Origin of the sequence: Oscillatoria salina IIICB1 (assembly GCF_020144665.1) — a bacterium.
Taxonomy (GTDB): domain Bacteria; phylum Cyanobacteriota; class Cyanobacteriia; order Cyanobacteriales; family SIO1D9; genus IIICB1.
Window position 1 is genome coordinate 57,672 of sequence record NZ_JAAHBQ010000163.1, and the last position, 57,671, is coordinate 115,342.

General features: G+C 40.2%; 43 protein-coding genes (2 of these 43 cut by a window edge). 19 read left to right on the top strand and 24 right to left on the bottom strand.

The features are described from left to right. Positions 1–721: the 5' portion of a Sll0314/Alr1548 family TPR repeat-containing protein gene (locus tag G3T18_RS24930; RefSeq protein ID WP_224413294.1), read on the bottom strand. It extends 185 nt beyond the left edge of the window; only the first 721 of its 906 coding nucleotides appear in the window; the start codon lies at positions 719–721; its stop codon lies off the left edge, out of view. Positions 722–884: 163 nt separating this feature from the next. Between G3T18_RS24930 and G3T18_RS24935 the strand changes: the two genes are divergently transcribed. Beyond that, the gene (locus G3T18_RS24935) at positions 885–1,568 is read left to right on the top strand and encodes an ABC transporter ATP-binding protein (RefSeq protein ID WP_224413295.1); all 684 of its coding nucleotides are present in this window, start codon (positions 885–887) and stop codon (positions 1,566–1,568) included. A 47-nt stretch (positions 1,569–1,615) separates the two neighbouring features. Continuing rightward, positions 1,616–2,386 (top strand): 16S rRNA (guanine(527)-N(7))-methyltransferase RsmG, encoded by a 771-nt coding sequence (rsmG, locus tag G3T18_RS24940; RefSeq protein ID WP_224413296.1) that lies wholly within the window; start codon positions 1,616–1,618, stop codon positions 2,384–2,386. Between the two features lie 72 nt (positions 2,387–2,458). Here the strand turns inward: rsmG and G3T18_RS24945 are convergent, their stop codons facing one another. Then, complete coding sequence (locus G3T18_RS24945) at positions 2,459–3,457, bottom strand: methyltransferase domain-containing protein (RefSeq protein WP_224413297.1); 999 nt, start codon at positions 3,455–3,457, stop codon at positions 2,459–2,461. A 432-nt stretch (positions 3,458–3,889) separates the two neighbouring features. Here G3T18_RS24945 and G3T18_RS24950 point away from each other — a divergent pair, with 432 nt between their 5' ends. The 3 genes from G3T18_RS24950 to G3T18_RS24960 all read left to right on the top strand — a co-directional run bounded on the left by G3T18_RS24950 (position 3,890) and on the right by G3T18_RS24960 (position 9,313). Beyond that, positions 3,890–7,207, top strand: coding sequence for an ATP-binding protein (locus tag G3T18_RS24950; RefSeq protein WP_224413298.1), 3,318 nt, complete (start codon positions 3,890–3,892; stop codon positions 7,205–7,207). Between the two features lie 103 nt (positions 7,208–7,310). Further along, positions 7,311–7,688, top strand: coding sequence for a response regulator transcription factor (locus G3T18_RS24955; RefSeq protein WP_397334007.1), 378 nt, complete (start codon positions 7,311–7,313; stop codon positions 7,686–7,688). A gap of 374 nt (positions 7,689–8,062) precedes the next feature. After that, positions 8,063–9,313 (top strand): response regulator, encoded by a 1,251-nt coding sequence (locus tag G3T18_RS24960; RefSeq protein WP_224413299.1) that lies wholly within the window; start codon positions 8,063–8,065, stop codon positions 9,311–9,313. On the opposite strand, the gene G3T18_RS24965 is transcribed toward G3T18_RS24960, so the two are convergent. Further along, positions 9,300–10,550: a response regulator gene (locus G3T18_RS24965; RefSeq protein WP_224413300.1), complete on the bottom strand. Its 1,251-nt coding sequence runs from the start codon at positions 10,548–10,550 to the stop codon at positions 9,300–9,302. The genes G3T18_RS24960 and G3T18_RS24965 overlap by 14 nt on opposite strands. Before the next feature lie 513 nt (positions 10,551–11,063). Here G3T18_RS24965 and G3T18_RS24970 point away from each other — a divergent pair. The 5 genes from G3T18_RS24970 (at position 11,064) to G3T18_RS24990 (ending at position 20,267) form a co-directional block, all read left to right on the top strand. Then, positions 11,064–11,588 (top strand): chemotaxis protein CheW, encoded by a 525-nt coding sequence (locus tag G3T18_RS24970; protein ID WP_224413301.1) that lies wholly within the window; start codon positions 11,064–11,066, stop codon positions 11,586–11,588. A 115-nt stretch (positions 11,589–11,703) separates the two neighbouring features. Then, entirely contained in the window at positions 11,704–15,315 is a 3,612-nt protein-coding gene (locus tag G3T18_RS24975) for a GAF domain-containing protein (protein WP_224413302.1), read from the top strand. A gap of 189 nt (positions 15,316–15,504) precedes the next feature. Beyond that, entirely contained in the window at positions 15,505–18,894 is a 3,390-nt protein-coding gene (locus tag G3T18_RS24980; RefSeq protein WP_224413303.1) for a response regulator, read from the top strand. Between the two features lie 91 nt (positions 18,895–18,985). Continuing rightward, complete coding sequence (locus G3T18_RS24985) at positions 18,986–19,456, top strand: chemotaxis protein CheW (protein WP_224413304.1); 471 nt, start codon at positions 18,986–18,988, stop codon at positions 19,454–19,456. 181 nt (positions 19,457–19,637) lie between these two features. After that, complete coding sequence (locus G3T18_RS24990) at positions 19,638–20,267, top strand: Uma2 family endonuclease (RefSeq protein WP_224413305.1); 630 nt, start codon at positions 19,638–19,640, stop codon at positions 20,265–20,267. Between the two features lie 27 nt (positions 20,268–20,294). Here G3T18_RS24990 and G3T18_RS24995 read toward each other — a convergent pair whose 3' ends face one another. Together G3T18_RS24995 and G3T18_RS25000 are read right to left on the bottom strand one after the other, a co-directional pair. Next, entirely contained in the window at positions 20,295–21,071 is a 777-nt protein-coding gene (locus tag G3T18_RS24995; RefSeq protein WP_224413306.1) for a tRNA(His) guanylyltransferase Thg1 family protein, read from the bottom strand. Between the two features lie 30 nt (positions 21,072–21,101). Further along, a complete protein-coding gene (locus tag G3T18_RS25000; protein WP_224413307.1) occupies positions 21,102–21,545 on the bottom strand; it encodes an AAA family ATPase in 444 nt (147 codons plus the stop codon). A gap of 117 nt (positions 21,546–21,662) precedes the next feature. On the opposite strand from G3T18_RS25000, the gene G3T18_RS25005 reads away from it, so the two are divergent. Further along, positions 21,663–22,613, top strand: a complete 951-nt coding sequence (locus G3T18_RS25005; RefSeq protein ID WP_224413308.1) for a S1C family serine protease — start codon at positions 21,663–21,665, stop codon at positions 22,611–22,613. Between the two features lie 29 nt (positions 22,614–22,642). Here the strand turns inward: G3T18_RS25005 and G3T18_RS25010 are convergent, their stop codons facing one another. The 5 genes from G3T18_RS25010 to G3T18_RS25030 all read right to left on the bottom strand — a co-directional run bounded on the left by G3T18_RS25010 (position 22,643) and on the right by G3T18_RS25030 (position 29,661). Continuing rightward, entirely contained in the window at positions 22,643–24,094 is a 1,452-nt protein-coding gene (locus tag G3T18_RS25010) for a cyclic nucleotide-binding domain-containing protein (protein WP_224413309.1), read from the bottom strand. 17 nt (positions 24,095–24,111) lie between these two features. After that, on the bottom strand, positions 24,112–25,551 hold the full coding sequence (locus tag G3T18_RS25015) for a mechanosensitive ion channel domain-containing protein (RefSeq protein ID WP_224413310.1): 1,440 nt from the start codon (positions 25,549–25,551) through the stop codon (positions 24,112–24,114). 48 nt (positions 25,552–25,599) lie between these two features. Then, complete coding sequence (locus G3T18_RS25020) at positions 25,600–26,388, bottom strand: MBL fold metallo-hydrolase (protein WP_224413311.1); 789 nt, start codon at positions 26,386–26,388, stop codon at positions 25,600–25,602. Between the two features lie 95 nt (positions 26,389–26,483). Further along, positions 26,484–28,709 (bottom strand): CHASE2 domain-containing protein, encoded by a 2,226-nt coding sequence (locus G3T18_RS25025; RefSeq protein WP_224413312.1) that lies wholly within the window; start codon positions 28,707–28,709, stop codon positions 26,484–26,486. Positions 28,710–28,863: 154 nt separating this feature from the next. Beyond that, on the bottom strand, positions 28,864–29,661 hold the full coding sequence (locus G3T18_RS25030) for a DUF928 domain-containing protein (protein ID WP_224413313.1): 798 nt from the start codon (positions 29,659–29,661) through the stop codon (positions 28,864–28,866). A gap of 55 nt (positions 29,662–29,716) precedes the next feature. On the opposite strand from G3T18_RS25030, the gene G3T18_RS25035 reads away from it, so the two are divergent. The 3 genes from G3T18_RS25035 to G3T18_RS25045 all read left to right on the top strand — a co-directional run bounded on the left by G3T18_RS25035 (position 29,717) and on the right by G3T18_RS25045 (position 34,741). Next, the gene (locus G3T18_RS25035) at positions 29,717–29,887 is read left to right on the top strand and encodes a hypothetical protein (protein ID WP_224413314.1); all 171 of its coding nucleotides are present in this window, start codon (positions 29,717–29,719) and stop codon (positions 29,885–29,887) included. A 108-nt stretch (positions 29,888–29,995) separates the two neighbouring features. Beyond that, positions 29,996–33,637 carry a chromosome segregation protein SMC gene (gene smc / locus G3T18_RS25040; protein WP_224413315.1) on the top strand — a complete coding sequence of 1,214 codons (3,642 nt, stop codon included), beginning with the start codon at positions 29,996–29,998 and terminating at the stop codon, positions 33,635–33,637. A 111-nt stretch (positions 33,638–33,748) separates the two neighbouring features. After that, on the top strand, positions 33,749–34,741 hold the full coding sequence (locus tag G3T18_RS25045; protein WP_224413386.1) for a PRC-barrel domain-containing protein: 993 nt from the start codon (positions 33,749–33,751) through the stop codon (positions 34,739–34,741). A 205-nt stretch (positions 34,742–34,946) separates the two neighbouring features. Here G3T18_RS25045 and G3T18_RS25050 read toward each other — a convergent pair whose 3' ends face one another. Then, positions 34,947–36,113 carry a glycosyltransferase gene (locus G3T18_RS25050; protein ID WP_224413316.1) on the bottom strand — a complete coding sequence of 389 codons (1,167 nt, stop codon included), beginning with the start codon at positions 36,111–36,113 and terminating at the stop codon, positions 34,947–34,949. Positions 36,114–36,279: 166 nt separating this feature from the next. Here G3T18_RS25050 and G3T18_RS25055 point away from each other — a divergent pair, with 166 nt between their 5' ends. Further along, positions 36,280–36,942 carry a carbonic anhydrase gene (locus tag G3T18_RS25055; RefSeq protein WP_224413317.1) on the top strand — a complete coding sequence of 221 codons (663 nt, stop codon included), beginning with the start codon at positions 36,280–36,282 and terminating at the stop codon, positions 36,940–36,942. Between the two features lie 108 nt (positions 36,943–37,050). On the opposite strand, the gene G3T18_RS25060 is transcribed toward G3T18_RS25055, so the two are convergent. Beyond that, the gene (locus G3T18_RS25060) at positions 37,051–38,139 is read right to left on the bottom strand and encodes a polysaccharide pyruvyl transferase family protein (RefSeq protein WP_224413318.1); all 1,089 of its coding nucleotides are present in this window, start codon (positions 38,137–38,139) and stop codon (positions 37,051–37,053) included. Between the two features lie 173 nt (positions 38,140–38,312). On the opposite strand from G3T18_RS25060, the gene hpsE reads away from it, so the two are divergent. Beyond that, complete coding sequence (hpsE, locus tag G3T18_RS25065) at positions 38,313–39,359, top strand: hormogonium polysaccharide biosynthesis glycosyltransferase HpsE (RefSeq protein WP_224413319.1); 1,047 nt, start codon at positions 38,313–38,315, stop codon at positions 39,357–39,359. A gap of 127 nt (positions 39,360–39,486) precedes the next feature. Here the strand turns inward: hpsE and G3T18_RS25070 are convergent, their stop codons facing one another. From G3T18_RS25070 to G3T18_RS25100, 7 genes are all read right to left on the bottom strand, one after another. After that, positions 39,487–40,116: a CBS domain-containing protein gene (locus G3T18_RS25070; protein WP_224413320.1), complete on the bottom strand. Its 630-nt coding sequence runs from the start codon at positions 40,114–40,116 to the stop codon at positions 39,487–39,489. 861 nt (positions 40,117–40,977) lie between these two features. Further along, entirely contained in the window at positions 40,978–41,253 is a 276-nt protein-coding gene (locus G3T18_RS25075) for a hypothetical protein (RefSeq protein ID WP_224413321.1), read from the bottom strand. 206 nt (positions 41,254–41,459) lie between these two features. Next, the gene (locus G3T18_RS25080; protein WP_224413322.1) at positions 41,460–41,777 is read right to left on the bottom strand and encodes a hypothetical protein; all 318 of its coding nucleotides are present in this window, start codon (positions 41,775–41,777) and stop codon (positions 41,460–41,462) included. A gap of 484 nt (positions 41,778–42,261) precedes the next feature. Beyond that, on the bottom strand, positions 42,262–42,609 hold the full coding sequence (locus G3T18_RS25085; protein WP_224413323.1) for a type II toxin-antitoxin system RelE family toxin: 348 nt from the start codon (positions 42,607–42,609) through the stop codon (positions 42,262–42,264). A gap of 13 nt (positions 42,610–42,622) precedes the next feature. Next, the gene (locus G3T18_RS25090) at positions 42,623–43,018 is read right to left on the bottom strand and encodes a type II toxin-antitoxin system Phd/YefM family antitoxin (protein ID WP_224413324.1); all 396 of its coding nucleotides are present in this window, start codon (positions 43,016–43,018) and stop codon (positions 42,623–42,625) included. Then, positions 43,015–44,664 carry an SWIM zinc finger family protein gene (locus G3T18_RS25095; protein ID WP_224413325.1) on the bottom strand — a complete coding sequence of 550 codons (1,650 nt, stop codon included), beginning with the start codon at positions 44,662–44,664 and terminating at the stop codon, positions 43,015–43,017. The genes G3T18_RS25090 and G3T18_RS25095 overlap by 4 nt, the downstream gene beginning before the upstream one ends. 84 nt (positions 44,665–44,748) lie before the next feature. Next, entirely contained in the window at positions 44,749–47,931 is a 3,183-nt protein-coding gene (locus G3T18_RS25100; protein ID WP_224413326.1) for a WGR domain-containing protein, read from the bottom strand. A gap of 133 nt (positions 47,932–48,064) precedes the next feature. On the opposite strand from G3T18_RS25100, the gene G3T18_RS25105 reads away from it, so the two are divergent. Both G3T18_RS25105 and G3T18_RS25110 read left to right on the top strand, forming a co-directional pair. Then, entirely contained in the window at positions 48,065–48,505 is a 441-nt protein-coding gene (locus tag G3T18_RS25105; RefSeq protein WP_224413327.1) for a polymorphic toxin type 30 domain-containing protein, read from the top strand. A 25-nt stretch (positions 48,506–48,530) separates the two neighbouring features. Then, complete coding sequence (locus tag G3T18_RS25110) at positions 48,531–48,956, top strand: hypothetical protein (RefSeq protein ID WP_224413328.1); 426 nt, start codon at positions 48,531–48,533, stop codon at positions 48,954–48,956. Between the two features lie 8 nt (positions 48,957–48,964). Here the strand turns inward: G3T18_RS25110 and G3T18_RS25115 are convergent, their stop codons facing one another. The 5 genes from G3T18_RS25115 to G3T18_RS25135 form a co-directional block, all read right to left on the bottom strand. Next, on the bottom strand, positions 48,965–51,526 hold the full coding sequence (locus G3T18_RS25115; protein WP_224413329.1) for a DNA translocase FtsK: 2,562 nt from the start codon (positions 51,524–51,526) through the stop codon (positions 48,965–48,967). A gap of 13 nt (positions 51,527–51,539) precedes the next feature. Further along, positions 51,540–53,567 (bottom strand): AAA family ATPase, encoded by a 2,028-nt coding sequence (locus G3T18_RS25120; protein WP_224413330.1) that lies wholly within the window; start codon positions 53,565–53,567, stop codon positions 51,540–51,542. A gap of 51 nt (positions 53,568–53,618) precedes the next feature. Then, on the bottom strand, positions 53,619–54,449 hold the full coding sequence (locus G3T18_RS25125; RefSeq protein ID WP_224413331.1) for a hypothetical protein: 831 nt from the start codon (positions 54,447–54,449) through the stop codon (positions 53,619–53,621). Between the two features lie 78 nt (positions 54,450–54,527). After that, positions 54,528–55,484 carry a glycosyltransferase family 2 protein gene (locus G3T18_RS25130; protein WP_224413332.1) on the bottom strand — a complete coding sequence of 319 codons (957 nt, stop codon included), beginning with the start codon at positions 55,482–55,484 and terminating at the stop codon, positions 54,528–54,530. 37 nt (positions 55,485–55,521) lie between these two features. Then, positions 55,522–56,562, bottom strand: coding sequence for an Npun_R2821/Npun_R2822 family protein (locus G3T18_RS25135; RefSeq protein WP_224413333.1), 1,041 nt, complete (start codon positions 56,560–56,562; stop codon positions 55,522–55,524). Positions 56,563–56,696: 134 nt separating this feature from the next. On the opposite strand from G3T18_RS25135, the gene G3T18_RS25140 reads away from it, so the two are divergent. Further along, positions 56,697–57,671, top strand: partial view of a glycosyltransferase family 4 protein gene (locus G3T18_RS25140; protein ID WP_224413334.1) — the 5' portion only. It continues 243 nt past the right edge of the window; the window shows 975 of its 1,218 coding nt (coding positions 1–975); it begins with the start codon at positions 56,697–56,699; the stop codon falls past the right edge of the window.

A 57,671-nucleotide genomic window follows, 5' to 3' on the forward strand; every position in this document is an offset into this window, starting at 1 on the left:
ATAATTCTGGATTATCTGGTGTGGCTGTTAAAGCGCGATTAACAAAATCTAGTGCTTTGTCATGTTGGTTTAAATCGCGATAAGCAACAGCAATCCCGCGATTAACTAGATACTCCGGAGCGGCATTTCGTTGAAATTTCTCAATAGCTTGCTCTGGAGCGGAAAAAGGCAAATTAACTGCTAAAAGTAACTCCATATAACCTTTGAGTAAATTGAGTTCTGGGTCTTCAGGGGCATTTTTTTCAGCTTCATCAAGAAAGGCGAAAACTTTTTGTAATTGGTTGAGGGCAGCTAGAGGCTGTTCGTCTATTTTATACTTATATGCTCCTTCTAAAAAATAGCCAACAGCGAGATAAAGATTACCTCGTAAACTATCTTGGGATTGTAAACTTTCTGCGACTTGCTGAGTTTTCAGAGCGTAGTCTTTGAGCGTTTCCCAATCTTGGTCGGTGTAAGCCAAAGATGCTCGCATTGCATAAGCAAGGGGTTCGGAACTTTCGCTTTTTTCTGCGATCGCCAAATATTCTAGCGCGCGATCGTAATCTCCCTGTTTGAAAATTGCCTCAAAAGCTGCTTCGGTATTTTCTGGAATATCACGAACATCGTTAGTGCGAAAAGGATCTCCAGCCCATACGGGGCTACTCCCCAGACTCACAGCGAGAGTACAAGCGCTAATCAAGGTAACACAGATAAGTTTAGGTGCAGTTAGCCAAGTATTCATAGTTAAGTACCTGAAGATTAAGTTTGACATAAGCCGCTTCTAGCTAGTTCGCGGTTTGATGGTAATAACAATGTTAAGTTGTTAATGGAGCGATCGCTTAATTTCGATAAGCTACAAGCAGATTTTCCCCTCGTATTAGCAAGTTATTATTGTACGGTTCTTAATGCTGTATCTCAAAAACCTGGTTTACCATCCTCCTGCTACTCCTACACCAATCTTGAAAAAAATTAATCTCGAACTGATCCCCCAGCAGTTAGGATTAGTCATTGGTCGCAGTGGTTCTGGAAAAACAACTTTACTGGAAATTTTGGCAGGATTAGCTGAAAAAACTGATGGTGGTGTTTTCTGGCGCGACCAAGAACTTCTACCTCTAGATTTACAATATTTGGCAGGTCTGGTTTTTCAGTTCCCAGAACGACATTTTTGTGGTGGGACGATTTTGGAAGAGTTACGTTTGGGTCATCCGGAACTGGGTTCTCAGCAAATTAGGGATACTCTCCAGGAGGTTGGACTAGACCATCTTTCTCTGAGTATCTCACCCAATAATCTTAGCGGCGGTCAACAGCGACGACTCGCTTTGGCTGTACAACTCGTCCGTCAGCCTAATTTACTCTTACTCGACGAACCTACTGCTGGACTTGATTGGTCGATGCGTCGTCAGCTGGCGAAGTTATTAGCCAAACTTAAGGAACATTGGACGCTTTTAGTTGTGACTCACGATGCAGGTGAATTATTGCAAATTGCTGACCGTTGTTGGTTACTCGAAGAAGGTTATCTTAGTTCTATTGACCAGGAAAAGCTGCTCGCTAAAAATAATACAGCATCCTCGGTTATCAGTTATCAGTGAACAGTGAACAGTTATCAGTGAACCTAGTCCCCAATCCCCAATCCCCAATGAATAAAGAACAACTAAGCAATTTATCTAGGCTACCAGAAATGGAGAAAATTTGGCAAAAAACTCTTCAATGGCAGCCAGAACCACAACAAAATCATTTATTTCAACAGCTTTATGAAGAGATTTTATCGGGTAATAGCCAACTAAATCTTACCCGTATTACTGAAGCAAAAGAGTTTTGGGAAAAACATCTTTGGGATTCTTTACAAGGGATTGCGCCTTTAGCTTTTGCCGATAAGTTACACTCAAATGTGTCTTTAGAGAAAGCAAATCTGATCGATATTGGGACAGGTGGAGGTTTTCCTGGCATTCCTGTAGCGATCGCTGTTCCTCATTGTCATGTTACTCTACTTGATTCGACTGCGAAAAAAATCACCTTTCTCAACAGTTTGCTTGTCAAGTTAAATCTTCCTAATGTTAAAACTTTAACTGCTAGGGCGGAAGCGATCGGACAACAACCCCAGCATCGAGAAGTTTATGATTTCGCTTTAATTCGGGCTGTAGGTTCAGTTTCTGTATGTGCTGAATATGCGCTACCTTTACTGAAAATCGGCGGTATAGCGATACTTTATCGCGGTAACTGGACAGATGAAGAACAGAAAAGTTTATCTGAGGCAGTTAAGCAACTAGGAGGGACAATCGAATCAATTGAAGGTTTTCAAACTCCCCTCAGTAAAAGTATCCGTCACTGCATCTATCTGGGCAAGCGAAAGCCCAGTCCTCAAAAATTTCCTCGCGCGATCGGTATTCCCACCCAACAACCTTTATAACAGTTAGAGTTAAGAATTATCAGCGATCGCCGATCGGTTTATCTTCCTTGTTTCCCAATTCCCACTACCGAATTACCCGTGTTTGCTTGTCAGAGTTTCAGTTGAGAAGGATTCCGTTAATTTTGCTGAAGAATTGGCTCGAACTGCACGAAACATCCCAAATCGACAAAGACCTGTACCAAAAGCAATGCGCATTAAGAGAATCGTTGGGACTTCTCGCAAAGATTTAATCAAACCTGAAAGTCCAAAGCGCACTAATCCCTCTGGTCGAGCTACGCCTTGCCAGATAGAATCGAACCAAGAAGGAAGAGTTTGCTCAGTCCAATCGGCGGTGACGACTTCACCTTCGGTTAATCCGGTTGCTTCTAGAAGTTCAGAAAAGCTTTCAATACTGGCGAAGGCTGGATGGGACCACTGGTCAAGGAGTTGGCGCATTACGGGGCGTTCCCAAAGGTTGAGCGGTTGGGAGCGATCGTCGCGTTGATTCCAATCCGCTACTACGAGTATACCTCCGGGCTTCAAAACGCGCAGTAATTCTCGAGCAAAAATTGCTTTATCCGGCATATGGGGACCGGCTTCAATTGACCAAACCACATCAAAACTAGCATCAGGAAACGAAACAGACATGGCATCATCGACAGCAAATTTAACATCCAAGTCGTTCGGAGTTAATTCAGTGGCACGTTTAACTTGTTGAGGACTGATGGTAATACCAGTTACGGAAAATCCGTAATCTCGTGCCAAAATGCGACTACTGCCGCCAATTCCACAACCTACATCTAAAACAGTGGTACCTGGAGGCAATTTGTCTAATCCTCCCCAACGCACCATTTCACGAACAAAATCAGCTTTTGCTGCTAAAAAATCTTTGCGCTGCGGTGGCGAATCATAATAACCGAGGTGAATATGTTCCCCCCAGTAGAATTCTAAAATACCGTCTTCTGTCCATCGGTCGTAAGAATTGGCAACTGATTCAGCCGATTGATAGCGGCGAGAGGTAACTAGATAAAGTGCGATCGCGATCGCTAAAAGTCCTAGCAGTAGTCCGAAAACAAAAAATACGAAATTCATTTGAAGTTAAGCCGTTAGATAAGACTTACCCAAGTTTACCTACAACTAGACTTTCCTCTCCAGCGATCGCTCGATCGTATAGTTTGAGGTAATCTTAACACTATCGCGAGCAGACCGGACAAAAGCTTATTTTTTATTAGTTTACTTTAATAATTGCTAATTTATCCCCTTGGACTCTTTACTTATAACCCAACTTGTGTTAGAGAAAAATAATAGCTAAATTTTCGCCACAAATGACAAACTCTTAGCGACAAATGGAGAAGAACTGAGAAAATTTCATTGAAGCGATCGCGTAGCTGGCGAGATCCGTCAAAATCTCTTCTAATAGAGAAATAACATCAGGGTGCAGCATCAAATCATCGTAGCTGCTTCTAGCTACTGTGCAAAAATTGGAACTTGCTGGCGATTTCAAGCCAAGTGGAGCAAAAACAAATGAAATTTAGATTTCAAATCACCCCCATCTGGATTGGGTTGTGTGTAATTGCTTTCCTATGTACATTATTATTTAACTTTCAGTCTCCAACAGCACCCACCACAGCTTTAGCCAAAATTGGTGATAACCCACCAATAGAAATTACCACAGGTTGGCAATATCGGTGGGGCGATTCGCCAGTCAATGAAAACGGAATTCCCCTTTGGATTGAAGAAGAAAATGAGACTGAAGAATGGACTCCACTGTCTTTTCCCAAAAAATTGAGAATCCCTCTCGAACAAAAATTTATCTGGTTACAAGTTCCTTTTCCCGATCGAATTTGGCCCTTTCCAAGCATTTCTTTTCAAGGTATACCTTATCTATTAGAAGCATACCTTGACGAGCGACTGCTTTATATTTATCACGAACTAAACTCTCAAGGTGAACTAATAATTAAAGGTGATAAATGGCCGATTATTCCTCTCGAAGGTGACTATCGCGACTCTACTATCTTTCTCAGAGTTTACGCTGGCGAAGCTCCTTTACTACCCTTTGGTTTCTCTGGTAGTCCAACCGTAGGCTCTCAATCAGATTTAATTAAAAAATTAATTATTAAAGATATCGATCGCCTAATTTTAGGTTGGTTATTTATCTTTTGTGGTTTGTTTCCTTTATTGATTACAATATTTAAGCAAGTAGACAAAATTTATATTTCTTTTGGCTTATTAGCTATAACTATTGGCATTTATACTGTCACCGATACCGAATTTTTGCTGCTAGTTTTTGATTATCCTGGTTTTTGGAAATTTTTGCACTATGCTTCATTTCACTTAGCACCAGCCGAGGTTTGTATCTTCTTTGAAAACATTTTTGGTAAGGGCTACAAATCCATTATTCGTCGCTTGTGGCAAATTGATTTAGTTTATGCTACGATTGCGATTGTTTTAGTGGGAATTGGTTTATTTCCTTGGAGTTACTCGTTTTTTTTCACCCAGTTTTTTGCTGTCAGTGCTGCCATAATCATGATGATAATTGCAGCCAAAACTGATTTTCAAGATAACCAGGAAGCAAAATTATTTACCACAGGTTTTTCAGTTTTTTTGCTCTCAGTAATTCACGACATCCTGATTTACATCAATTTAGTATTTTTCTGGAATTTAACTTTATATTATTGGGGAATGCTCATTTTCATCCTCTTTTTAGCATTCATCCTCGAACGTCGCTTCACCAAAACGCGCCAGCATTTGCAAGCTAATGCAATTGAATTAAAAGCCAAAAACGAAGCTTTGCAAAAAATGGATAAATTAAAAGATGAATTTTTAGCTAACACTTCTCACGAATTGCGAACTCCTTTAAATGGTATTATTGGTATTGCTGAATCCTTATTAGATGGGGCAACGGGACAGTTATCTGAATCAACTAAATACAATCTTTCTTTAATTATTTCCAGTGGAAAAAGATTAACGCAACTAGTAAACGATTTGCTTGACTTTTCCCGCTTGCGCCATCAAAATATTATCTTGCAAATTAAACCAATTGGGATGTGCGAAATTGCTGATGTAGTTTTAACCGTTTCTCAACATTTAATTGCGGATAAAAAGATAGAATTGATTAACAGCATATCTCCAGAAGTGCCGCCAGTAGACGCAGATGAAAATCGAGTTCAACAAATACTTTATAACTTGGTTGGTAATGCTATTAAATTTACAGAAAGCGGTAAAATTGAAGTTTCTGCACGAGTCAATGAGCCATTTTTAATTATCAGTGTTAGCGATCCGGGAATTGGGATTCCAGCAAACAAATTAGAGCGGATTTTTACGGCTTTTGAACAAGGTGATGGTTCAATTTCTCGACAATACGGCGGTACGGGTTTGGGTTTGGCTGTAACTAAAAAATTAGTTGAATTACACGGAGGTGAAATTAAAGTAAAATCTACTCTCGGTAAAGGTTCAATATTTTCTTTTAGTTTACCTTTATCTGCTGACACAACCGCATTACAATTTTTCCAAGCAGCAGATTACCCACAAATAGCTAAATTACAAGCAATAGATTCACCGCAAGTTACCGAAGACACAAAAATAACTGTTTCTCTAAAATCTTCTCCAGAGGGAGAATTCAAAGTTTTAATTGTTGATGACGAACCAGTTAATCGTCAGGTACTTATCAACCATCTTTCTTTGCAAAATTACGCAGTAACTCAAACAGCTAGTGGTGTCGAAGCCCTAAATTTAATTAATAATGGCTATCAACCCGATCTGATTTTATTAGATGTGATGATGCCGAGAATGACGGGTTATGCTTTTTGTCAAGTAATTCGTCAAAGTTATACAGCCGCAGAATTGCCGATAGTTTTGTTAACAGCAAAAAATCAAGTTAGCGATTTGGTTGAGGGTTTTGATTCTGGTGCAAATGATTATTTAACTAAACCAATTGCTAAGCATGAATTGTTAGCGAGAATAAAAACTCATATTCAATTATCGAAGATTAATTTAGCTTATGGTCGCTTTGTGCCTCGCGAGTTCCTAAAATTTTTAGAGCGAGAAAGTATTATTGATGTACAATTGGGGGATCAAGTACAAAAAACAATGACAGTTCTCTTTTCTGATATTCGCTCGTTTACGACTATTTCCGAGAGTATGTCACCAAAGCAGAACTTTGACTTTCTCAATGCTTATCTCAGTAGGGTCTGTCCGGTAATTCGATCGCATCGCGGTTTTATCGATAAGTACATTGGCGATGCGGTGATGGCGCTTTTTCCCGATAGTCCCGACGATGCGCTGCAAGCGGCGATTGATATGCAAAGACAGGTAACGCTGTATAATTCTCAGAGTTATGCTCAAGGCTATCCCGCTATTTCGATCGGTATTGGCTTGCATACAGGTAATTTGATGCTCGGTACAATTGGGGAAAAAGAGCGCATGGAAAGTACGGTAATTTCCGATGCTGTCAATTTGGCTTCTCGCTTGGAGGGTTTGACCAAGACTTATGGTGCTAAGATAGTCGTCAGCGATCGCACTTTATTTACACTCCCAAATCTCCAAGAATATAGCTATCGCTTTTTAGGTAGAGTTAGAGTGAAAGGAAAAAGAGCGCCTGTAGCTGTGTTTGAGGTTTTTGATAGCGATCTTCCATCTCTCAAACAGTTAAAATTGCAAACTCGTCCGGATTTTGAACAAGCAGTAGTGCTTTTTCATCAAGAAAATTATCCTGAAGCTACAGAAAAGTTTCAGAAACTGTTAGCAGCAAATCCTCAAGATCGCGCAGTTGCTTTTTATCTGGAACGCTGCGAAAAGGTTTTCCGATCTAAAATGTCAGGGGGATGGGATAGTGCAGGTTAAAGTATGCTCTTGCTCTTTCTCTAGCTGAAAACTACAAAAATCTTGATTTGTTTTGCAGTCAGTGATTTTTTACCCCGTAATATTTATTAAAGTTCTTCTCTTGATGATGAAAACTGTTTTAGTGGTTGAAGATAGCTTAACCGATCGCCAATTTCTCAGTGGCTATTTACAAGATGCTGGTTTTGTTGTAGTTAATACTTCTAGTGTCGAAGAAGCTCAAGAAAAATTAGCCCAAAAAAAACCAGATCTAATTTTTCTCGACGTGATTCTTCCCGGTGCGAGTGGTTTTGAATTTTGTCGCGAATTAAAAACTAATCCGGATACTAGTAAAATTCCCGTAGTTATTTGCTCGACGAAAAATACTGATGTTGACAAAATGTGGGGCAATATGCTGGGAGCAAATGCTTATTTGACTAAACCGATCGATCCTGATGAAATTAAGCAAACTCTCAAGCAATTGATCGGGTCAGAAAACAAGTAGCTGTATCGAGCGAAGAACAGTTACCAGTTAGCAGCTCGCGTAGCCGCATTTACCAGTTTAGCCTCCCTTCTTGGCGATCTCCGTTGTCCTGAATCGCCAATACCTAGTTCATCTAAACTTTATCAAAGCTTGACGCAAAATTTATTTGTGAGATTTTCTGTCATTAATCTCCGTAAGTTCCGCAATTTTGCTTAGGCTTAAATCGGAAAATAACCGGAGTAACTAAAAAGACAAAAAAAATATTAAGAATAGTTAAAAATTGACAAGTAGTAACAAGAAAAAATATAATTAAGAATATAAAAATAAACTCAAAGCAAGCTATGTGCTTAATTCTTTTTTACAAAAGTTAAATAATCAAATCAATGCAAACAGTAATGACAGCAACATCTTCAGTTGCGCCTAATTGTCTCAGAGCGCATCTTACCCCTTACAGCGAAAATCAATTTACTGGCAGAGTAGATATTAACTCCTCAACGGGCAAAAAATGGAGCATCTATCTGCACTATGGTCGTGTGGTTTGGGCGGGTGGTGGAACTCATCCGACGAGACGGTGGCGCAGACAAGTAGCGCTACACTGTCCTCAAATTGCTGTTAATAGCATCGGTTTGCGACAAACAGATAAGTATGAATGCTGCTATTATCATGTACTGACGTTGTTAGCTTTGCGGCAAAAACTATCAGTGGAGCAAATCGTTGCGATTATTGAAGGTACGGCAACGGAAATTTTGTTTGATATTCTCCAAAGTATCGAATTAGCTGGTAGGAAATCAGCAGAGGATGAATTTAGGCAAAACCCACCAAACCAAGCAGCCATTAGGGTAGAAGTGGAAGCTCAATTGAGTAGGCGTCCCTCCAAGCATAGCATTTTACCTCCTAATTGCTTACTGGAAATGCCAAAATTATTGACTCAAGCCGAGGAACTTTGGGAAACTTGGCGGAGAGCAAATTTAACTAACTACTCGCCTAACCATGCTCCAAGTTTACAACAACCAGAGTTACTGGAAAAGCAAACCAGTAAAAGTGTTTACAAAAATCTTGTTGCCTTGGTCAATGGTAAACGTAGCCTGAGAGACTTAGCAGTGTTCCTCAAACAAGATTTAGTGGTAGTGACGAAGTCTCTTTATCCTTACCTAGAACAAAACGCGATCGCCTTGGTAGAAATACCAGATATGCCTGGTGAGTGCGTTGTGAAAAGTGAACCTCCGGCAACTACGAAATCAAAAGCCTCAACGCCAAAGCTTTTAATCGCTTGCATCGACGACAGTCCCCAAATTTGTCAAACTTTAGAAGAAATTGTCACAGCAGCAAACTATCGTTTTGTCGGTATTACTGAACCAGTTCAAGCTTTACCAATGTTGCTGAAACACAAGCCAGATTTCATCTTTTTAGATTTAGTGATGCCGATCGCTAACGGTTACGAAATCTGCGCTCAAATTCGTCGGGTTTCCGCTTTTCAAGAAGTTCCTGTCATTATCCTCACCAGTCATGATGGAGTAGTGGATCGCGTGCGAGCTAAAATGGTTGGTGCTTCTGATTTTCTGACCAAACCTATCGATCCTACCAAACTCCTAGCAACTATTCGCAAGCATCAACTTGCCTCAAGAAGTCATTCTAAAGCGGTTTGATCTCGAAGTTTTCTAAGGCAGTAAGTATCTTGTGAGGATCGATCGGCTTACTGATAAAACTGGAAGCTCCCACCAACTTCGAGCGAACGCGATCGATAATCCCATCCTGACCGGTGATAATAATTATTGGTACTTCTTGGAAACTTCCCACTCGACGAATCTGAGTGCAAATTTCATAGCCATTAGCCACGGGCATGACTAAATCTAAGAAAATAGCATCAGGTTTGTGTTTTAAGATATTTGGTAACGCTTGCACTGGATCGTTGAGGGCAAGAAAGCGATAACCAGCTTGACGAAGGATCTTTCCCATTATCCGGCAAACTGCGGGACTGTCGTCAACACAGGCAACTAATGGTGAATTTGAGGTAGACGATAGTATTTGTGGGGTTTCGGGAAGAATGAATTTGGGACGAGGTAAGTCAGGTATGGTTGCCAGTCCGATCGCGCCAGAGCGAAGATAAGGCAGTAGCGAGAGTGTTAAAGTGCGCAAATCTTGCTTCAGGATCGAAGCTAAATCCCGCAAAGTTCGCTTACCATCGATCGCCGTGGTTAAATTAGCGTAAACCTTATTACTTACTTGTTTTTGCAGTATTTCTGGTTTGTCGATCGTTGGTGCTAAATTGGGGTAACAATTGTTCAAACCCATCAGCGACCATTTTTCCCAAGCATTCTCTACCAGTGTTAAAGCAGATTCTACTTCTAACATCCATGAGGGCGGCAAAATCCCTGTATTTGAGGGACGTACTCCTGCTTGGATTTTAATCTGAAAAGTTGCTGCTGTTACTTCCCCAGGCAAAATGTTTGGTAGAGAATTGAAGTGGCGATCGCCACTCTCACTATCTCCATTTTCTGGGGACACTTCGATACTCTGGAAAATATCAAACAAAACTTCAGTGACAATACCACGGATAACTGCGATTAGGGATCTTTGGTCAATTTCTTCGCGCTTTACCCAAAGCATCATTAAGTGATAATCCCAGCATTCAAACTCGTCTGTGTGACGTAAGCTAATATTATTAACTTTTTTCTGAGGACAACAACGAGCCAACTGCCGCCGCCAACGTCTAACTGGATGGACTCCACCTGTTGCCCAAGCCAAGCGCCCGAAACTTAAGTATAAACTCCATTTCTGCTTTGTTTGGTTTTCAATGTCTAGCCTGCCTGTATACTGCTTATTGGCGCAGGCTGTTAGTTGGGAGCAGAATTTCTTGCAGGTAGGTGACTCAGCGATCGTCATCTTGACTTTTTAGCCCTAGTTTTGATCGAACTTTTGCTCTATTCAGTGCTAATAATAGCTAAATAACTAAATTTTACTCACCAAGCCTCTGAAAAGGCACTAGCTAGATAAAATTAGCTCTTTACATTAGTTTACATTAAAATCCTTTTTGCTTTAAAGTTTGTGAGCTTTTTTGTTGAAACCAGTTAAATAAATGTAATACCACCAATCCCCAAATTTGGCTTGTCCTGGCACAGGGATTTTGCTAGACTGGCTGCTCATAAGAGTTTACTGCTCTTGTCGGTGGAGCGATCGCTACGACAACAGTTCAAGTAGTTAGTTTCACGCGTGTCAATTGTTCGTCTAGTTTATGAAAATTTGTTGAAAAAATCTTGCCAAACACTAACCACTCGTTTGACTTTACCGAAACTTAACACAAAAACTGCTGCAAAAATAATAAAATTAAAATTAACACGCAAAAGCAACAATTGCCTAGTAAAACTTACCTAAATTACTGGCTGTTAACAGGGAAAAATGAAACAAGAACGAGCGCCAAACCTAGAAATCATCAACAGTTTTGAAGGACTGTTTGCCGAGGTGGCACCCCCAACTGTCAGAGAAAAGTTTTTAAGCTTTTACCTGACGAAAGAGGATACAGCCTTACTGCCTTTGAAAGAAATTGCTGGGGTGACAAAAATTTCAATGGGAGAAATCTTACCAGTACCGGATTTACCTAGTAGCATTCTCGGTATTTGTAACTGGCGTGGAGAAATGTTGCCATTATTAGATCTTGCAGCCGAGTTGGGGTTTAACTCGCCAATTAATCAAGGTAAAATTTGGGAAACGACACTCTTCATTGTGCTAGAGGTTGATAAGCGAATTTTGGGACTGGTAGTTGCAGATATTAACGATCTTGAATTACACGATATCTCAGCAATTCAGTCTCCACCTGCGGGTTTGTTTCCCGGACAAATATTACCATTACTCCAAGGATATTTACCAGAATCGCGAACGATGGTGTTAAAGGCAGCAAAGATAATTGAACGAGTAAGCAAGTAAAAATTAAAAAGTCTAGCTCGGTGAGATCGAGCAGTAAAATTGGGGAACACTAAGGAAAAGAACCTCAAAGGAAAAAATAACTTTCATTTCTTAACTAAAATCGGGACTAAAAAAGATGACGGCAATTTACCAACCTCGTGCAAATTCTGCTTCTCAAGCAAATCTTCAGTCAAAAAACGGTAACAATCGAGAAGCACAAACTAACTTAAATGGTAATAGTAATACAGGTGAAAGTGTTAATGTTTCTGGGGAGGGGGATAGCACTCAAGTTTTAGCAGCAGTTAGTCAGTTGAAAGCGCATTTGGAAAAAGTAGGCTGGTTGGGTAATCCCGCTTTGCAGGAGCAATTGCAAATTATTGAGCAATTTACGAACAGTAAAAATGGGAAAATTGAGGGAACTGCCGAAGATGGTTTTCTTCAGGTACGACAATTAGTTTGGTCAATCGGTAGTAAAATTTCCCAGTGCAAAAAGCTGGATCGATTGCTGAATACGACTGTTAATTTAGTCAGAGAGAATTTACAAGCAGAACGAGTTGTAGTATATCGCTTTCAGGGAAATAAAGCTGGGGTAGCGATCGCTGAATCGATGGTAGCAGGTTATCGCCCTTGTTTGGGACAGAAAATGCCCGGACAATGTTTTGGTATCCTCGATAAAAGCGAAGCAACCTCCGAAGCAGTAATAGCAGTAGGAGATATTTACCAAACAGGTTTGAATCCTTATCCTTTGCAAATTTTAGAACAATTTCAAGTTAAGTCTTTTCTGGTAGTTCCTATTTTACTCGAAGGACAAGCTTGGGGATTATTAGCCGTCCAAAGTTGCGCGGAAATTCGTTTTTGGCAAGAATGGGAAATTAATTTACTTGATGGTGTCGCTAAAGAGTTAAGTTTAAAATTACAGCCCGCCGAATTTCGTCGTCAACTGCAACAACAAGCAGAACAAGATGAACTTGTCAACAAATTAATTGAAAAAATTCAACTGCAACCGACCAGGGAGAACATATTTCGCACCACTTGTCAAGAAATTCGTGCGGGATTAAAAGCAGATCGAGCGGTAGTGTATCACTTTTTCCCAGATTGGCGAGGAGAAGTAGTCGCCGAATCAGTAGGTTCGGGTTGGGTTTCGTTGATTCAAGAACAAGACAAAGAAGAAATTTTGCGTGCTGACAGGACAGATAGCGATCGCTGCATCCTCAAAGACTTTTCAACTCCACCCACACCTAGCAGCGACACCTATTTAAAAGAAAGTAAAGGCGGTCGTTATCGCCAAGGTAAAAAATATACTCGCGTTGACGATATTTATGCCCAAGGATTTTCAGCTTGCTACATCGAATCCTTGGAAAAATATCAAGCAAAAGCTTATATAATCGTGCCAATTTTCCAAGGCGAAAAACTGTGGGGATTGTTAGGAGTTTATCAAAATTCCGGGGCGCGGAAATGGAAAAACTCCGAAGTAAACTTAATGGTGCGTTTATCAGCACCCTTGGGAGTAGCTTTGCAACAAGCAGAAGCCCTAGAAACAGTAGAATCCCAATCCGCCCAATTAGCAAGAGCCGCAGCCAAAGTCGGTCAAGTAGCCAAAATTACCGACAGACTGCGCCAATCCTATGACTTTGAAACAATTTTAGCGATCGCCACCGAAGAAAGTCGGCAAATGCTCAACTGCGATCGCGTCGGAGTCTATCGCTTCAATCCCGACTGGAGTGGAGAATTCATCGCCGAATCTTACGTCGGTAACTGGGTAAAATTAGTCGGTTTAAAACCAGCCGTCCCCGACTCTCACCTCCAAGACAACGAAGGAGGTCGCTATAAAAATATGTACGTGCGCGACACTTATTTACAAGAAACCGAAGGAGGTCGCTATCGTAACAACGAATACTTCGCCGTAGACGACATTTATAAATCCGGACACGCACCCTGTCACATTCAAATTCTCGAACAATTCCAAGCACGAGCTTATGTAATTGTCCCGATCTTCAAAGGAGTGCAACTGTGGGGCTTACTCGCAGCTTACCAAAATAGCGGACCGAGAAAATGGGAGCAAATTGACGCGCAATCCTTAGCCAGAGTCGGCGAACGTTTAGGAGTCGCCTTACAAGAAGCCGAATTTCTGGGAAGAACCCAACGACAAGCAGACTTAGATCGGGCGATCGTCAAACTTTTCGATCGCGTCCGCAAATCAGCCGATGTGAACACCATTTTCCGGACAACAACCCAAGAAGTCCGTCGCTTACTCAACTGCGATCGCGTCGGAGTCTATCGCTTTAACGACGACTGGAGTGGTAAATTTATCGCCGAATCAGTCTCCAGTGGTTGGGCATCCTTGATGGTAGAGGAAAGGCTCAATCCTAACTTAACTGAAGGCGCTCAAAAGTCTGACGAACTAGATACTTATTTACAACAAACCCAAGGAGGCGCTTTTAATAACGGCGTAGCTTATTTATCGGTTAACGATATTTACGAAGGGGGACTTTCTTCTTGCTACATCGAATTGTTGGAGAAATTTCAAGCTCGCGCTTACATCATTGTGCCGATTTTCCTTGGTGAAAAACTGTGGGGATTGTTAGGCGCTTATCAAAATTCCGGTGCGCGGGAATGGCAAGAAGTAGAAAATAACGTTTTGGTGCAAATTGGCTCTCAGTTAGGCGTAGCGCTACAACAAGCCGAATATTTGACTAAATTAGAACAGCAATCGGTGCAACTAGCAGAAGCCGCAGCCAAAGAAAAAGCCGCCAGAGAGCAACTGCAACAACGAGCCGTCCAAATGTTAATCGCCTTGAAACCTTCATTTGAAGGAGATTTAACCGTTCGCGCTCCGATTACCGAAGACGAAATCGGGACGATCGCCGATGCTTATAACAATACAATCCAAAGTTTGCGGAAACTGGTAACACAGGTGAAAACCGCCGCCGAAAAAGTTGGAGAAACAGCTCAAAATAACGCCGGAACCGTTTCCGAACTTTCTCAGCAAGCCGAATCAGAAGTACAGGCTTTAAACCAAGGAATTAGCGAACTGGAAAAACTCGGTAACACCATTCTCGCCGTTGCTGATAGCGCTCAAAAAGTTGAAGTCGCAGTCGAACAAGCAAACCAAACCGTTGCGACAGGCGATCGCGCAATGAACCGTACTGTAGACGGAATTCAAGAAATTCGGCGCACAGTTTCCGAAGCTAGTCAAAAAGTGAAGCGTTTGGGTGAATCTTCCCAAAAGATTACCAAAGTTGTGAACTTGATTAGTAACTTTGCGACGCAGACAAACTTGTTAGCTTTGAATGCAGCCATTGAAGCAACTCGCGCAGGAGAATACGGACGAGGATTTGGGGTTGTTGCTGATGAAGTGCGATCGCTAGCCCGTCAATCAGCAGAAGCTACCAGCGAAATTGAGAAACTGGTGCAAGACATTCAACGCGAAATCGGCGAAGTAGCTTTAGCAATGGATAGCGGAATCGAGCAAGTAGTAGCCGGAAGCGACTTAGTAACCGAAACCAGAGAAAATCTCAACGAAATCGTCCAAGCAACCGCTCAAATTAGCGGCTTAATGAAAGAGATTACCTCCGTCACCCAAGCACAAACCCAGCAATCAAAATCAGTAACGAAGACGATTGAAGAAGTAGCCGCGATCGCGCGATCGACCTCCACTAATTCTGTGGAAATGTCCGCTTCTTTCCAAGCTTTAGTCGCCACTGCTGAAGAATTACAAGCCAGTGTCGGCAAATTTAAGGTTAGTTAGCCTTTCTCTTTGTCTTCCTTGTCGCAACTTTCAGACAAGGGAGACAAGGAAGAGGGATTTTCACCTAACCAGTTATCAGTTATCAGTAGAGATTGAAGACAAGGAAGACAAGGAGGATAAACTGCTAACTGCTAACTGCTAACTGTTCACTGATAACTGTTCACTGATAACTGAACCCAATCCCCAATCATGTTTACCAAACACAGTATTGAAGAAAACTATAGCTATTTCATCAGCGAAGCCCAAGAATTGCTGCAAACAATCGAGCAAGATTTATTAACCTTAAGAGAAGAACGCAGTTCTGCCAAAGTACATAGTTTAATGCGTGCCGCTCACACTTTGAAAGGAGCAGCCGCCAGCGTAGAATTAGAAAATATTAGCGAAATAGCACATGGGTTAGAAGATATTTTTAAATCTCTTTATAACCCAGACGTAGAAATCGATTCCGAATTAGAAAAATTATTATTTCAAGCCTATGAATGTTTGCGTCTTGCCGTAATTGAAAAAATCGAACCAAGTCAAGAAAGCGATCCAGAAATTCTCAATCGCGCCGCTTCTATATTTGCAGATTTACAAACTTTATTAGGAGATTGCTTTAACCCGGAAGCGCCAATTCCCTCCTCAGAAGAATTGGGCTTTGACATGGTGCAATCTATTTTTGAAGTCGGGGTAAAACAACGCTTGGAAGAATTAGAAATGACTAAAAAAGAAGCTAACCCAAAACAAGTAGCAGAAACCCTGAGCGAAAGTGCAGAAATTTTTATCGGGTTAGCAGAATCGCTGAATTTACCTGGATTTGGAGCTATTGCTAAAGCTGTAATCGACGCACTGCAAGGAAATCCAGAAGAAGTGATGAAAATTGCCGAAGTTGCTTCCCAGGATTTATGGACAGCAATGGAGCAAGTGATGAGCGGCGATCGCCTTTCTGGAGGTCAACCTTCTGCTGAGTTGAAACAACTTGCTAGTAGACAAGAAGAGCGGGAAATTATTACGATTAATATTGAGGCTGACAAGGAAGAAAATAGAGAAAATGAGTTAGCTGAAAATGCCGATCGAGTAGATGTTTACCATACTGAAGATATCTTTAGCTTCCAAGAAATAGATATTGAAAACGAAGAAGATGAAGAAGAAGATGAAGAAGAAGAAACAGCAGATTTGATGGCTGACTCGGATACAAATGACTACTCAGCAGTCAGTTTTCAAGAAGTTGCTCTTGAAGAAAAAGAAGATGAAGAAACAGATTTTATTCCTCATCCTTCAGAGGTAAATTTGGAGAACAGTGAAGAGCTTATCGACCATAGTTTAGATGAAGATGTTCCGGAAACTGACAAGGAAGAAGCTAAATCAACTCCAGGATTAGAAGAGATTTTTGGCGGAGTTGTCGATATTTCTGACGATCGCAGTCTCACGATCGAGCGAGAAGATAAAGAAATTTTTCCAGAGGAAGAAGAGCAGAAAAATGGGAGAAAGTCAAGGGAGAATTTAGACTTAGATCGCGAGCGAAGAAAAGCAGAAGCAAATGTTGTCTTGGATAATTTAAATCCAGTAACAAAACCTCTGGGGAATAAGTCAAAAACTCACCTAGGAGTTTCCACTTCTGCAACCGTGCGTGTTGCCATCGAACAGTTAGAAAGACTGAACTTTCAAGCTGGGGAATTGCTGATTAATCAAAACAAACAGTTAGCCCAAAACGAACAAATCCAAGCAGCATTGCAAGAAGTGCGAGATCGGCTCAAACAACACCAAAACACCCTGAATAAACTTAATGTTTGGGGAGTGGGAAAAGAAGAGATTCAAACTCAGGTATTGTCAACAAGAGATTTGCGTCAGCCAAAGTTACAGCTTCCCTTAGATTCGTTGGAATTAGACGAATATGGAGAACTTCAAGTATTATTGCGCTACGCAAATGAAGATATGGTGCAACTCGAAGAAGCAACGGAAGCTTTAGAGTTATACTCAAGAGAATCGAATCAAACTATTGAAAAACAACAGCGATTGTTAACAGAAGTTCGTGATGAATTAAATCGCGCTCGATTGCAACCATTAGGCGAAGTTCTCAATCGATTGTCAAGGTTATTGCAACAATTAACTAATTTACATAATAAATCAGTAGAGTTGAAAATTACTGGTTCAGAAGTATTAGTTGATAAAGCGATCGCGCAAAAATTATACGACCCCCTGCTACATTTAGTCCGCAACGCTTTTGCTCATGGAATTGAGCCAGAAGCAGAAAGAGTGGCTCAAGGCAAGCCAGCAGTAGGAATTATTGAAATTCGCGCTTATAATCAAGGAAATCGCACAATTGTCGAAGTCAAAGATGACGGTCGCGGAATCGACTTTAATCGAGTACGCGAAAAAGCGATCGCCTTGGGTTTATTAACTTCCGAAGCAGCCGACAGTCAAAACAAAGCCGAATTACTAGATGTAATTTTTGCACCAGGACTTTCTACAGCCGAACGAGTTAACGATTTATCCGGTAGAGGAGTCGGCTTAGATGTAGTGCGATCGCAAATCCAAAGTGTAAAAGGTAGCATTAGTGTTAGTTCAGTCTCGGAACTCGGAACTACCTTTCGGATGCAGCTACCTTTACCCCTCAGCATCGCCAAATTGCTAGTAGTTGAAGCCAAACAAATTACCTACGCTTTTCCTTCCGAAAGTATCGAACAAATTATCCTTCCTAAAAGCGATCGATTAGAAGTTTTAGGAGAGCGACGAGTTTTACAATGGCAACAAAATGGCGAAAAAACTACTGTACCCTTGCGTCAGCTATCTGAATTAGTCAAATATAATTCTGTCGTCGCCAAGTGGGAAAATGGGAATCGAGAAAATGTCATAATTGGCGATCGCCAATTACCTCTCGTTAGTCAAAATTTGCCAAACCAAATGGTATTGTTGTTACATTCAGATAGCGGACTGGTAGGTTTAGAAGTAGATCGAGTCCTCGGCGAACAAGAATTAGTCATTCGCCAACTGGGTAACGCGATTATTCCTCCCAACTACGTTTATGGTTGCACAATTTTGAGCGATAGTAACTTAGCATTGGTAATTGATGTGGTTGCTGTAGTAAATCAGGAATTGAACGAAGATCCAACCACAACCAAATATTTTTCTGCCAAAGTTAAAAACACCACTTTTGAGAATTTTCCGAAAGCAAATTTACCTTTATTACCTCCCTCAGCCTCAAGACGCGATCGCGAAAAATGGGTGTTAGTAGTTGACGATTCAATTACTTTACGACAAACCCTAAGTAATAGTTTACGTCGAGCAGGTTATCAAACGATTCAAGCCAAAGATGGAGTCGAAGCAATTGAAAAATTACAGCAATTGCCAACAGTAGATTTAATCATTTGCGACCTAGAAATGCCCCGTTTAAACGGCTTTGAGTTTTTAAATTACAGCCGCGAGACACCCAGCATTAGTAAAATTCCCATTCTTGTCCTTACCTCTCGTCAAGGAGAAAAACATCGCCAAATCGCGCTAGGATTAGGAGCAGCAGGTTATCTGACCAAACCTTACTTAGAAAAAGAACTCTTAGACGCGATCGCCAAAGAACTTCAAACCACCCAACTTACCGCCTAAAACTAATTTATCTTTATCTCCCCTAACCCTCTTTTGTTGAGGGAAAGGGGGATTTCAACAGAAAATTTCCAGACATAGGTAAACAAAGTTTATGGTTAACCACAGCAAACAAACTCTTTCCGCAACTGAAAACTGTAAAGTAATCGTTTTTACCATCGATAGCTATTGGCTAGCATTACCAATTACTAACGTTTTGAAAATTATCAATACGCCCCCCCTCGTCAACGCTAAACAAAACCATTTGAGTTTAGTCCATATCGGCGATCGCGTTTTGACAATTCTCAACCTTCAGCAAATGCTTAACCTCAGCAACCCAGAAGCAGGAAAAATCGGCAAATTTTTACTAATTCTCCAACTTACCACCAGCGAAATTGCCGGAATTCCCCTCGATGAACCACCCAGTTTGTTAGAATTACCACTAGCAGAAATTCGTCCCATCCCCGAATCTTATCGTCAATCTACATCCCTCAAAATTGCCTCCCACGTTGCCTTAGTTTCCCAAGAAGAAACAACCCAAGAAGTCTTTCTCTTAGACTTAGAAAAACTCCAAATTCCCTCCTAATTTTTTTCGATTCAGTAATTAGTTCGTAGTCAGCGCTTTAGCGCTGCACCAAAAACAAGCTCAAAGAAGACTATATTCCTCTAAAAAAAATCACCCTAATTAGTTCGTAGTCAGCGCTTTAGCGCTGCACTAAAATCAAACTTCAAAGAGGACTATATTCCTCACGAAAAACTGCATTTTTATGATCTTACTCAACGACTTATCCCAAGTTTTGCAAGCTAACGATCCCGAAGAAAAGCGTATCATAACCGGAGTAAATTGGCATGAATACGAAACATTTATTAGCAATGTCGCAGATAACTCAAACTATCGCATAGCATACTTAGATAAAGTATTAGAAATTGTGTCTCCAAGTCGCCGTCATGAAAGTGAGAAAACTCGCATCGGAACCTTACTAGAAGCATATTTTCTCGAAACCGACATCGAATATTTTCCCACAGGTTCAACCACCTTCCGTAAAGAAATTCAACAAGCAGGAGCAGAACCCGACGAAAGCTACTGTCTAGAAACCGAAAAAGACTTCCCTGACTTAGTCATTGAAGTTATTATTACTAGCGGTGGAATTAATCGTTTACAACTCTATCAACGTCTTGGAATTCGAGAAGTTTGGTTTTGGCAAAATGACACTTTTTCTATTTATCATCTTCAGGAAGAAACCCCAGATATTCTTAGAGAAACATTTGGATACGAATTAATAAATAATAGCCAAGTTTTACCAGATTTAGATATTAATTTACTGAGTGAATGCGTTCGTAATCCCAGTCCCCTAGCTGCTGTCAAAGAATTTCGCCAACGTTGGCGTCGCACTTAATTGTTATGACAATAAACTTAATATTTTCTAGGAAAAATGTCGCCAACTTTTGCCAACTAATTCTAACACAAATTCACTGTATTTATCCTTCATCGGTAACTCTAAATCGTGCCGAATTCCTCGCCTAATTGCGGGAACATTTTCGCCAGTAAGAGGATTATAACCCAACTTTTCATACTCTTCCCAATACAAGCCTACACCTCGTTTGTGCCACAAAGGAAGGTCATTAAAATTAATCCCCCGTTGAAATAATAACTCGTTTTTCTCTGCCACAGATAAACCCGACATTAAATTAGTTGCTTGATTAACATTTTTTCCCTCTCGACGCAAACACCAATAACAGTGAGAATTGAGCGCATTTCGATGTGCATCTTCTTGTCTCCAGCGAAAATAATCAACAACTTTATCTATACTTGGAAGTTGAGAAATGCGACAATCAAAGCTAGCAATATCGCCCAATAGTAAAGAAAATTTAGCGCTAGCTTCACCAGCCAAAACCGAGTTTAACTTTCTTAGTTTGCGGTTAAAAGTATTTTCTTCTAAAGCAAAAAGTAAAGAAAGTTCGTCACTTTGAGTATATCCATAAATGACCTTAAAACCAGAAGTCATTAAATATTCTCCAGTTTCAAGCATATAATCTCGAAATCTCTCATCATAAGGAGCAACAAATTGATGTATCTTTTTAGTAAGACGAGTAAAACCGCGCCCATCGAGTCGCGCAATTATGTATAATCCTCGTAAAACACAATAATCGTGGGCTGTTTCAAAGACTCGCATTTGAGCATCTAGTTCTTTAAATTTCATTTTTGTATTCCTCAAGGATAAGCGAAATAGTTAAGGCTGCCATTGTTCGACAATAAAAGAATTTTCCGAACTAATTTTAACAGTGTAAAGTTCGTCAAAACCTTCGTCAAAACTCGGTAAAACGAGCTTTTTAGAAGTTGCTAAAAGTCCAGCTAAGGGGATAACTTGTTTTGGGGGACGTTGCTGGTTGCGTCGCTGACAATCTTCTAAAGAAGACTGGAAATAGTAACCAACGACGCGAAAATGTTTTTCTTTGGCTGGGGTAATGTAACGGCTTCTATCAGCGAGTGTAGGATTAGTATTATCGACCACAAAACGTTGTTTAGCTTCCAGACAAGCGCAAAGTAAAATTTTTTCCCGATGGCGAGTTTTGAGCATATCGAGATTAATCCGAATGTGGGTATTGAAAAAAAAATCTCGGCAAAAAGTTGATTTTCCCGATCCTTGTACGCCAATACAGATAACTGCTTCCATAATTTAAACTCTGGAAAATATTTAGTTTATTTCTTGAATTGGAACCTACTACTCAGTTGCGCGTCGTAAAGATTAAAATTAAGACATAACTGACACTTATTACCCCTATTCCGTAATATGAAACCCGAACAATTGGTAGTTTATGCGCTTTCTCTTTGTTTAGCGACTCCAGCGATCGCTGCTAGCGCTACAGAACCAATAATCTTAGCTCAATTTAGCGGTGAAGAACAGGCGAGTATCGAAGTATATCGCAATGCTAGCCCCGCAGTCGTGACCATTCAAGCTGGAAGTGGTTCGGGTTCGGGAAGTATTATTAGTTCTGAAGGTTTGGTGATTACTAATTATCACGTGGTACGCGGTGCGAGAGGAGGTCAAGTTAGGGTTCGCACTGCGGATGGAAAAAGTTACTCAGGTTCAGTTTTGGCGGCAGATGCGCGCAATGACCTCGCTTTGCTACGCTTGTCTGGTGGGGCTAATTTTCCGACACTTCGTTTAGCTAACGAAAGTAATATTCAAGTGGGTCAAAAAGTTTACGCGATCGGTAGTCCTTTTGGTTTATCGGGTACTTTTACTACTGGAACCCTCAGCAGAATTGCTCCCAATGGCGATTTACAAACCGATGCTGCGATTAATCCGGGTAACTCTGGGGGTCCTTTACTTAATTCTAGAGGCGAACTGATTGGAGTTAATAAAGCGATTCTCTCACCTGGGGGACGAGGTAATATTGGCATTGGTTTTGCGACTAGCGCTACCGAAGTAGAAAGATTTTTAGTTCAAGCGCGTAATAACCCGACAAATCCTCGCAATTCTGGTGCGACAACCGCTCAAGGTGAACCGCCGCGTCTGGGTGTTTCTGTGGATGCAAATACTTTAATCATTCAGGCTGTGGAAAGAGGTTCTTTAGCTGCGAGAATAGGTTTAAGACCTGGCGATCGCATTGTCGCTGTTAACCGCCGTCGAGTTCGCGATGTCCGTCAATTATTATCTTTTCTGGACACAAATCCTGACTCAGCTTTACTGACAATTGTCCGCGATCGCCGTCTCGCTACTTTACAAGTACAGTTTTAACTAATTGTTGTCATTGAGTTTCAGCCCGACTACAAACTAAACAAATTTTTCAAACGCTTGCGTACCCACAGAATCAAATTTTTATCATCTTCTGCCGCATCGACTAACCCTAATCTTCGCAATTCTTCTTGTCGTTGCGCCAATTCTTCTTGATGTTTTCCTAACTCTTCGACAATTACCTCAGCCAACTCAGGATGCTCGTGTAAAAGTTTTTCAAAGCCTTGTTGACTAATTCCAAACAAAATTGTTTCTTCTTTTGCTCTCACTGAAGCTGTGCGGGGAACTCCCAACATTAAAGCTAATTCGCCAAAAAATTGTCCCGCACCCAAACTCGCTAAATGTTTATTAATCTTTTCTGTATAAACTTCTACCGCACCAGAAAGAACTATATAAAAAGCATCTCCAGGATCTCCTTCGTGAAATAAAATTTCTGACTCTCGCAAGCGTTTGCGACAGCCAACTTCAATTAATTGGCGCAATTCTAACTCAGTAAAGTTTTGAAAGTAAGTAACTTGCGGTAATAAACTTCGTACGGAAATGGGTTGCAGATCGGTAGTAACTGGAGTTTTTAGTTGCGTTGCTCCATTGACACGATCGTGATTATTTTCTTCTGTGAGTATGCTCAAATCAGTTAAATTTTTGATCCACAAATCTCTTTGGGGAAAAGGAATACTTATCGCCGCCGAACGTAAATTATACTCAATAATAAAATTTAAAGAACTTTTAATCTGCGGCTCTTTATCAATCGGATTTATCCACGTCCATAATTCAAAGTTTAACGCACTATCTCCAAATCCTTTAAAAATTACTTGGGGAGTAGGATAAAAGACAACTGCTGGTTCCATATAAGCTGATTTTAACAGCATTTCCGTAACTAAAACCGGATCGCTACCATAAGCAACTGACACCGGAATTTTAATCCGCGCAGTCAGGCTATCATAACTCAAATTTACTACCTGATTTTCCACTAACTCACTATTAGGAACAATCACATCTGTACCATCTCTCGTGCGAATTCTAGTGGAGCGTAAAGAAATTTCTTTAATATACCCTGAAAGCCCACAAAATTCGATAAAATCGTCAACTCTTAGGCTTCTTTCTAGTAAAATTGTAATACCACTGACAAAGTTTTTCGTAACACTTTGTAAGCCGAAACCGATCCCAACACCTAAACCACCAGCTATTACTGCTAAAGAAGCCAGATCGAAGCCATTTGCTTGTAAGACAATAATACAGCCTAAAGTACCAAAACTGTAACTAATAATTGTCGCGATCGCCTCGCGGTTAGCTTTGTCAACTACCAGTCTTTTTAGTAGTCTGTTTTTCAGGAAAGCTTTCAGCAGCCGACTGAGAAAAAAAACTAAGAGTAAAAAAGCAATTACTTTAACGATCGAACTAAAGGATACTTCCGTGTCGCCAATCGTAAATAAACTCAGATTTAACCAATTATCAACAACTTCAATAAACTCTGTGTCGAACATAAATTTGAATTTGATTGCTAAAAACTAAACAGATTTTTCAGTCGTTGACGCACCCAGTCTAAATTGCTTGATTCGGTTTCGGTTTTTTCTACTAAACCTAAAGATTGTAGTTGTTTCTGTCGCTCCGTAAGTTCTTCTTTATGTCTACCTAATGATTGAACTATGTCTTCAGAAAAGTTGGGATTATCTTGTAAGATTTTTTCAAAGCCTTTATTATTAATTGCAAACAAAGTTGTTTGTTCAACTGCTCTTACACTAGCGGTACGAGGGATTCCTAAAACTAAAGATAGTTCGCCAAAAAAAGCACCTTTTTTGAGAATTGTCAAGTGTTTATTGATTTTTTCTACATATACTTCTACTGCTCCAGAAAGGACAATATAAAAAGCATCGCCGGGATCGTCTTCACGAAACAAAATTTCTGATTCATTAAGGCGTTTGCGATAACCAACTTCGATTAAGCGTCGCAATTGTAAATCGGTAAAATTTTCAAAGTATTTTACATGTCGCAGTAAATTTCGTAAAGATAAAGGTTGAGAAGTTGTTTCTACTTTTTCTTTAACCAAAGTCATACCATCATGACTAGATTTTTCTCCTTCGGTTAATAAAGATTTCAAGGCGGCTGGATTTTTAATCCAAAAATCTTTATCAGTAGAAACTTCAATTCCAGCTTCGCGCAGGTTATACTCAATAATGTAATATAACGAACTTCTAATTGTTAGTTTTTCATCAATTCGATTAACCCAAACTCGCAGGGCAAAATCTAAAGAATCTTCACCAAAACCTTTAAAAATCACTTGGGGTGCTGGCTCGGTTAAAACCGCAGGTTCCATATAAGCAGAATTAAGTAAAGTTTCGGTAACTTCCAAAGGATTATTATCTGGTTCCACAGATACTTGCAGCCCAATACAACCAATGTAGCTGTCATAACTCCAATTGAGAATTTTAGTTTCCACCAAATTACTATTAGGAACTACTACATCACCGCCATCAATTGTCCGGATTACTGTGGAACGAATGGAAATTTCTTTGACGTATCCAGTCAGTCCGTCAAATTCAACGAAATCTCCTACTTTTAATTTACGATCTAGCAGTAAAGTAACGCCACTAACAAAGTTTCTGGTAACATCCTGAAGTCCAAAACCAATACCAACTCCCAAACCTCCAGCTAAAACAGCTAAAGAAGCGAGATTAAAACCCGTACTTTCGAGAACGACAATAAATCCTAAAACGCCAATTCCGTAGCTAACGATCGCCGCGATCGCGTCTCGGTTTCCTTCTTCGGGGATCAGTTTGCTTAATAACTTTTCTTTGAGGAGTTTTCTGCTAGTACGAACTACAACCAGGACGATTAATAAAGCTAAAAATATTTTCGCCAGCGAAACTAAAGAAAAAGAGGCATCCCCAACCTCGAACAAAGGAAGCGTAAATATTTCAATTAAACTTTTTAGTAATTGCATAACCCTGTTTCCTAATTAATTCAAATAGCGATCGCGCTGATTTTTAGTTTAACTTTTTACGGAGATTAATGCTTCCGAAAAATCAAAAATTTGACCGCGTTTCACAAAACCCAAAAAACCATCTTTCTCTGCATTGGGTAGCTTTCCAGGTTGATAACCATATAACCACATTTTCTGTTTAATTTCCGAGGGTAAAGTTATTAAATCGTCGTAGCTTGGATGAACTGGAGTGTGAAAAATTGAAGTTTCGCAATCATGAAAAATCAAATCTGCTTGTTGGTAATATTCTCCGTTAGTTTCTAAAGAAAGTTTAGTGTCTGTAGTAATAAATACTTTTTGTCCTGTTATTTCAAAAAATAAACCATAGCTAGGCATCAAATAATAACTATTATGCACGTGATTGACTTTAACTAACTTGAACTCGATCCCTTCCCAAGTAAAATATCCATTCAATTCAATTTTATAAAGCTGAAAATAAGTATCTAAATTAGCAAGATCTCCTTCAATAGACATCATCCCGCCCGATAAGGTATTATTCCACAATAAACTAGCAATATCTTTACTGCAATAAATAATTGGTTTCTCGCATCGGGGATCGAATTTGCTACTAAAGCCAATATATTCTAACCCACCTACATGATCTGAGTGAAGATGACTAATATAAATATCAGTAATATCCAGATAAGATAAACTCAAAGCGTGGAGAGAAAAGCGGATATCCGAACCGCAATCAAGTAAAAGTTTTTTGCCAGTTTGGGTTTCGATTATCATATTTGATTGGAAGTTATCTGCTCCGACGGTAAAAGCAGAACCCGAACCTAAAAAGATTAATTTCATCGCTTTTTCCTGAGATAAATCATTTATTCTTATCCCTTAACTAGGGTAATTTTTGAGAGTTTATTGCTCGAAAATTCAAGAGCAAATGTAACTGTTCAAGGAGATTTATAAAGTGCAGTGAGTTGTGCTTCTATCTGGGGAGGTTTAGATGTAAATCGAATTAAAAAACTTCCTTTATCTAAACTAATTGAGAGAACTTTAGCATAAATATCTTCACTTTTTTCACCTTCGTTAAGCAAGTTTAGCTTGATATTAGTTAGGGGAGAAGGAAGAGTTTCACTTCCACCTGCTTGCGATCGCACTTCGGCAGCGTTAGCGGAAATTTGAATTATCTTACCAGAAAAGATATTTTCGCCAATATGTTTACCCTCCAAAATGGTGTATTCTAAAGGGATTGCTTGGGAAAGCGGTTTAAAGACATCTTTTTCTTTGACTAAAGAGAAATTATATTTACCAGCAATGCCGCCGATATCATAAATTGTAATCGGTTCTTGGACGCCTTTTGGCTGTACTTGCATTTGGTCGTCAATGCTCAATTGAGAGGAGTCTACTTCGTTAAGAGTAGATTCAGAAATGAGAATTTGACCGCCTGTAGTGTAAGATTCAATACGATAAGTAAGATTGACGTGACTGCCAACTACACCGTATTTGGTGCGTTTTTCAGAACCAATATTACCGACAACTACTTCACCAGTATTAATCCCAATACCCATTTGTAAAGGCGGTAAATTCCAAGCTTGCATTTGTTGGTTAACAGGTTCCATTGCTAATTGCATTGCTACCGCCGTAGCGATCGCTCTTTCGGCATCGTCTATTCTAGGTGTAGGCGCACCGAAAAGCACTAAAATTCCGTCACCCATAAATTCGTCAATCGTACCGCCATACTTAGTAATTACATCTGCCATGTATTCCAAGTAAAAATTGAGGATTTTGACGACTTCTTCGGGGGCTAATCTTTCAGAAGTGGCGGTAAAACCGCGTAAATCAGAAGTCAAAATTGTAATTTTCCGCCTTTCTCCACCGAGTTTTAAACCTTCAGGATGGTCTAATAAATTAGTTACTACTTCATCACTTAAATAGCGTCCAAAAGTTTTGCGAATTTCGCTGGCACTACGAGCAATATAAGCAATAACGGCAACTATTGCGCCACCAAAAGCTAAAAAAGCTGGAACGACAGGTAGCCACCAACCGGATAAAAAAGCAGTAAAGGTTGTACCAAATAAGACACCTCCTGCCAAGAGAAAATAAAGTAGTTTTTGCCAAGAAAAAGAACTAATTCGCTCTAAATCTCGGCGAATCCAAGCTAAGGTAGCACCCACTCCAGCCCAAAAGAAAATCCACAGCCATTCTCCCGGTTCATGCCAACTTTTAATTAAATCCTGTTCGCCTTTTGCCAAACTAATTAAATGGTTAGTCAGATTAGCGTGAATTTCTACCCCAGGCATTGGTTCGGGAGAAACCAATAAACCGCCACTGTAGGGAGTATAAAATAAATCCTTAAAACTTTCGCCTACAGAACCAATTAAAATTACGCGATCGCGTCCCCAGTCTGGATCTACTTCGTCGTTGAGAATTTTCCTGAGTGGTACAACTTCAAAATGGTTTCTCGGACCCTGATAATTTAATAACAATTGATAGCCGTCAGTTTCTGCACGGACATAACTGCCGTGGTTGGCTGCCAAAGGTGTAAAAATGGTTTCACCGAGGCGAAATTTCTCTTCGTCTAAAGTTTCTACAGCAATCCCTTCTGCATCCAAGTAAAGCAAAGCCAGATAAAAACCGAGACTGTAAAATCTTTCCCCGTCTCGATCTAAATAAATTAGGCTGCGACGTACCCGGTTGTCAGCATCAACAATCAAATCGTTAGAAGCTACTTGTCCTTTTTCTTTTAACATTGGAGGGGCGGCAACTGTACCAACTCCCGTCGCACCCACTACTTTTTGCACCCCAATTAGATTGGGTGTAGAAGCAAAGACTTCAACCAAATCTTCATGACCTGGTTCTACAGGCAAATCGCGATAAATGTCAAGCCCGATCGCTCTCGGTTTTCTTTCCTTGAGTTTTTCTAACAATTGAGCGTAAATAGCATCAGGAACGATCGCCTGTCCAATTTCTTCCACATCTTTTTCATCAATTCCGACGATCGCCACGCGATCGTCTGACAATTCCGGCGATTGACGCAGCCGCATATAGCGATCGAAAACTGCCCATTCCCAACTTTGTAATAAACCTGTCCCACGCACTAAAATTACTAACAATGCCACACACGGAGTAGTAATCCAAATACCGCGTCCTTGCCAAAGAATTTTTTTGCTGTTCATATTATTTATTGGGGTGGTCAGTAATTGTCAGTTATCGAGAAGCACGCGCCAGAATCTCTTACGAAAAGAGGAAGCCTGTTGCTTCCTCTCCCACTATTATTACAACTTTTGTCGCCATCGAGCGTCACCAAAAGCGAGCAATAACCAAAGATAATTACTCATTAGTCAATTCATCGGGTAACAGTTCAGTTTCCGACTCACTCAAATCAGTTTTCGCCGTACAGCAATTTACCAAAGGTGCTTCCACAAGTGTTTCTAAACCAACCGATTCTAGGAGTGTTTCCCATTCTTCAGGAAAAGAATGATGCAATTCAGCTAAAGTTTTTACAGTTTCGCTCCAAATTTTAGCTTGAGAATAAAGTTTGGCTTGTTCTAAAGGTGTAGAATTATCAATTTGATTTTTCAAAGTCGGACTGATTTCAGTACGCGCCAAAACGCCACTAACAAAAAGATCGTCGGTGCGATCGCCTTGATTGCAAATCAAGGCTAACTCCCAAACATACTCTTTTCCTGTTTCCAGGGTTTCCTTGCCATCAGTGCGAGTTGCAGGTAGTTCGAGTTTTACTATACCTGGAGTATCAGTAATCGCAAACGTAGTTTGATAAACTTTATTTCTCGACTCATCAAATAAAGTAAATTCTGCCGAGGACGCCTCCGTTTCCGGAACGTACCAAAACACCGTCGGATTAGCACTAACAGTTGTGCCGACATTATTTGCAGGCATCAAAACCGTTAAAGGCGTTTCCGTAAACGAAATACATTGTACTCCTCGCGTTGCCCCTCCCGCAGTACGAGCAGGTGCGCCGCGATCGCTGGTAGCGGGAAAACTCAGACTTACTTGCCATTGTTGCGGCAGTGCCGACAATGGTAACGGTACAGAAAAGCTAAATAATACTGGTGAGAGTAGTCCCGCGATCGTTAAGGGAAATTGAATCGATTTTGGCAAACCCATTGATTAAATACTCCTATGCCTAAATTCAACTCGTGAGGACAATTGAGCGATAACTATGGTTGTTCCTCCTACCGGAATTATGGTCATGTTACAGCGTATGGGCAAACCTGACGGCTTTTCGCTAGTGCCAGTTCCACATCAGCTAGATTCTCCCGATGAAACGAGAATTTCCTCGCCTTTAGGCAGGGTAGGTGTCAATTGCGCTACAAAGGAATACAACAGGTAGTTGCTGGATTTCGAGTCAAGATAACTTTCGCTCTTGATGTTGCTCATGTTAACCTGTGGAAATTATCCTGCTAATAATACACCTGTATTTACTTATTAACCTGCGCCTATGGTTCATATTAAGCGGGTGGAACTCACCAATTTTAAATCTTTTGGCGGTACTACCTCAATTCCTCTTCTCGATGGCTTTACTGTGGTTTCTGGACCGAATGGTTCGGGGAAGTCGAATATCTTGGATGCGCTTTTGTTTGCTTTGGGACTGGCTAGTTCTAAGGGAATGCGGGCGGAACGGCTTCCGGATTTAGTTAATCACAATCAAAGTAATCGTAAGGGAACGGTGGAAACGAGCGTGACTGTGACTTTTGATTTGTCTGATGGTTCGGTTACTTTGCCACCGTCAGTCGAGGGAAATGGTCATTTGTCCGCCGAGGAGTCGGAGGTTATTCCTAACTCAGAATGGAGTGTGACGCGGCGTTTGCGGGTGACGAAGGGGGGAAATTATGCTTCGACTTATTACCTGAATGGCGAAAGTTGTACGGCGACGGAACTCCACGAACAATTAAATCGCTTGCGAATTTATCCGGAAGGTTACAATATCGTCTTGCAAGGGGACGTGACTCGGATTATCACGATGAATTCGCGGGAACGTCGGGAAATTATCGATGAATTGGCGGGAGTTGCGGAATTTGACCGGAAAATTACTCAAACTAGACTCACTTTAGATACAGTGAGGGAGCGAGAAGAACGCTGTCGAATTATTGAACAAGAGTTGACTAAAGCCCGCGATCGCCTGGCGGCTGATAAGGTGAAAGCCCAGAAATATAAACAATTGAAGGCGGAAATTCAAGAAAAGCAACGCTGGGAAGTTGTGTTAAAGTGGCGATCGCTACAACAGCAACAAACTAAACTCCAAGCTGAAATTGCTCAAGGGGAACAAGAGTCAACTCTTTTAACTCAACAATTAACCAATCTCGCTACCCAAATTACCCAAACAACCGCTAAACTAGAGCAACTCAACACTCAAGTCAAAGCACTAGGCGAAGAAGAACAAATCGCCGTCGCTTCCGAACTCGCCCAACAGCAAGCCCAACAAAGTCAACTACAGCAACGACAACAAGAACTTTCTCACACTGCCGCCCAAACTCAAGCCGAAATTGCCCAAACTCAAGCTAAAATCTCCTCAGACCGCGAAAATTTAGCGGCAATTCAACAACAGAAAACTAATCTCGAAACTAACGAAATTACGACTTTATCTCAGCAACGGCAACAAGCCCAAGCAACCCTCGATGAATTACGCCAACAAGCAGACAAACTCGCCTCCGCTTCCGAAGCTTGGGTACAAGAACAAACTTCCTTAACTCGCAATATCGATTCTCTCCAAGAAACCCTCGACCCCAAACGCCGCGAACAAGCCCAACTCAACGAACGTTACAGCCAGCTAGAAGCGAAAATTAAGCAGCAAACTGCCCTTTTAGCCGAAACCAAGCAAGAACTCGCCCTCAAACAACTTGATGCGATCGATCTCGAAGAGTCAGTTAACGCTTCCCAAGCAAAAACCCAAAACCTCACCCAACAATTAGCCGCAGCCGAACAAGAACGCACAATTCACCAAGAAACTCAAAGCCGCTTGTTGAAAGAACAACGGGAAAAACAACGCCAACTTGACAAACTTGAAGCTACCAGCCAAGCGCAACAAGAAGCCCAAGGTACTTACGCGACGAAAATCATTTTACAATCCGATTTACCCGGTGTTTGTGGTTTAGTCGCTCAACTCGGACAAACTGCACCTCAGTATCAATTAGCTTTAGAAATTGCGGCTGGCGGGAGATTAGGTCATATCGTCGTCGAAGATGATAGCATCGCCGCCGCAGGAATTGCTCTGCTGAAGGAAAAACGAGCAGGAAGGGCGACATTTTTGCCTTTGAATAAAATTCAGCCTCCGCGCTCTTTTTCGACGGTAGCTTTGAGTTATGCGCGGGGTTTTGTCAATTCGGCAGTTAATTTAATCGAATGCGAGCAGCGCTACCGGAATGTTTTTGCTTATGTTTTTGGTAGTACCGTTGTGTTTGAAAATTTGGAAACTGCCCGCGCTCATCTGGGACAATATCGCATTGTGACTTTGGATGGGGAATTGTTAGAAGCTAGTGGTGCAATGACGGGGGGAAGTCGCCCCACTCATAATACTTTGCATTTTGGCACGCAAACTACTGGGGAATCGGCGGAAATTCAACAGTTAAAAAGGCGTTTGCGAGAAATTGAGGAACTCTTAGGGCGTTACGAGCAAATTAGTCAGGAAAAAAATGAATTTGTCAAGGGTTTGTCGCAGGAATTAACTGAAAGTCGGCAATTTGCACGGGAGCAACAGTTACATTTACAACAGTTACAACGCGAAATTGAGCGTTTGACAAATCAGAAAAATCAATTGGAAACTCAGTTAAGTCAGAATAGTCAAGAACTTGAGACAGCAACGCAAAGACTGCACAGTTTAGCTGAAGAAATACCGAATTTAGAAACTCAATTACAACAATCTCGCCAAAAATTAGCTGAGTTAGAAGCTTCAGGAACTCATAGCGAATGGCAAGAAAGTCAAAAACAGATTAAAACAGCCGAGCAGAAATTGCAACAAATTTCGCAAAATTTACGCGCAGCCGAAGTACAGTTACAAGACTTAGCTAATCAATGTTCGCGCTTAGAAGAAAAAATTGCCTTGGGAGAGCAACATTTGCTAGAGTTAGGCACAAGGCAAATTAGCCTAAGCTCTCAAGAAGCAGAAATTAAACAGCACTTAGAAGCGAACCAAGAGAAAATTAACCAGACAGAACAGTTATTAGCAAAATTAACCGCCAAATTAGGCGAAACCAAAAAAGAACGCGATCGCGTCGAGAAACAACTAACCTCGCAACAAACAACTCAAAGACAGCGATCGTGGTTACAAGAAAAACTCCTCGCAACTCAACAAGAACGTCAAGCAGCTTTACTCAGTTTACAAACAGAATTAGAAACTCAACAAGCCGAATTACCCGATCCCTTACCAGAAATTCCCTTACTGGTCAATACCGAACCTGAAGCAAACGCAGCCAGAGAAATTGCTTTTGACAGCTTTAGCGCTCAACTCGAACAACTACAAAAAGAACTGCATAACCTCCAAAAACGTCTCGAAGCAATGGAACCAGTCAATATGTTAGCTTTAGAAGAGTACGATCGCACTCAAGCTCGCTTACAAGAACTTTCCGCAAAACTGAGTACCATCGCTGCCGAACGTACCGAATTACTTCTCCGCATTGAAAACTTTACTACCTTGCGATTTCGCGCTTTTAAAGAAGCCTTTGATGCAGTTAACGAAAACTTTCAAACTATCTTTGCTACTCTCTCCGAAGGAGACGGTTATTTACAACTTGACGATCCCGAAGATCCCTTTGCTGGTGGGCTTAACTTAGTCGCCCATCCTAAAGGTAAACCAGTACAACGACTCAGTTCTATGTCTGGCGGAGAAAAATCTTTAACCGCACTCAGTTTTATCTTTTCTCTACAACGCTATCGTCCCTCTCCTTTTTACGCCTTCGATGAAGTTGATATGTTTTTAGACGGGGCAAACGTAGAACGATTAGCTAGAATGATTAAAAAACAGGCGCAGCAGGCACAATTTATTGTTGTCAGCTTACGCCGTCCGACGATCGAGTCTGCGGAACGCACGATCGGAGTTACTCAAGCCAGAGGAGCTTATACTCAAGTGTTAGGAATTAAATTGTAACCTTCAAGGTTATTATGCGATAAATTAGCTTACCAATAGCGATTGTTAAAAAAACTACCATTTTATACGAGATAAAAGGAAAGGATGCGAGAGCTTCAATTTCAAGACCCCATGACCACTGACAAAAACCGCTTGCGCTCAGAGTTGATTAATACTAAGGTAATCGCTAACAACAGTGCGAAGCAGTTGGGAGTGGTAAAAGAACTATTAGTAGATATCGATCGACGTGAGGTCGTCGCGCTGGGTTTGCGAGATAATCTGCTTGCTATAGCGGGTATGCCTAGTTATCTGCTTCTAGAGAGCATTACCAAAACTGGTGATGTGATTCTCGTCGATCGTGAAGATGTAATTGTTGATATTGATGTCGATGTTTACAGCAAGTTAATCAACTGTGAAGTGATTACCGAAACTGGAGAACTCTTAGGAAGAGTTCGCGATTTTCAGTTTAACTTGGAAACTGGTACGGTTTCTTCTTTAATTATCGCCTCAATTGGACTGCCTCAAATTCCCGACCAAGTGATTAGTACCTACCAGTTACCAGTAGAGGAAATTGTCAGTAGCGGTCCGAATCGTTTGATTGTCTTTGAAGGAGCTGAAGATCGCGTCACTCAGCTTACGGTGGGCTTATTAGAACGTTTGGGTATTGGCAGACCGCCGTGGGAACGAGAAGATGATGAGGTTTACTATCCGCCTGTAGCTAGTGCTGACAAACAATTGGGAACAGGGGTTCCTCTACAAACTCCGGCGACTGCTCGACCTGTGGAAGCAAGGGTTCCGGAATACGAATACGAGGAAGCTTGGACTGAAGACGACGATTTGCAGTATGCTGAAGCTCAACCTCTGCCTGCGCGACAGCCGGAAACGATTCGTTACCAAGAATATGAGGATGACTACGAGGAAGATAATTGGGGTGATGCTCCGGCGAATACTAGCTACCAGACACGAGCTTATGTGGAACCTGAACCTCCCCAAAAAGAGTATGAATATGATGAGATGCAGGAAGATGTTTGGGATGATGATGTCAAACCGGAATCTTACAAGCCTCCTCGTTTGAATATTCCAGAGAAGACTAAAGCTCCGGAATACGAAGAGGAAAGTTATTAGATAATTTGTTTTAACTGTGGGGGGGCTTGATTTCATGCGCCTTGTATCGGTATTGTCTTTACCTAACCCCCTAACCCCCTTCCCTACCAGGGAAGGGGGAGTATTTTTTACTCCCCTCTCCTACCAGGTTGTCATACCATTTCCCTAAATGAATGCTCTGTAGAGACTAAAATGCAACGTCTCTACCCAATTTCATGTAGTAAATCTAATAATTAATGAGTTGCAAATATGTAGCAACGGATTTTTCGACGCTGAAGTTACGCCACCTTGGTAATTTTTCGGCTGCTAGGGGTGATAATAGTGCTGAGTGCATGGCTTTGGCTAAGGCGCTAACATCTCCCACTGGTACTAGCTGACCGTATTTGCCATCTGCTAAAATTTCTCTGGGTCCGTGGGGACAGTCGGTGGAGACTACTTGCGATCCACAAGCGATCGCTTCGATTAATACTGTTGGTAGTCCTTCGGATTTTGAGGAAAGTACGAATACTGCTGCTCTACTCATATAAGCATAAGGATTTTCTACATATCCAGGCAACCACACTTCTGCTGTTAAATCTAGTTGCTCGATCTCGGTTTCTAACTGTTTCCTTAAGTTTCCTTCCCCTAAAATTATTAACCGTGCTTTTCCTAGGGATTGGGGACTGGGGATTGGGGACTGGGAATTAGGTTTTTTTCTTAACTCTGCAAAGGCGCGAATTAAGGTCGAAAAGTCTTTTTCGGCGGCTAATCTTCCTACTGCTAAAAATACAGGTGGTTGATTTTTTTCTAACCAAGGATGAACTAATTTTTCTTGAGCTTTCAGTAACAAATTTTCATCGATAATGGGATTATAAATTACTTTTACTGAACCCGATTTTAGTCCTAAATAATTTTCTAAACCTCGCGCCATTCCTTGAGAAACTGCAACGATAGCATCTGCACGAGGATAAAGTAATTTTCGCCACCAATAAGAAATTTTGTCTTGTAAATTTTCTGATAATTTCTCATTTTCAAACCAATTCAGATGTTCCACTAATGCTAAATAAACTGGAACTTTTGCTAAAGCTTTTGCAATTACCGCCACTCCGTTAGCAATTGTTAAATGAGATAATAATAAAGCTGGTTTTTCTTGACGTAAATAACGAACTAATGGCGGAACAATTTTTAAAGCGCTGGTAGTACCACCAGTAATTTTAGCATTTAAATCTACTACTCTGACACCTTGGGGGATATCTGCTAAATACGGTCTTCCTTTTGCCCAGTCTAACACAAAATCAACTTTAATTCCGCGTTGAATCATACCTTTTAGTAAATTAATTACTACTCTTGTAATTCCCCCACCACCAGCAGGATTAGCTAAAATTGCTACATGGATTAATTGCGACTCGTTCATAATTATTTGTATTTCTTGATAGTGTTTTTTGTTCGATTATTAAGAACCAAAACAAAATTTCGTTTCTAGTTGCCTGGATCGGGCTACTTTTGATAAAGTGCTGCTATTGTCTAATTTTAGGCATAAATGTTTATAGTAACCACAAACTAATCGCTAACTGGAATTTATGAAATATCAATCAATTGAAACATTACTAAAGAATAATCAAGCTTGGGTAGTCGAACAACTTGCTTTAGATCCTCACTATTTTGAGGAATTAGCACGAGGACAAACTCCACCATTTCTTTATATTGGTTGTTCTGATAGTCGTTTACCCTTAACTAGATATACAAAAAGTCAACCAGGAGAATTATTTGTTCATCGTAATATTGGTAATCAAGTATCATTGACGGATATTAATTTTCTCTCAGTCTTAGAATACGCGATCGCGCATTTGCAAGTCCAGCATATTATTGTTTGCGGACATTACGATTGTGGAGGAATTAAAGCCGCTTTAGAAGGAAAAACTACTGGTTTAGTTGACAATTGGGTTAATCCTATTCGCGAACTTTATTTAGAATCAAGAGAAGAAATTGACCTTTTACCAACCCGCGAAGCTAAACTTAATCGACTCGCAGAAATTAACGTTATCGCACAAGTTAAAAACCTCTATCAAACTTCAATCATCCGCGAAGTTATGCGACAAGAAACAGCCCCACAAATTCATGGTTGGGTTCTCGAAATCAAAACTGGTTTAATCAAAAATTTAAACATCGCAACCGAAGAATGGCAATTTTATCCTAGTTGTCAATTATCGAATTCAGGTTTACTTGAACTCTCAACAAACTAAATTTAAGCCGCTCGTTTGATTTGTTACTAGAGACGTAGAGTAATAATAAATCATTCACGTAATTTGTAGAGACGTTTTAGATAATGTCTCTACAGTAAGTTGGCATCTCTAGTTTATTGAAGAATGAAAAATTTCTCTAATTTTGACTCGAACTTCCTGACTATTTTTGGCAAAATGACACCAATTTATATTTTTACTCCAAGTTTGATAAAAAGATTCATTTTTGTGGTAAGAATTAGGCAAAAATAGATGAGGAATACCTAGGAGTAAACAAAGGATGTGTCCGTGTAAGCGATTGGTAAGAATTACCTGATACTGCTGAAATTGATAAATTCCTGCGTGTAGCAAACTTAAGGAAAGTTGTTGTAATTCGGGGTTATCTACTTGGGAAAATTTTCGCTTGTATCTGTACTTATTTAACCATTTTCTGCGCGATAAAAACTCATCGGGAGTCAAGATTCCTTTTTGCCAAAATTCTCGATATAAGTAAGCTATTTTTTTGAGAAATGGAGGTTTAGAAGTACCTAATACTAAATGAAAAGCTTGCCAATCTTCAACTACTAAATTAGGAATATTTAGGGAAGCGGGCGAAATATTCTCGTCTAATTCTCGATCTTGTCTGTAGTGATAAAGTATTGATTTCTTTGGTTGGCAATTTCGGGTTATTCCGGGAAGTTTGAGCAAATGAAATGCCATGTCTGGAGCTTTTATTACTTGACAATTGGTAAAATTTTTGCTAGCAATTTCATAACTATAATTATCGCGAACAAAGATGGTAAGATTGGGGTGAGAATTAAAAATTTTTGCTGCGTTGATTAAATTAATTTGGTTGGCAAAATAGATACTTTGGGGCAAAATAATAATCGGACGGTCTTGATAATGAGAAATGATTCTTTCGCGAAATTTTTGATAAGGTAGCCACAAATCGCCTAAATTTCCGCCACCGTTGAGAATAATTGGATTTTTACCTACTTTTTGGTTGAGTAATTCGTCAGAAAAATTATGTATATTTGCTGTGTAACTAACTTGGGTTTGTAAAACGTCAGTTAGATAAAATAAAGCACCTAACCAAATTAGATGATCGCCAATGTTGGGATAGTTAGGATAGTCGAGGAAAGCACATTTTTCTAATGTACCAATTGTGGTTAAAGCTGCGTGTAATTGCTGAGTGATTTGCTTGGGTTGAGAAATATTCATGAGAATGTTAGCTCTTTAATTAAAGAGTGAAGCGGTGGCGTGCTACATTTCTAGATAACATTTTTCCTTGAATTTAGACAAAAAGCTATATCTAGATTTAGAATAGAGAGTATTATTTTAATAATCGTGGTTTTTGCTGGTAACTTTATTTCTCAAAGTGAGCTTGTGATACAGTGCAAAATTGGTCAGCCATCGCTAGCCATAATTACAAGGATATGTTGAATACGATCGCGCTTACTGTTGCTATCTGCACTTACAATGGTGAAAAACGGCTTCCAGAGGTTTTCGAGCGACTGCAACAACAAGTAGACTTAGAAAATCTTAGCTGGGAAATCTTGATTGTCGATAATAATAGCAGCGATCGCACGGCGGAATTAATTCGAGCTTACCAAATTAATTGGTCAATTTGTGACCTAGTATACTGTTTTGAACCCCAACAAGGGTTAGCTTATGCTCGACAACGAGCGTTGAACGAAGCCAAGGGTAAATATATCGGTTTCCTCGATGACGATAATTTACCAGATCCTCAATGGGCGAGATCGGCTTTTGCGTTTGGGGAAGCACATCCCACTGCGGGAGCTTATGGTAGTCGCATCTACGCTGATTTTGCCGTTACTCCTCCGGAAGGGTTTGAGGAGTTTGTCTCGTTTCTGGGAGCAAAAGATCGCGGCGAGAAGGCTTTTATTTACCAGCCTCGTAAGCGAATTTTACCACCTGGTGCAGGTTTAGTTGTGCGTCAGCAAGCATGGCTAGAAAATGTTCCCAAGCAACTGTTTCTCAAAGGTAGAGTCGGGAAATCTCAGCTAGCGAGTGAAGATTTAGAAGCACTAGCTTATATTCAAAACGGCGGATGGGAGATTTGGCATAACCCGCAAATGCAAATTACTCATAGAATACCAGAATTTCGCCTGCAACCAGAATATTTACTGGCGATCGTTCGTGGCATTGGTTTGGCTCGTTACCATATTCGCATGATTCGCCTCAAAATTTGGCAAAGACCTTTGCTGTTTCCTCTTTACGCTCTCAACGATTTACGGAAATATGTTTATTTATGGCTCAAATATCAGCGCAAAGCTCAGAAAAATCTGGCTACCGCTTGCGAAATGGAATTTGTGCTGAGTAGTCTAGTTAGCCCTTTTTATCTCTGGAAAGAAACTTGGCATCGCAAAGAGAAAGCTGAGGATCTTGCGTTTCCACAAATTGATAATCATTTACAATAATTAATAGGTGGGCAATTGCCCACCTAAAGTATTTTCCCTCTTTTGGCGAAGATGGGAAAAATATTTCCGTGAATCTCTTTCTGGGTAATAATCACCCGATAGCTCTAGTGGCGCAATGCTGCTAGAGTTATACTTTTGCTAGTAACTTCTCGTGACGCAGTTGCAGCACTTCTGGATGGGCGTCGCAGAATTCTTGGAATGCTGTTTTTTCTTTAAATTCTGCTCCTTGTTGATAAGCTGCTTCGCTTTCGATGTCGTCTACTAACTCCCAAGCATCGAGACATTCTTTAGAAGTAGCGCCGTAAAGCGAACAAGCTGAGTTAGCATCAGCGATCGCTCGGACTAATTCTTGAGCGAGAACTTTGACTTTCGGATTCTCTAAGTAATCGCCTTTTTCGATGATGTCGCTAATTGAAATAATACCGAGAAGTTCGCCTTGAATTACTGGTGCAACGTGAAGCCCTGTATTAGCAAATAACCGTGCGACATACTCTACACCAAGGTTGGGATTGATGACAATGCAGGGTTTGGTCATAATTTCGTAAACCCGCAGTTTTTCAGGATCTTTCCCGTAAGCGACAACTTTGTAAACAATGTCGCTTTTGGTGATAATACCGTAAGCATCTTGATTATTGCGCACATCAACAATTAATGCCCGCAGCTTTTTAAATTTCATCAGTTTGATTGCTTCAGCCACTGTTGCCGAACCGCGAATAGTGGCTACGTCTTGGGTCATAATGTCAGAAGCTTTTAACATAAATCTGAAGTTGATTATTAGGGACATCCATAATAATACTCCTTTTTTTCTAAAATTTTTGTTGGCTTTTTTTTGTATTTTCTGTATTATTTCATCTTTGAATACTTGCGCAGTAATGCTTTGGGCGCACTACAAATAGCTATTTTTACAAGTAAATAATTTATTTTTCTAAATAGCAAACTTTATTAAACAAACTCAAAACTGATTTACTTTTGTCAACTTAAATTGCTCTCGAACAGCCCAGAAATAAATTCAGTAGCTAAAATTTTACAACTAAAGTTATAGCAAAACGAAAATTTAATTTATTTTTTAAGGTTGGTGTAATTAACTGTAAATAAAAAGTAGCGATCGCTCTCCGTAGTTAGAAAAGCTTTGTTGCAATTGTGCTGAATAAATGACAATAATTCGCTTCAGCGAAATGAGATAAAAATAGGGAGCAAGATACTCCCACTACCAAAAAAAATCGCGTCCACCCAAACTCATTGGTTGCCCCTTCGTAAATCTCTCAGGACTACACTACTCAACTCAGTGGAGCCAACCACCCCTAAACAAATAACTTAGTCATTAGTTTCCGACTTTTAGCCGTAATAACATTCACAACACAACTAAGTAGGAGGAAACCAAATTGTAATACTGGTTGGCTCCACACGAGTAGGGAGTAGGGTAGTGATGTGTGTTTAAATTTAGCGCAAGGACGACGATCGCATCGCCCAGTTTGCAAGGCTGTTTGCCAACGATTTTGAGTAAACGCGAACTTTACTTTTACTTAGTACATGATAACTTATTTTTTCGTCTTCACACCATATTTAGTGTATTTAATTTTCTTATATTCTATCACTGGTAGTTGAGAGGCGGTAAGCGTTACGCGAAAGCTATGTCAACGTGGGAGTACATTTTTCTACATCTAAAGTAAAATGGGCAGCAAAATACTCCTTTATCTGTTGTTGAGATAGCCCGATATCCTTGAGGATATTTAACATTTGTTATAAATTCGCCACTAATATCTATTATTTTCAATGGTTTTTCGTCAATAAAAAGTTCTACTTTAGTTCTTTTTACTATTTGGTTACTACCTTGTATTGGGCCGACAAAGAGTGTGTAACCTGATTGAAGATCAAATATTTCTACAACCGTCATAGTAAAGCTTATAGGTAACTATTCCTCATTTTTGTGAGTGCTTTAACATCTGCATCAGACAAACCTAATAGTTTCTTATGTCTAATCATAAAATATTTGACATGAATTTCAGATCCAGTATCTCCTAGTTTATCAATAATTCCCAAGTGGAAATGCCCCCAGAAGCCCCATCAGCGAAGCCAACTCGGAATCTGGGAATAATTCAGCTACCAATTTTTTTTCAGTTCAAAACTACCATACAGAATAATCAAATCAAAAATATCTGTATGAAAAAAAGCAGGTTGTTTGTGTGATTTCTTTCCAAGCTGGAAGTCAATTATATCTGCTTCTATATCGTTTGCTCCTTCTGGAAAAAGTAAAGTCCATTCAATTTTACGGCATTTACTGAAAACAAATTGATAAGGCAGTTGCACATCTGGATCGTATACACAATTAATAGCAACCTGGGTTCCCCAAAAGTTGATATCTATTTTTGTAATTAACGAAGTAAAATCTCCAAAACCTAGTAATGAAAAGTCGTCCATATTGCTAGTCAACATCACTGGTAGTTGAGAGGCGGTAAGCGTTACGCGAAAGCTATGTCAACGTGGGAGTACATTTTTCTACATCTAGAGTAAAATTGGCAGCAAGATATTCCCACTACGAAAAAAAATCGCGTCCACCCAAACTCATTGGTTGCCCCTTCGTAAATCTCTCAGGACTAGACGGCTCAACTCAAAAGCTGTAGTACGGGTAGTGTGGACTTTAATTTCCAAGAAATCAAACCGTAAATCACACTACCCTACTACAGCCAAGTCACGAGACGGCTAGTGAAGCGTGTCTAAACTTAGCGCAAGGACGACGATCGCATCGCCCGGTTTGCAAGGCTGTGTGCCAATGAATTTAACTGAACGCGATTTTTAATTTTGATAGTCAATTATAGCACATCAAATCTCAAAAAGCAAGAAATAAACCTCCAACTGGCATCTTTGCGCCTTCGCGCGTATCACATTTTTACCTCTGTAGAAACTATTCTTCCTCATTAGATGAAATAGGCGCTATTTCTGCTAACAGTTGCTTGGTTAGAGCATAAACATCTTGTTTATCTCCTTGTTTGCGCCGACCAATTCCCACTACAATAACTAATATTTGAGCCTGCTGAATTTTATAAACAATTCGATAACGCTGTCCTACGGCTCGAATACTACGGTAGCCACTTAATTCTTGAGTTAAAGCTTTACCTTGTTTATCTGGCTCATGTTTTAATTTTGCTAGCTTTTTGAGTAATAACTGTTGTTCTCGACGGTCTTTAATTTGAAGCAAAAGTTGCCGCGCTTGCGTAGTAATAATTACCTGATATTCTAAATCTGACTCCATTGATTGATAATAGTTAAAATTCCAGTTCTGCTTTTAAATCCTCTAAACTGATAGTTTCTCCAGCATTTGCTTGCTGAATTCCTAATTGTAACTGAGTCATAAATTCTCGGTCGGAAAGTATTTCTACTGTTTCTAAGAGAGATTGAAACTGGGATAAACTCAAAGCCACTATTACAGGTTTACCATCTTTAGTAATGATAGCTGGTTCACTTGCTAATTCATTTGGTAATTCAGGTAATTGTTCTTGTGCTTCGGCAATAGTTAGGTATTTAGCCATAGTTAAAGAGTAGGAGTTTTGTTTTAATCTAGCACCAAGTGAGACAACGCCTTTGCGTCTACTCGTTCGCGTAGCGTCTCCGTAGGAGAAGCGAGAACGGCTTCGCCGAATGCGCCTTTGCGCGATATTCATTGAAATTGACGTGCGTGTTCCATTCGCAAAGCGAGAATATGTTCGCATGGACCCTTATATAACTTATTTTGTCGATGCCAATTGCAAGTACATTCAGCCGCAACAATACGCTCGTCAGAGTCAACTGTCAAACTGGGAGTAAAATTTTGATAGATGTCTCTCACATTACCTTGAACTGCAAAACCGCCCCCAGCATCGCTAGAACTCGTAATTTTGACTTGATTATAAAGGAGAAAGCGGGAAGCTTTTTCCTCCCTTTCATTAGCGAAACGTAGCCTTTCCATTGGTAAAGGTTCGCGGCTGAGTTCCCGAACGCGGTAAACTTGCTTATTAAGGTCGTAAATTGCCCGTCCTGCTTGAGTATACGCACCTAATGCACCGAGAATAGCAGTTCGACTTAAGTTTAAGCGTTGGGCGAGGCTGTCGGGCGTTTCCAACCAATTTTCGGCTAAAGCGGCAAAAATAAGTCTTTGGGTATCGGCATCTACATCCGCACGCGGAGCCATAAGATCGAAGTTACCAGATTGTGACCAATCGTTAGCCGTCCAACCGGATAAACCGAGAGTAAAAGACATATCTCCTAAGTCAGCGACGTAGAAAGAAGGCATTCCCGTGCCGAGTAAATGAACGGTAAACTTACGAGCAACGGGGATGAGGCGTTCGAGGATGTGTAAGCGACGACGACCCCAAGTGCGAATAGTTTGTTCTGTAGATCCAGTGTAAGGCGATCGCGCACAAACTATTTCATCTTCCCACGGTTCTAAAACAATTCGTATTGGTTCCCCTGGTTTGAGGTGATAGCGCAAACTACGCGGGCTTTGTTTTTCTTTTTTACGTCGCAACAAAAAGCAGACATTATAAATATCCATTGGATGTAACTCCAACTGAGTTGCTGGTAGCGACATCGCCGAACTTACTTGTAAAAAACCTCTTACCCAACTATCAGGTAAATCAATTTTTACTTCTTTAAAACTGTCTTCGTTGGTAGTTTGAACTTCAAAGCCGGAAGGGTCAATTTGAAATTGCGTGGTTTTGTAACTACGAATTTTTTGGAACTCGTCATAAAGGGCGGCTGAATAGTCTATATTTGTCGTTCCGCAAGCAAATTCGCTGATATTTTTGAACACTTCATAACTTACACCCAGTCGTCCATAACTCGACTCGTCTTGGGAGAAACATTCAAAAAATACTTCGTCTGGATGGACGGTAATTACTGGGTCAAGCACAAACCAAAGATTGTATTCTTTTTTGTAGAGATAACTATAGTAAGCTTGTTGGGCTTGGAAAAAATTATTTCGTTTGCGAGCAATAGCTTTATCTAAAGTTTGGATTTCTTCATTTAACTGCTTAATTTTAGCAGCAAGTTCTTCTTGTTTCGCGGCTTGCATTTGCCACTCTAAAATACTTGTTTCTTCTTGTTTTGCTAGCCATTCTTGATAAGCAGTTCTATCTTTTGGTTTGTAGCGTAAGTCAGAGACGACAACATCATGTAAGGCGCTAATTGCTTCTCGAAAAGCGACGTTTTTGCGTAATTCACCGATAAAATAAGTTGGCTGACGTTTGGTGTCGGGGGAGAAAGACATTTGCGTATTTCCCCCTTGGTTATTGACTGCGGTATTGTTTTTGTATGCGTAATTGAATTCCATAATTTAGTTTACCTTTTTTAGTTAGTTAAGCAATAATTTTTGTAAACGAGTATTGACTTTCTCAGGAAAACACTAACGAAAAAATTAACTTGAGATAACATTGGCAACGGGTTTGAGTTGAATGGGAAGTGAAATTTTGGGATACTTTTGCTTAATTTTGACCATAATTTGAATAGCTTTTGCTTTGTCACCAATGGCGATAGTTAAAGATTGACGGGTGAGAATTTCGGCGACTATTTCGGCTGCGGTTTCGCTTTTGTTGGCTTCGGCTTCAAGAAAAGCAAATACTCGATTTTTGGCTACACGACCTTTATTAACGCGAGATAAGATAGAAATAAAATAAGGCATGAGATCGCGTAATTTTTCGCTGTCGTTGGCGGCATATTCTTCTAAGTAATTGGTAGCGAAAAGTTGCATATCAGCCGACGGATGTTCGCTGAATTTCAGTAAGTATTCTTGTCCGTAATTTTCGGCAAAGGTACGAGTTACTAAATTACGTCCAAATTCCCGCACGTCTTCCTGAATACTGTCGCAAATACTAATCATTACTTCTGGTGTCCAATCTTCTTTGGTAAATTCTTCATTGAAGACTTGCCATGCAAATTCTTGCGTATCTTTCCAGTCTGCTTCTAAGAGTTTGACTGCGGTTAATTTTTCCTGATTACTACTACGAATTCGCGCTAAATTTTCAGTAAATATGAGTCTTGCTGCTTCGCGAATGGCAAGAATTTCATGATTAGCAAGTTTGACTATTTTCGCAGTTGAAAATTCTTGCGCCCATTTTTGATAGTTGACATTTAAGACGATACCTGCTATTTCTTGGGCGGCGGAAGATTTAGCTTTGGTTAATTTGAGGGCGCTTTCTTTGTCGATAATTTCCATCCAGCCAGGGATGTCTTCTTTTAGCAGTAAGATGAGGAAATTGTGAACGCCTTCGGTAGCTTCTTTGCGTTGTAAAAGGTTAATTAATTCTGTGACTAATTGGCTGGAAAAATCGGGATAATTTTGTGCTAATCTTTGGATAATCGGGCGGATTGAGTTACGCAAAGAAGCAAATGAGCCATTAGCGATCGCTAAAATTATTGCCCAATCTTCTAGTAGTCTAGTTTCGGGGAGTTGGGCGAAAATTTGTAAGCCAATGCGAGCAATATTTTCGTTAGCTGAAGTCAGTAAAGATTCGATTAATTCTGCTGGTATTTCTGTCGCTGGAGTTTCATGGTTAAGTAAAATTTGCGCCCCTAGAATTTGAATTTCTGGATGCGAGTTATCAAGTAAATCAAGAATAACCGGAAATCCAATTTGACGCAATTGAGTAGAGAAACATTGCAGTAAGGTGTCAGCAATATCTTTGATTATTTCTTGCTTGTTTGCTGGGGAAAGATCCAGTAATTCGGCGATGATTCCGACGATGAGAATTTTCGCTGTATCAGAGGGAAGAATGGCAAAACTCAGCAAACGACGAGCAAATAAACGAGTATCTTGATAGGGAGAGGTAACTAATGTAGTTAGGAAACTTATAGAGGAAAGAAAATGATTTGTTGCGGCTTCTATCCACTGATGGGCTTGTTGACGGGCTGGTGCAAAATTACAATTAACTAAAGCTTGGATTAAATCTAAGTTAGGATCGTCAGGGTTGTAACGATCGCGCGCAATTTCAAAACCTAATTCTGTTGTCAATTCATAAGGTTTTTCGAGCAATTCAATCGCTGTCTCATCATCAATTTCTTGCCAGTATTCCTGACAAACTCGTAAAGCTTTGGCTGCAAAATTATGTACGGGGCGATCTTCACTTGCTAACAATAACCGCAACAAACTATCAGGATGTTTTTCCCATAATTCCGGAAAAGCTTCTTCCCTATTTTTGGGTTCAGGATCTCCCGGTTTGTAGTTTGATGAATAGCGCCACGCACGATTATTTAGCGCGAGAAAATAGCGATTACTATTCTCGTAGAGGATATGATTAAAAACTAGATAACCGCCGTATTCTTTCCAGTTGCGAGTGTAACTTTCGCGAGTCGAATTGCTCCGGTTATAACGATGGGAAGTAGTTTGTCTGGCTGGTTGTGCCTCTGCATCAGAATATTGCAGTAAAATTGCTTCTGCTAGTTGAATATATTCGGAAGAATTTTCTTCACCTAGTTGTTTGAGATTGCGCCAAATTCGCCGCCGCAAATACTCGCGGGTTCGTCTACTATAAGCATAGTATGTAACTGCTCTTTCTCGATCGAACCGACAACTAAGCAAAGCTAAAACTTCGATATCTAAGCGATATTCTGCCATCTTGAAAATGTGGCGAATTGCTTGAAAATTAGGAGAGACAAATCTGGCTGTTTTCAGGAAATTGAGGACGGCAGGGCGAGTAATTTCGTTATCGATTTGATAAAGTGTATCGTAGATAGCATAGCGTTTGGCTACGTCTTTTTGGAGATAGGAACTTAAAGCACGAGAAAATAACCAATGTTTACCTGCTTGAGAACGTATCTCTGCTGGTAAGCGGTCAATTTCCGTAGTTTTGCTTCGCTTTTGTTTTTCCCATTCCCAAGGTTTAATTGAACGAAACCAACGCTCGAATTCGTGAGTAGCAGTATCGAGAGGAGTTTGTAGATAAGTATTTAAAGCTTCTGCAAATTCTTCGTAATTTTCCTCACGAACTAATTGCTGTAATTGTGAGGATAATTGATTTATTTTTGCTTCTTTTAAGTTATTTTTTGTAGCTGAATATGCAAGTTTAAACCATGCTTCCCAAGCGATACGCTGGACAAATTCGGGAGTAGAATTATTTTCAGCTAAACGTCGTAAATGGAGAATTGCTTTTTCGTCGCCACACCTTCCTAAAGCCCAAGCAATACAGTAATCTCTTAATGGTTCTCCGGTTCCGATATAGTTAATTAAAAAGGGCGTAGCTGCTTTAATTTTTAGTTCGCCAGCACGCCAAATTACTCTTTCTAAAGACCATTTGTTGTCGCTACCATTTTCGAGTCGAGTGAGGATAGCTGACTCGCGGTTTTCTGGGGTTTTATTAGTAGGAGTAACTTCTTTGTAACCGCTTTTGGTTTTCGAGAGAACTAATTTGTCAAAAATCTTTTCTGCTTCGCTTAAAGCAACGGGTTGCTCAGTTTTGGTACTCGATCTTAAGTTACCACCCCGCCGTCCGTAACGGAAGTTGACGAGGTAGCCAGATTCTTCTACCTGACAAAGATCGACTTCGTACACTTTATCAGAAGTCTCGGATTGGAAGTGTAGGGTAGTGCGTTTGATTAGTTCCATGCTGAGTTAGGCTCCACGCTTTCCTTATTATGGCTGTGGATAGATATTTTATAACTCAGATTGAACATTTCTTCAACTTAGTAATGGTACAAAAACTGTTTAACTAGACTTGATACCTGCTATTTTGGCAAATATGACCAGTAATCAGTGGAATAATTTTTTACACTCTACTCAAGGAAGATATAAGACTATTCAGCAAGCTAGCCTTGCTTACAGATTTAGAAATATACGAGGAGCTACTTACGATCGCGTCATTGAGTGTATTCCCCAAAATGCAACTAGACGATCTCTGTTGCCTATTCCTGGTAAGGTTACTCAAGGAGTAGAATATAAATGGAGAGATCGCCAGGATAACACAATTAGAGTTCGTATTCACGGACCCGATCCTTCTGCTCCTTTAGGAAGTAATGCACGTTGTGGCTGGGTGGTTCGGGTTCAAATAGCTGGTAGATGGCTAGACTACAAGGGAAACTTCCATCATCGCAACATCCATAATCAAAGTAGTCCATACTACGATGCTAAAGCGGTAAACGATACCCACATTCCTATCCAAAGTCCCACAGGTTTTATATAAAAAAGTTAGAGGAGTTTTGGTGGTTATGCTGAATTTTATTACTAATCAGCCTAAACAAAGAAACATAATAAAACAAACTGAACGACTTCAAGCTGCCGCAGAATTAAGCGATCGCTTAGAGTTCGGTGACTGGGATAATGAAGAATATGCCCAAATTCTTGAGAAAGTAGCTAAAGTGGCTGCACAAGAGCAAGATAATGAAATTAGAGAAACTTTGCTCAACGGAATGGCAAATGCACTTTCACAAAGAGATTGTCATCGTCAGCTAAATTTGGAACCTTTAGTAGAAATAATTAGTAAAGTTGAGGGAGATTGTTTGCTCCATATTATCGATATTTTGGGACTATCAAGAAATATAGTCTACGCGCCATCTCTCAAGCTACTATTGCAACATTCTAATCCGGAAATTCGAGAAAATGCTGCTATTGCTTTGAGGGAAATGGGAGATTAGCGATCGCGCTATTCTGGTAATTTAATTGTAGGCGCAAATAAACTTTGCAAACGCTGCATTTCTGCGCCGCCCAGATACAATAAGTCTCCTTTCCCTAGCAAATACTTGGCTTCGGTTTGTTTTCCGCCTAAAATAATCGCTGAATCGGCTTCGCTGGCTGTACGCAGGGCGACTCTTCCTGGTAAATTAGAGCGGATGATGGGTGTGACGATGTTGGCATCCGGGCGCTGAGTGGCGATAATTAAGTGAATTCCGGCGGCTCTTGCCATTGCTCCCAGGCGTTTGATACTATCTTCGAGTACCTTGCGGCTTTCTTTGTCGATCATGAAATCGGCGTATTCGTCGAAGATGCAAACAATTCTGGGTAAGGGATTGACAGATTTCGAGTTATATGTATCAATAGATCCGCAACGAGAATTCTCGAAAAGTTGATAACGTCGCTCCATTTGGGAGACTAAATCTTCCATCAGGGAAATTGCGCGATCGCTATCTTTAACCATTGGTGAGTGTAACCAAGCCATGTCTGCAAATTCCGGAAATGTCACTCGTTTAGGATCGACAAGTGCAATTTGCAATTGTTCCGGTGTATGGCGATAAATTAGAGAGAGTAAAATACTGCGAAGAAATTCGCTTTTCCCGCTTCCTGTAGTTCCCCCAACTAAGAAATGACAAGTATTAGGATCGGATAAATTTGCTTCTATTAATTGTCCGTTTAAATCTACGCCAATCGCAATTTTGACGCTGGCATTATGCGCGTTTTGTTCGGATTTAATGTAGTCATCAAAGCGAGCAATTTGGCGATCGCTTCGAGGAATATCAACGCTCACATAACCTGCTTGGGGTGCAATCATTGGCGGTTCTTTTGTTGCTAATTGTACCTGTAAATCGTCAGTTAATCTCAGCAAAGAAGCAATTTTTACACCTAAATTTGGTTTCAGTTTGACGCGAATAAAAGCAGGTGCAGCCACAGCACCCACAAGAGTAACATCAATATTATTATAAGATTGTAAAATAGTTACTAAATTTGACGCAAGATTGTCAACATCAACCTTTAGTTGAGAAGGTTCTGAAACAACTAAATTTTCTTCTTTTGTGGGCGTATCTGCAACATTTTTCGCCGAATTTGTATCTCCAGAAAAATAATTTTGACACTTCTCTTGTTGGGGACAAATTTCGCATAAATGAAGCTGTGTTGTCTGCGGTGGCGGGTTGGGAGCATCTTTTTCCCATCTCAACCACGACTGCATTTGCTGTAACTTATAAGGAATTAACTCGTGAACTGTATTTTCTAACTCTTCCCAAGAATAATAATACTCTTTAAACTCTGGAAAAATGCAGTAAACGGCTGAATCAACTGGCACTTTTTTCTTTGCTTGCAGCATATAACTGTAGAGGGCTACTTGTGCTAATTGCGCTGAAGCATCCACAGGTTGATAAGTTTTGTATTCAACTACACCGAGGCGATGTTTACTGAAATCGAAGATTAAACTGTCGAGTTTACCAGTTAGCCTTTGCTGTGTTTTATCGGGCAGGGTAAAATAATGTTCTAGAGGTAATTCTTCAGCAATGAAAGTCCGAGTAATTACTTGTTCTCCACTCACATGATGGCGATTTTTTATTAATAATTCTGCCCAATGTTTAAATAATGTAATTAACCCTTGCCAAATTTCATTTAATGTGGCAGCGCGTTCTGGGCTTTCTTTACTCAGATGAGGTAAGAAAACTAACTCAAAAAATAGTTGTTGCATCTGCAAAGCAACATCTGCGACTCGTAAATTATTTGCTGATGATTTGAATAACTCTTTAAAACGCGGTTCCTGTTTAGCAATACTAATACATTCGTCAGCTAATTTATGGAAAGTTGTTCCCACACCTTTCGTGCGATTTCGTGGTAAAAATAGTGTCCTCCCACCAAAATGTTGCTGTAAATAAAATAAGCGGGGACATTCAAAAGCAACTCGTACTTGAGTTACATTCAAAGAAGTATTTTCTGGTTGTTTAGTTTTGCTCATATTTTGTTTAATATTCGGCTTAGATAGTTCCAATAAACGGAGATGTACTTGAGCTAAATAAACCGTATCCATCTTGGCATATTGTAGCTGTTTTTGGCTAAGAGGACGCAATCCCCAATCACTTGCTTGTTGCTCCGCATCTACATTAGCAAAACCGCAAAGTTCGCTTGCGAGAGTCTTTAATTTGAGGTTAGAAGTACCTAGGCTATGTTTGCCAATTTTGCGAGCTAATTTTAGGGTACAAGTGACATTTTTTGAGCGTCGTTTATCCAAATATCTCAAGTCAAAGCTAGCATTGTGAAACACTTTTTCGATTGCAGGATTTGCCATGATTTGCTGAATGAATTTATTCACCAAATCTGGCTTATTTAGGACATCTAATAAATAAGCACAATCTCCTGACAAATCTTGGCAATTTGCTAGCACTTGAATCAGGGAAAGTCGCGGATTAGGTGTATCCCAGTTCGCTATTTCTGTATCTAGCCACAGGATTTTTTCTGAAGCCAATTTGTTAATTTGCTTACAGATTTCATCGGCTTCTCTCAGGTACAATAACATTAAATTTGCTTAACTAGGGTTTGGGAAGGTAGACAATAAATTGTTGGTCTGATACTTTCTCAGGGTTATAAACTTTTAGTTGTTTTTCCTGACAAAGCTGGTCGATTATTTCGCTAATTTTGGCTTGCTCTAAGTCAGCGTAATTGTGTAGAGTTTTTTCTACTAAAGTCTTTCTCGCTAAGTAGCCTTGTGTCTTAGCAATATTCAAGATAAATTCTTTAGTTTCTCGATCTTCTTTACCGTTATCATTGGTAGGTTCTTTCTCAGAAACAATTCCTAAATCCTGTAATAATTTACAGTCATTAAAAATCTCTGCTTCACGAGTTAAAGTTTCTAATTCTTTTAAACTAATGGCTTTGTCATTAATTACCAATTCGTTACCCAAAGCCGAGTTTACTAAACTGTGATAAGTTGCTAGTTTGTGAACCGAAGTGAGATTTACTCGCAGGTGAGAATGTTCGGGATTAGAAAATATTTGTCGGTGAATTTGATTACCTGCTAAACTAGGTTTCCCCAGACTTGCATTACGAATTAAGTATAACTTTTGGCAATCTTTGGTGTTAACTACTTTTTCGCAAGCTTTCATGACGCTGTAAAAAGTTTTCATGCTAGCATCTTCTGTCCAAACTATTCCTACTCTGCTGTTTTGTTGGGGATGTTGATAGCTAAAAGAATTGACACTACTTTTGCCGCTTAAAAGCTTAGGTTTGATTTCTTTTACTTCTAAAGCTGACAAAGCTTCTTGTAGCATTCGGATTAATTCGGGTGCTGCTATTAGGTTGAGTTTGCTAATCCGAGATTGAATTTTTTTGTATTCTTGTTGCCAAATTAGTTGGAATTCAGCTATAGGATCTTTTTCTTTAGATTTGGGTAGCGACGTTGAGCCATTTTGATTATTTATATTTTCAGGATAAACACCAATACCAATTAAACTGTCTTTATATTTTTGATATTCCTGTCTGGCTACAGCTAAAGCAATTCGAGGGAGAGTTTTCCCGCGAGGAAACTTCTCTTCAAGAAGCTTTCTCGAAAGAGGAAAAAGAGGATCTGCTTGCTTGGGTTGTGCTTGAGCGTGGAGAGGATAAAGACGAGCTTTCCAAAGGCTTTCGGCTTGGTCTAAGGTAATTGGTTTGAGGTTAAATAATCCCGCATTTACTCTGACTTTGTCAGCTGATTGAATACGAGATTCGTGCTGTCTCCAAGTATTAGTTACTAAACTAATAATAATCAAAAAACTGTTGAAATATTGGCTGTGAAGAGTGGAATTGACATTAAACAAAGGCTGTAAGTCAAGATGATTATCGTCTAGCCGAGGAATATTATCGAGTTGGTCAAAACACAAGACAATTGGCTGTGAGTCGCGAGAAATAAAGCCAAAGTTATTCAGAATATTTTTCGCAGCATCTTCGCTGTTGTTGGAACTTTTTACACCTAAAAGTTGTAAATCTTCTTCATCCAAGTCATCGCCGCGTAACCATTCACAGGCAATTGGATGTAATTCTGGATTATTAAGGTGATAAAGCGCGTTGAAAAATTCTTTGGCATTATAAATATCAGTGGGATAAGTTGCTCGGAGATTGCGGATAAATGTCCGACGTTCACCGAAGATATTTTTTACCAAGCTGTTATTTCTTAAGGCAGATAAACTTCCTAGCCACAAAAGCAATTGGGATTCTTCTTGACCTTCAGGAATGTGGAGCAAACTATCAACAGTTTGGCGAAGAATATGCCGCCAAATGTAGTCGCTATCGGGCCAAGGGTCAATGTAGGCGAAAAAGGCTTTGGGATTGAGTTGTTTTTTTAAGCGTCCTAAGAGATAACTTTTACCAGAACCTACGTCACCTGTAAGAATTAAGCTGCGGGGACGATTGTCTTTCGCAACTTGAGCGAGTAATTTTTCGACAGTGGCGATCGCGTCCTGATGAATTGAGTTGACGTTTGTCTCTTCGTTTTGTTGTTCTCGCCAAAAGTTACTTGAGTAAAGGGTTGTGGAGTCAAAGGGATTGACTTCCTGTTGGATAATTTCTTCGATAGATGGCATTTTTGACTGTGTGAGGGCTAACAAATTGACTACAAGTTGAGAGAGAAAATTTTAGTTGACGATGATGAAAAATAATGGACCGCCTATATCTTGCGGAATTCCGGCTTGAACTTGTTCGGGGGTGTAAGAACTAACTTCTTGTAACGTACTCAATTGAATTTGGTCGTTTTTTTCGAGCCGATAAAGCGCTTCATCTAATTCTTCCCTAAAAAGAGGCGGTTGTAATTTCGATCGCAAGTGGAAAATTGGCAAGTAGTTATCTGTACCTAATGTGCGGTCTAATTCAGCGATCGCTTGTAGAATTTGCTCATCGCTCGGTTTGTCTGCAAAAGCAGGTAAACTTGGTTCAGTTCGTACTGCTGATGACTGAGGTTTTTTCATCTGCTGACGGAAAAAGTTCAGGAAAATTGCCAACAAATCTTGTGTCAGGTTGGTATTTCCCGGACCACTGGGGTTGTATTCGTACAGTAAAAATTCTTTTCCTCGCTCTGTCAATCTCACTTCTTTGAGTTGGGTTTTGAGTGCGCTAATCAAACCTCGCTCAACTAAAGCTTGAATGACGCTTTGGCGGGTGTCGGTGGGAATTCTCGTGTCGCTAGGGTTAATTGTCCCTTTCGCACTGGCTTTGAGTGCTTTTAATTCGTCTTTGCTTAAAGGTAATTCCGCCGCATCTGCTTCGAGGAGAGCTTTTCCGGCAGGCTCAATTTTAAGTTTTGTAACTTCTTCGGGTGCTTCCACCAAATTAAGAGCGCGCAATTCGCGACAAATTTTATCGCGTTCTGAGGCTCTTGTCCCAGAGGTCGGTTTGAGTTCGGTAATTGATGCTTGGTAGTCTGGTTTGCTAATTAGTCTCAGGAGAAACTTGAGTTGTTTAACGTCCATGCGATCGCCTTTGTAGTTATCCTTTCTAATCTAGCGCAGTGGCGATCGCCACTCTGCTAGTAACTACTTCTACTTACGTTAAGACGATTTTCCTCTCCGCAAAGTTTCAAAGGCTTTTTTTCTGATTCCTAACGGCAACCACGACAAAACTAACCCTGTTCTCGCTTTTGAGGGAGAGAAAGATTTACCTGCTTTAACTAATTCTCGTCCCGCTCGGGTTTCTCCAGTTTCAATTAAACGCAATCCTAACATTAATTGCGCTTCTGACAGCCGTTCTTGACGAATTTTCTCTAGTTTTGCTGACTCGAATTGATAGTTTTTTAAATAGTTAATTTTATCTCTTAAATAAGGTATTGCTCGCTTGATTCCTTGTTGTTCGGCGTGAACCCGATATTCCATCAATTTTTCCGGAAGATAATAACCTCTTTTTCCTGCTAAGGCTAAACGGACAAATAAATCGTTATCTTCGCAATTTTGAATATTTGGTAGCATATAACCGACTTTTTGTAAAGTCGCGCGGCGAAATAAAGTTGCCCCAATTTGAAAGCTTTGTCTGACAAAAACAACTGTTAATAAATTTGCAACTATTCCCTCTGCGAGTTGACTTCTACCCCATTTTTGCGAGTTAATTTTGGTTGCTGATTCGTCCCGGAGATTATTAATATCAATTATCCAGTGATCTGTCCCGACAAAATCCACTTCAGGGTGTGTATCTAGGATAGCACTGGTCTTAGCAAGAAATTCGGGCGTGAGGCGATCGTCGTCATCAAACTTAAGAAAATACTCGCCAGTTGCAGCCGCAAAACCAGAGCGCATATTGTTACTTTTACCAATATTTTCCGCATGACGGATATAATTTACGCGATCGTCTTTTTCCTGATAGCGAGACATTAACTTTGGGGTTTCATCCGAGGAACCATCATCACAAACAATTAATTCCCAGTCGGTAGTTGTTTGTTGGAAAACGCTTTCCAGCGCCGTTTTTAGCAAGTTAACACGATTAAAAGTTGGTATACATACACTTATTTTTGCCATTTTATTTCTTGAAGCTAACCTCGTCAACTAGCAGTTTTTACCTAAATCTCCTGAATTGATTATACATTTTCGCTTTTAATTTCCGTCCAAATTGATAAATCTTTTTCTTAGTTTTTTGAAGCAAGTTGGGATATTGGAATTTTTCAGGCTTATTTTCTGGTTCCTTAAGAAAGCGATAATGTAAGAATACATTTTTATGAGGAATGTCAACATCTTTTCCTTTGGCTAAATTGGTAAAATCCTGATAAGGATAACCCATATAATGAATGCGATGAATCGGTTTTTGTCCTTGCTGATTATAAAGAATATTGTCAATATCGATCAAAGGATCTGCATTAGCACAGTTACCCGTGCGTTCTTGACTATTGGGACTAAGAGTGTAGTTGAAGATGGAACTTTCCGCACGTAAGGTTAAATAATTAAATAAAAAAACGTCATCCCACCAACCTTTTTCATTAATCCAATTAATTTCTCGATCTGCAATTAGCTTTTTCTTGAAAGCGGCGATTTCGGTTGGAGAAAATAAACCTCGTTTAGAAGCAAAAAAACTGCCGCAATGTAGCTTAGATCTAATTTCTTCTGCTTGATAACTACTGACAGCCACAATCTGAGAGATATTTAAGGAAGCAAATGCTTCTGGTTTTTTGTGTTCCCAATCATCAAAGACAAAATCATAGGTATCTAGTTTGGCAAAAACATCATCTAGCGGTTTCATCGCTAAACTATCGCCATCATAAAAAACAAATTTATCAAAATCACCATCAAAAGCTACAAATTTTCTTTGTAAATGTTGTTGATACCAAGGAGTAAGTTGCAAATTTTTTTCTTTTGCTCGAGGATGAACCGCCCAAACTTCCCGGGCAAAATCTTCCCAGCGTTGAATTGATTCAGTATTCTCAAAAAGAGTAACATTGGGGCGGGATGCTATTTCTTGTTTGACAAGTTCGAGGCGATCGTCGTAAGGAATTATACATATTGGGATTTGGCTACTGACGTTAACTTCGATACTGTTAAGGAGAGCAACAAGTTGGTCGTAAACATTATCGTTTGCGAGAGTATAAATTCCCTGAGAGGTCATAAAATACACTCCTGTTTGAAATATCTTGTAGCTATAGTAGCTCATCCGGGAAGAAAGCGCTAAAAAGGGTTATAAGCTGAAGTATTCTCTTCGAGCAGAGATAATCAAAAATTTGAGATTAGCGAGGAGTTGTGATGAAAATTTTAATGATTTCTTCAACATTTCCTTATCCTCCCACGAAAGGAGGAACCCAGGTGCGTACTTTCCATTTGATGAAATATTTGAGTAAAAATCACCAGGTGACGCTGGTAACGCAACGTAGTGAGGATGTTACTAATGAGGAAATTGCTAGATTAGGGGAATTTGTTCGAGAATTAAAGGTTTTTCCTCGTCCAACTGATTCGGAATCAAAACAAGGTATTCTGGGTAAGGCAAAGCGTTTTGGTCAGTTTATTCAGCAGGGAATACCTCCTAGCGTTCGTTCGAGTTATTCTCAAGTAATGCAAGCATGGATTGATGAAGCTGTAGCAACAGGTAATTTTGCAGCAATAACTAGCGAACATAGCGTTAACGAAATTTACGTGCGTCCGGAATGGCAAACTAAATTGCGTGCGGTGGTGAATATTCATAGTTCGGTGTATGGTACTTGTAAGCATCAACTGGAAACCCAAACTTCAGAAAATAAGATGCGCGACAATTTGAATTTGCCTTTGTTACGTCGTTACGAACAACAGTATTGTGAAAAATTTTCGGCGATCGCGGCGACAACGGAAGTAGATAAGCGACAATTGAAGGTGTTGAATCCGGATGCGCAAATTAGCGTGATTCCCAACGGTGTCGATTTAAATCTATTTCCCATGCGATCGCAAGATCCCGGAGGACGACAGTTGGTGTTTATCGGGGCTATGGATAATGCACCGAATATCGACGCGGTACGCTTTTTTAGTTTGTCGGTATTCCCCGAAATTCGCAAACGCTATCCTGATGCCAGTTTAGACTTAGTTGGGGCGCGTCCGGTAGCTGAAGTAGAAGAATTAAACACAATTGATGGTATAACAGTAACCGGACGAGTTCCGTCGATGGTCGATTATTTACATCAAGCAACAATCTGCATTGTGCCGATGCGTACTGGATTCGGAATTAAGAATAAAACTCTCGAAGCAATGGCA

Bases quoted from the DNA above. Each gene is read 5' to 3' on its own strand.
- G3T18_RS24935 (WP_224413295.1), top strand. From the start codon at position 885: ATGCTGTATCTCAAAAACCTGGTTTACCATCCTCCTGCTACTCCTACA.
- rsmG (WP_224413296.1), top strand. From the start codon at position 1,616: ATGAATAAAGAACAACTAAGCAATTTATCTAGGCTACCAGAAATGGAG.
- G3T18_RS24945 (WP_224413297.1), bottom strand. From the start codon at position 3,457: ATGAATTTCGTATTTTTTGTTTTCGGACTACTGCTAGGACTTTTAGCG.
- G3T18_RS24950 (WP_224413298.1), top strand. From the start codon at position 3,890: ATGAAATTTAGATTTCAAATCACCCCCATCTGGATTGGGTTGTGTGTA.
- G3T18_RS24955 (WP_397334007.1), top strand. From the start codon at position 7,311: ATGATGAAAACTGTTTTAGTGGTTGAAGATAGCTTAACCGATCGCCAA.
- G3T18_RS24960 (WP_224413299.1), top strand. From the start codon at position 8,063: ATGACAGCAACATCTTCAGTTGCGCCTAATTGTCTCAGAGCGCATCTT.
- G3T18_RS24965 (WP_224413300.1), bottom strand. From the start codon at position 10,550: ATGACGATCGCTGAGTCACCTACCTGCAAGAAATTCTGCTCCCAACTA.
- G3T18_RS24970 (WP_224413301.1), top strand. From the start codon at position 11,064: ATGAAACAAGAACGAGCGCCAAACCTAGAAATCATCAACAGTTTTGAA.
- G3T18_RS24975 (WP_224413302.1), top strand. From the start codon at position 11,704: ATGACGGCAATTTACCAACCTCGTGCAAATTCTGCTTCTCAAGCAAAT.
- G3T18_RS24980 (WP_224413303.1), top strand. From the start codon at position 15,505: ATGTTTACCAAACACAGTATTGAAGAAAACTATAGCTATTTCATCAGC.
- G3T18_RS24985 (WP_224413304.1), top strand. From the start codon at position 18,986: ATGGTTAACCACAGCAAACAAACTCTTTCCGCAACTGAAAACTGTAAA.
- G3T18_RS24990 (WP_224413305.1), top strand. From the start codon at position 19,638: ATGATCTTACTCAACGACTTATCCCAAGTTTTGCAAGCTAACGATCCC.
- G3T18_RS24995 (WP_224413306.1), bottom strand. From the start codon at position 21,071: ATGAAATTTAAAGAACTAGATGCTCAAATGCGAGTCTTTGAAACAGCC.
- G3T18_RS25000 (WP_224413307.1), bottom strand. From the start codon at position 21,545: ATGGAAGCAGTTATCTGTATTGGCGTACAAGGATCGGGAAAATCAACT.
- G3T18_RS25005 (WP_224413308.1), top strand. From the start codon at position 21,663: ATGAAACCCGAACAATTGGTAGTTTATGCGCTTTCTCTTTGTTTAGCG.
- G3T18_RS25010 (WP_224413309.1), bottom strand. From the start codon at position 24,094: ATGTTCGACACAGAGTTTATTGAAGTTGTTGATAATTGGTTAAATCTG.
- G3T18_RS25015 (WP_224413310.1), bottom strand. From the start codon at position 25,551: ATGCAATTACTAAAAAGTTTAATTGAAATATTTACGCTTCCTTTGTTC.
- G3T18_RS25020 (WP_224413311.1), bottom strand. From the start codon at position 26,388: ATGAAATTAATCTTTTTAGGTTCGGGTTCTGCTTTTACCGTCGGAGCA.
- G3T18_RS25025 (WP_224413312.1), bottom strand. From the start codon at position 28,709: ATGAACAGCAAAAAAATTCTTTGGCAAGGACGCGGTATTTGGATTACT.
- G3T18_RS25030 (WP_224413313.1), bottom strand. From the start codon at position 29,661: ATGGGTTTGCCAAAATCGATTCAATTTCCCTTAACGATCGCGGGACTA.
- G3T18_RS25035 (WP_224413314.1), top strand. From the start codon at position 29,717: ATGGTTGTTCCTCCTACCGGAATTATGGTCATGTTACAGCGTATGGGC.
- smc (WP_224413315.1), top strand. From the start codon at position 29,996: ATGGTTCATATTAAGCGGGTGGAACTCACCAATTTTAAATCTTTTGGC.
- G3T18_RS25045 (WP_224413386.1), top strand. From the start codon at position 33,749: ATGACCACTGACAAAAACCGCTTGCGCTCAGAGTTGATTAATACTAAG.
- G3T18_RS25050 (WP_224413316.1), bottom strand. From the start codon at position 36,113: ATGAACGAGTCGCAATTAATCCATGTAGCAATTTTAGCTAATCCTGCT.
- G3T18_RS25055 (WP_224413317.1), top strand. From the start codon at position 36,280: ATGAAATATCAATCAATTGAAACATTACTAAAGAATAATCAAGCTTGG.
- G3T18_RS25060 (WP_224413318.1), bottom strand. From the start codon at position 38,139: ATGAATATTTCTCAACCCAAGCAAATCACTCAGCAATTACACGCAGCT.
- G3T18_RS25070 (WP_224413320.1), bottom strand. From the start codon at position 40,116: ATGTTAAAAGCTTCTGACATTATGACCCAAGACGTAGCCACTATTCGC.
- G3T18_RS25075 (WP_224413321.1), bottom strand. From the start codon at position 41,253: ATGACGGTTGTAGAAATATTTGATCTTCAATCAGGTTACACACTCTTT.
- G3T18_RS25080 (WP_224413322.1), bottom strand. From the start codon at position 41,777: ATGGACGACTTTTCATTACTAGGTTTTGGAGATTTTACTTCGTTAATT.
- G3T18_RS25085 (WP_224413323.1), bottom strand. From the start codon at position 42,609: ATGGAGTCAGATTTAGAATATCAGGTAATTATTACTACGCAAGCGCGG.
- G3T18_RS25090 (WP_224413324.1), bottom strand. From the start codon at position 43,018: ATGAATATCGCGCAAAGGCGCATTCGGCGAAGCCGTTCTCGCTTCTCC.
- G3T18_RS25095 (WP_224413325.1), bottom strand. From the start codon at position 44,664: ATGGAATTCAATTACGCATACAAAAACAATACCGCAGTCAATAACCAA.
- G3T18_RS25100 (WP_224413326.1), bottom strand. From the start codon at position 47,931: ATGGAACTAATCAAACGCACTACCCTACACTTCCAATCCGAGACTTCT.
- G3T18_RS25105 (WP_224413327.1), top strand. From the start codon at position 48,065: ATGACCAGTAATCAGTGGAATAATTTTTTACACTCTACTCAAGGAAGA.
- G3T18_RS25110 (WP_224413328.1), top strand. From the start codon at position 48,531: ATGCTGAATTTTATTACTAATCAGCCTAAACAAAGAAACATAATAAAA.
- G3T18_RS25115 (WP_224413329.1), bottom strand. From the start codon at position 51,526: ATGTTATTGTACCTGAGAGAAGCCGATGAAATCTGTAAGCAAATTAAC.
- G3T18_RS25120 (WP_224413330.1), bottom strand. From the start codon at position 53,567: ATGCCATCTATCGAAGAAATTATCCAACAGGAAGTCAATCCCTTTGAC.
- G3T18_RS25125 (WP_224413331.1), bottom strand. From the start codon at position 54,449: ATGGACGTTAAACAACTCAAGTTTCTCCTGAGACTAATTAGCAAACCA.
- G3T18_RS25130 (WP_224413332.1), bottom strand. From the start codon at position 55,484: ATGGCAAAAATAAGTGTATGTATACCAACTTTTAATCGTGTTAACTTG.
- G3T18_RS25135 (WP_224413333.1), bottom strand. From the start codon at position 56,562: ATGACCTCTCAGGGAATTTATACTCTCGCAAACGATAATGTTTACGAC.